Genomic DNA, 40,642 nt, shown 5'->3' on the forward strand with positions numbered 1-40,642 from the left:
GCCGCATTCGCCTCACAGTCCCCTTGCCGGGCGTTGAAAACCCTTGCTTTTTGCCCCGCGCGGCATGCTAGAAGGCCAACTTCCAGTCACGCCAGCGCCACTCCGTCCAAGCGCACGGAAGGCGCTCGATCACCACTTTTTCTGCTGATGTCGTCGGCGAGGCGCCAGATGAAGCACGGACGAAGTCGGTCGACGCTCTGCCAAGGATTCTCTGATGCCTGAAGTCATCTTCAACGGTCCGGCGGGCCGCCTCGAGGGCCGTTATCACCCGGCCAAGCAGAAGAACGCGCCGATCGCGATGATCCTGCATCCGCATCCGCAGTTCCATGGCACGATGAACCATCAAATCGTGTATCAGTGCTACTACGCTTTCGCGCATCGCGGCTTCTCGGTGCTGCGCTTCAATTTCCGCGGCGTCGGCCGTAGCCAGGGATCGTTCGATCACGGCACGGGTGAACTGTCGGATGCCGCGTCCGCGCTCGACTGGGCGCAGACCATCAACCCGGAAGCACGCGCCTGCTGGGTCGCCGGCTTCTCATTCGGCGCCTGGATCGGCATGCAGCTCTTGATGCGCCGCCCGGAGGTCGAGGGCTTCATCTCGATCGCTCCGCCCGCCAATCTTTACGACTTCTCGTTCCTCGCGCCCTGCCCGTCCTCGGGCCTCATCGTGCACGGCGAGAAGGACGCGGTTGTTCCGCCGAAGGACGTCAACACGCTGGTCGAGAAGCTGAAGACGCAGAAGGGCATCGTGATCGACCAGCAGGTCATCCCCGGCGCCAACCACTTCTTCGACGGCAAGCTCGAGCCGCTGATGGAAACCATCACGGCCTATCTGGACATGCGTCTCGCCAATGTGAGGTGAGACTGGCGCGCGCCGTTGCGAACCCCGATGTGTGACAACAATTCGGGCCATCTCGCGCGCCGTTCGAGGATCGGAGATGAGACGCCGCACATATCAAGGCGCCTCTCTCCTTGGCGGAGAGGGCCAGTCACGTACCGGCCGACATTTTCCAGCGCCGCGATGACGGACAAAATTGATGCGGTTCGCCGGGACGACTTAGTGAGCCAAACATCGTCACATTGAAGACTGCGGGTCCGGCACAGTCGTGAGGCTCAACCGCCGATCAGTCCGGGGTCGATGCCCCCCGTTGTGGCGGCTCCAGAATGACCGGAGCGCGGCCACGTGACGATCGAGTGACGATGTTACTGCCGGTCCCGAGGCGCCGTCAAATGGGTCGGCGTCGCATCCACCACTAGCGCTTTTCGTTCAGCATCGGGAAGCCGCGCTGATGCCAGACCGGATAGGCGGCGGGGATGTCGCTGGCGGCATCGAGCGTAGCCACCTGCTCCGCCGTCAGGCTCCAGCCGACCGCGCCGATGTTCTCGATCAACTGACGCTCGTCACGAGCGCCGACGATGATCGTCGACACGGTCGGGCGCTGCAGCAGCCAGTTCAGCGCGACCTGCGGAATGGTCTTGCCGGTCTCCTTGGCGACGCCGTCGAGCGCATCGACGACGCGATACAGCCGCTCCTCCTCGAAATGCGGCCCGGTGCCGGCGATGTCGTGGGCGCGGGTGCCGGGCTTGGCAGGCTGGCCCCGGCGGATCTTGCCGGTCAGCTTGCCCCAGCCGAGCGGGCTCCACACCACCGCGCCGACGCCCTGGTCGATGCCGAGCGGCATCAGCTCCCATTCATAGTCGCGGTTGAGCAGCGAGTAGTAGGCCTGATGCGCGACGTAGCGGGAATAGCCGTAGCGGTCCGACGCGGACAACGATTTCATCAGGTGCCAGCCGGAGAAGTTGGAGCAGCCGATGTAGCGGATCTTGCCGGCGCGCACGAACTGGTCGAGCGTCGCCAAGGTCTCCTCGACCGGCGTGTTGTAGTCCTGGCCATGCAGCTGGAACAGGTCGATATGATCGACGCCGAGCCGCTTCAGCGAGCCCTCGATCGCCTCGATCAGATGCTGGCGCGACGAGCCGTAGTCGTTGGGGCCGGCGCCCTTCGGGAAGGTGCCCTTGGTCGAAATCAAGAGGCGGTTGCGCTTGCCCTTGATGGCCTGGCCGAGGATGCTCTCGGCAAGACCGTCCGAATACACGTCGGCGCTATCGAACATCGAGATGCCGTGATCGAGACAGACATCGATCAGCCGCGCCGCGCCCTCGGCGTCGGTGCCGCCCCAGGCCTTGAAGAAGTCGTTGCTGCCGCCGAAAGTCGCGGTGCCGAAGCTGAGCGCCGGCACGCGCAGGCCGGAATGGCCGAGACGTCGCTGGTCCATGATGGTCTCCCTCAAGTGTTGGCCGCATGAATACGCGCAGCGCCCGCCCCGGACCATGCCACACCGCGCATGGCATTGTTGCGCCCGCCTGTGATTCCCGCCGCATGTGCCTTGACCGCAGTGGTCACGGCTTGGTCTAACCGGGCGTCCCTCCTCAAGGCTCCTGGAACTTGGCCATGCGCATCGCCACCTGGAACGTCAATTCGGTCCGGCAACGGATCGAGCACCTCGTGACCTGGCTGAAGGAGTGCTCGCCGGACATCGTCTGCCTGCAGGAGATCAAGTGCACGGATGACGCGTTCCCGCGGCTGGAGATCGAGGCGCTCGGCTACAATGTCGTGACCCACGGCCAGAAGACTTTCAACGGCGTCGCGCTGCTCTCCAAACTGCCGTTCGACGAGACCAAGTCCGGCCTCGCAGGCGACGCCGAGGACGTGCATGCGCGGTTCCTGGAAGGCGTCGTCAGCCTCAAGAGCGGCGTCGTGCGCATCGCCTGCCTCTATCTGCCCAACGGCAATCCTGCGAACACCGAGAAATATCCCTACAAGCTCAAGTGGATGGCGCGGCTTCGCGACTATGCGCGTGAACGGCTGAAGACCGAAGAGCCGCTGATCCTCGCAGGCGACTTCAACGTGATCCCGGCCGCCGCCGACGTTTCCAATCCCGACGCCTGGATCGAGGACGCGCTGTTCCGCCCGGAGACGCGCGAGAGCTTCCAGTCGCTGCTCGGGCTCGGCCTGACGGATGCGCTGCGCGCGGTCAACGACGCGCCGGGACAGTACACGTTCTGGGACTACCAGGCTGGCGCCTGGCAGAAGAACATGGGCATCCGCATCGATCACCTGTTGTTGTCCCCGCAGGCCAGCGACCGGCTGGTCGAGGTCGGCATCGACAGCTATGTCCGTGCCTGGGAGAAGCCGTCGGATCACGTGCCGGTGTGGGCCGATTTCGATCTCGAGACGGCGTAGATCGAAGGACGGTTCCTGTGACGCGCTACACCCGGCGGCAAGTGTTTCCGATCGCGCTCGCGCCCCTGCTCCTCAAGCCGGCGATGGCCGCCGATCTTCAGGCCACGGTCGCCAATATCGAAATCGACAGCGGCGGGCGTCTCGGCGTGGCGCTGCTGGACACCGCAAGCGGTGCGCTCAGCGGCCATCGGCTCGACGAACGGTTCCCGATGTGCAGCACCTTCAAGGTGCTTCTGGCGGCTGCGATCCTGACCAAGGTCGATGCTGGCGCCGAGCAGCTCTCGCAGCGGCTTCCGATCACGCAAGCGGACATCCTGTCCTACGCGCCGGTCACCAAGCTGCATGTCGGAACATCGGGCCTTTCGATCGGCGAACTCTGCGAAGCGACTGTGACGCTCAGCGACAACACGGCGGCGAACCTTCTGCTTGCGACGCTCGGCGGCCCGGTCGGGCTCACGCGCGCGATCCGCGGCTTCGGCGACGCGATCACCCGGCTCGACCGCATCGAGCCTGCGCTCAATGAGAGCGTGGCGGGCGATCCCAGGGACACGACGACGCCGGCGGCCATGGCGCAGACCTTGGCGAAGCTCACGACCGGAAACACGTTGTCGGGCGCGTCGCGCGATGTCCTGAATGGCTGGCTGATCGGCTGCAAGACCGGCGCCGCCAAGCTGCGCGCCGGCCTGCCTGCCTCATGGCGCGTCGGCGACAAGACGGGCGCAGGCGACAACGGCAGCAGCAACGACGTCGCGGTGATCTGGCCGACGGGCCGTGGCCCAGTGATCGTGACGAGCTACCTCACCGAAACCAAGGCCGGTGACGACAAGCGCAACGCGGCTCACGCCGCGGTCGGCCGCGCGGTGGCGGCGGCGCTCGGCGCCTGAGCGGCGCGCCGTCCGAGATCAATCGCGCGAACCAGCGCTGCGATCGCGTCGAAGCCGGCGCGCAGCTGGCGAACCTCGCGAGCCGCGAGCCGAACGCCGACGCCAGCGCTGTCCGGCAGCAGACTCGCGGCTGCGTAAAGCTGATCGATGCCCGCGAGCGCGTCAGCAAGGCGCACACGGATCGCGGCCCGGTCGTCCATCTGCGGCAGCATGAGCACGGCTGAGCCGAACGCGCGGCGCCCGTTGAACGGCGCGCTCGTGGGATCGCGCAGATGCATGCGGTCGATCAGCAGTGGCTCCTGCCCTTGCCGGCGGACGATCAGCGTGGAATCGAGCTCGCGAAACAACCGGCCCTGCCCGTCCGGGTCATGCATGGTGAACGCGTCGGTGACGAGCGCCGAGGCATCGGTCGCACACTCCAGCTCGAGCACTTGGCACAAGGCGGCATCGGGAAACAGGATGCGCGGCTCCGGGCGATAGTCGAGCGACGCACCGTTCGCGACACGCAGCAGCGCCTGCTCCGCGGCGCGCGCGCCCGGCTCGGCGCGATGCACCGAGGTTGCGCCCTGCGTGGTGACGCAGACGGATGTCCCCGCCTGCAGCGTGAAGCGCTGCGTCAGCCGGTCCTCGCCATGGACGGCGCCGCTGCCGGTCTGCAGGATGACGCTGAGGACATCCGGCCGATGCACATCGGTGTGGAAGCTGCGCGTCAGCACGAACGGCCACGCGAACAGCCGCCGGTCGATGACGGTCCGGCCGCCGCGCCGGACGAAAGAGAGATCAAGCCGCGGCTTCTCTGGTTCTGAATCGCTCACGTGCGGAACAGCACCTCGCGCTCGAGCAGATCGACGATCGCGTCGATCCCTTCGCCGCGCCTGCAATTCGTCAGCAGCACCGAGCGGCCGCCGCGCACCTCGGCCGCTTCGCGCTGCATGCGGGCGAGATCGACGCCGACATGCGGGGCGAGATCGACCTTGTTGATGACCAGGAGATCGGCGCGGATCACGCCGGGGCCGCGCTTGCGCGGGATATCGTCGCCGCCGGCGACGTCGATCACGAACATCCAGAAATCGGTGAGGTCGCGCGAGAAGGTGGAGGCGAGATTGTCCCCGCCGCTCTCTAGCAGGATCAGCTCGACGCCGGGAAATCGCCGCTCCAATTCGTCGGCGGCCTCGATGTTGAGCGTCGGGTCCTCGCGGATCACGGTGTGCGGACAGGCACCCGCCTCCACGGCCGAGACGCGCTCGGGATCGATCAGGCCGGAGCGGCGGACGCGCTCGGCATCCTCGGCCGTGACGAGATCGTTGGTGATGACGGCAATGTCGATGCCGCGCGCCTGCAGTGCCGGGATCAGGCGCTCGACCAGCGCGGTCTTGCCGGAGCCGACGGGGCCGCCGATGCCGACGCGGGCGGCGATCATCGGGGCATCAGTGCGGGTGAGAGCGAGACGGCTCATCGCAGCATGAACCTCCTCGCCAGCGGCACGGTCGTCGCGGGCGGGCACATCAGCAGCTTGCCGTCGGCGCGGACCTCGAAGGTCTGCGGATCGACCTCGACATGCGGCATCGCTGCGTTTCGGACCATGTCCGTCTTGCGCAGCCGGCGCACGTTCTTGATCTGCACGGTCTCACGTCCGAGCCCAAGCTTGGCGCGGATGCCGGCGTCGACCGCGAGCTTGGACATGAAGTTGACGCCGAGCCGCTGCGGTGCGGCGCCGAGCGCGCCCCACATCCGCTTCTGGATCATCGGCTCCGACAGACCGAGGCTGCCATTGCCATCGCCCATCGCGGCCCAGACCGGAAAGCCGTTCTTGATCACCATATAGGGCTTGAGGCCGAACGAGGCGCGGGGCCACAGCACGAGATCGGCCATCTTGCCGACCTCGATCGAGCCGACGACATGATCGATGCCGACCGCGATCGCCGGATTGATCGTGAGCTTGGCGACGTAGCGCTTGATGCGCTCATTGTCGGCGCGAACTGTCGTCTCCTCTTGCAGGCGGCCGATGCGGTCCTTCATCACGCTCGCAAGCTGCCAGCATTTGGCGACGTTCTCGGCGAGCCGGCCCATGCCCTGGGTGTCCGTGCCGAAGATCGAGATCGCGCCCATGTCGTGCAGAAAGTCTTCTGCGGCCATCGACTGCGCCCGCACCCGCGCCTCGCCGAACATGACGTCCTCGGGGGCGTTGTAGTTGAGCTGATGGCAGATCATCGTCATCGGCACGCCCTCCTCCATGCCATAGGAGGTGTAGGGATTCGTCGGGTTGGTCGACGACGGAATCACGTTGGGCCAGGACACGACCTTGAGCAGGTCGGGCGCATGGCCGCCGCCGGCGCCCTCGACGTGATACATGTGGATGGTGCGGCCATCGACCGCCGCCATCGTGTCCTCGCAGAAGCCGTATTCGTTGATCGAGTCGGTATGCAGATGCACCGCGAAATCGTGACGGTCAGCCGCGATCAGGGTCTTGTCGATCACGTCAGGCGCCGCGCCAAAATCCTCGTGGATCTTGACCGACATGCCGCCGGCCGCGACGGCCTCTTCCACGGCCTCCGGATTGGAACCACCGCGGCCGAACAGCGCGTAGTTCAGCGGCGAGAACTCGATCGATTTGAGGAAGTGGCCGAAGTTCGGGCCCGAGCCTGAGCCGACGTCGAACACCGGCCCCGAGCCATTGCCCACCATCGTCGTAGTGCCGCCGGCAAGCGCGTGATCCGACTGCTCCGGCGAGATCAGATGCGCGTGGCTTTCGATCGCGCCGGCGGTGACGATGAACGGACCGCCGGCGATCGGCGCCGTGGTGTGGCCGACCACCATATCGGGATGCACATCGGGCATGATATCCGGATTGCCGGCCTTGCCGATGCCGACGATGCGGCCGTCGCGAATGCCGATGTCGGCCTTCACGATGCCGATCACGGCGTCGACGATGGTCGCGTTCTTGACGACGACGTCAAGGGTCTTGTGCTGCGACGTACGGTGTGCCGCGACGGCCTCGCCGTCGCGCAGGTTCTTGCCGGCGCCAACCAGCAGTTCATGGCCATAGGTGGTGTAGTCGTGCTCGATCTCGGCGAGCAGGCTGGTATCGGCGAGCCGGACGAGATCGCCCTTGGTCGGGCCATAGAGCTCGGCATAAGCTTGGCGGGTGAGCGTGGCCATGGCTTTATGCTCCGAGATAGCCGCGCGACTGCGCGAGCTTGAGCGCGGCATCGCGAGCGCCGGGCGCATCCAACGGACCGTTGACCAGGCCGGCCTGGCCGCGCACGATCCGGTCGCCTGTAATCGGCACCAGCCGCACCGATTTGAACACGCCCGGCTCGAAGCGAACGCCGAGGCCCGCGGGCCGGTCGATCTTCATGCCCCAGGCGGCGGCGCGATCGAAGCGCAAAGCACGATTGACCTCGAAGAAGTGGGTATGGCTGCGCACCTGAATGTCGCGATCGCCGGTGTTGACGACGTCGAGCGTGACTGCCGGCAGTTCGGTGAACATCGCAATGTCGTCGCCGCCGGCGATGATCTCGCCGGGCACGATGTCGTCAGCCGCGGCGCCTTCTGCCGGCTGGATCGGCTCGAACAGCGCCATCACCTTGGTGCCCTCGGCGAACATGAGCTCGACATAGAGCATCGGGATCATCTGGGCGACGCCGGGCTCGACATCGTCGGTCGTCAGCAGCCGTCCCGCCATGTCGCGGATCTCGGCGTAAGGCAGATTGCGGCGCGCGGCGGTCATCACCTCATCGGTGATGTAGGCGACCGCCTCGGGATGGCTCAGCTTGATGCCCAGCGAGCGGTTGCGCCGCGCCATCTGCGCGGCGTTGAAGATGACGAGACGATCGAGCTCCGTGGGCGACAGGTTCATCATGGCCAGGGCACCTCAGGTCGTGAACATCCGCACGTGCCGCAGCGGCCCGCGCGACACGGCGATATCGATGAAGGGCGTGAAGCTCGACGGCATCGCGTCGTCGTCGGGCGTGTCCGTGAGTAGTTCGGAGAGCAGCGCGCGGGCGCGCGTCAGGCTCTGCTGCGAGTCGATGTGACCGATCAGGCCGAGCCGCACCGCGGCGCTGACGAGGCCGGTGATGAGCGTCCAACCTGAGACGAGCTCAGCGGCATCAAGGCTCAGGCCGGCGTCGCGGCCGGTGATCGCCTGCACGACGGCGAGGTGCCCCAGCCTCGGATCGGCCGAGACGCGCGCGCGGTAGGATACGGATAAGGGCTTTGCGAGCTTGACCCAGACACCGAGCAACGCCCTGCCCGCGCGCCGCGAACCGTCGCGCATCTCGGCGGATGAAGTCGTGGCTTCGGCAAGGCGATCGACCGAACTGATTGCGTCGGTGTCGCTCGCGCGCCAGGCACGCCGCAGCAGGATGCGATCCATCGTCGCCCAGCGCTGCGCCAGATGATCAGCGATGACACCGTCGAGATCGTCGTGGCCGGCCAACAGGCCGTCGGCAGCGAGGCCCTCGACGCCCCAGGAAAATGCAAAACCGCCGGCGGGAAAGGCACTGTCGCCGAGCTGCAGCAACGCGAGCGCCTCGCCGCGGTCAAACATCTCTGCGCTCCACGACTTCGCCGGACTCGATCAGGGGCCGAATACGGGCGCGGTAGTTGTCGACCGGCGCGTCGAGCAGGACGACCAGATGGTCACCCTCGAAGCGCACGCGCCAATGCAGGTTGCCGGCATGCCAGCCGAGCTTGAGCGCGCTCGCCGCGTCACGCGCGCGCAGGCGCCAGACCTGCTGCTCGCCGAAGCGGGCAATGATGGCGCGCTCGGGTTCGAGATACAGCAGCGCGCCGTCGACCAGCTCTTCGTCGCGATCGAGACTGACCGCGCAATCGGTCCCGCGATCGGTGGTCAGGCGGAAACGCTTGCGGCCGGCATCGGCCGGCGGCACGAACAGCAGCTCGATGCCGCCGTGGTGCTTCAGCGTGTGGAGTTGCCGGGCATAGGCCTTGTCGTCGGCGCGTCCAATGATGCCGTGCAGACGCAGCATCGGCGGTGGTCCTCTTTGTTCGTCAGTTCTCGGCATTGGGCCTCATGGTTCGAGACGCCCGCCAAGTGGCGGGCTCCTCACCATGAGGGTTGAGAGTTTCGCGGTGCGTTAGCTCGCTATGAGTTTTCTCCCGCCACACCCGCCGCCCTCGTCCTGAGGAGCCCGCCGCTTGGCGGGCGTCTCGAAGGACGATTGGCGGACTGAGCTATCGCAGCGCCCTACCGCATCGTTGCCGATACCTCCTGCGAGGTCACCAGAATGACCTCGCCGTCGAGGATCGGCTTGGCGATGCCGAAGAAGGTCGCCACCGCGGCGGAGCCGTTGTGGCGGTCCATCGCGGCCTTGTCGGCGAAGCGCTCATAGGTGGTGAACAGACCGGGCTCGGTCTCGCTCTGCGAGATGAAGAACCCGATCGTCTCCGGCTCGTTGGCCGCGACATGGGCCGCGACGGCGACGAGGGCGTCGCGCATCGTGGCCTCGTGTCCCGCCTTGGCCCTGATGACCGCGGTGATGGTGATCATCAGAACTTCTTCCAGTCACCGTCGGCCTCGAACGCCGCCGCCGCCTGGTAGATCGTGGACTCCGCATAGTCCTTGCCGATCAGCATCAGGCCGACCGGCAGGCCGTCAGAGAGGCCGCAGGGCACCGTCATCGCGGGATGACCGGTGACGTCGAACGGGCTCGTCGTCGCGGTCATTTCGAAGGCGCGCTGCACGACTTCGGCGAGCGGCGCGTCCTTGGCCGGGATCGGCGTCGCGACGCAGGGCAAGGTCGGCATCAGCAACAGATCGTAGGAGCCGAACATGGCGTCATAGGCCGCCTTGGCCTGGATCGCGATGTTGCGCGACTTGGCGTAATAGCGGCCGCGATAGTGCTCGAGGCCCCACTGGCCGACCAGCATGGTCAGCTTCAAGGTCACTGACAGATCGTCGGCACGCGTGCGCCAGCCGGAATGCGCGTCGAGCAGGCCGACGTCGTAGAGGCCCTTCCAGTTGAAGCCCATGCCATTGCCGAGCATCATCTGCACCAGGAAGCCTTCCAGCGTGATCGGATTCCACGCCGCCAGCGCATGCATGTGCTCGGGGATCGACACCTCCGAGACGCTGGCGCCCATCTTGGCGAAGCGCTCCGCGCCGGCCTTGACCTTGGACACCACGCCCTCTTCCATGTTCGGTGCGCTGAAGCCTTCCTTGAGCACGCCGATCTTGAGGCCCTTGACGCCCTTGCCGAGCGCCTCGGTGTATGCCGAGACCTTCGGCGCGTATTGCCGCGGATCGAGGCCGTCGGCGCCCGCCAGCACTTCGAGCAGCAGCGCGTTGTCCTTGACGTTGGCCGTCATCGGTCCGGTGTGGTCGATCGTCGACTCGATCGGCATCACGCCGGTGTAGGGCACGAGGCCGTGGGTCGCCTTCATGCCGTAGATGCCGCAATAGGACGCGGGGATGCGGATGGAGCCGCCCTGGTCGCCGCCAATGGACATGTCGACCTCGCCGGCCGCCACCAGCGCGGCGCTGCCCGACGACGAGCCGCCGGCCGAATAGCCCATCTTCCAGGGGTTGTGCACCGGCGCCGGATCGGACGTGTGGCTGCCGCCGGACAGGCAGAAATGCTCGCACACGGCCTTGCCGACGATCGTTCCGCCGGCATCGAGGATGCGCGAGACGATGGTCGCGTCAGCGGCGGGAATGAAGCCCTCGAGCGTGGTCGAGCCGTTCATCATGGGAACGCCGGCGAGTGCGACGTTGTCCTTCAGCACGACGGTACGGCCGGCGAGCTTGCCGGAGCCTGCGCCCTTCACCTCGGTCTTGATCGCCCAGGCGTTGTACTTGTTCTCCTTGGCCGGCGGCTTGGCACCCGGGGTGCGCGGATATTTCACCGGCGGCAGCGGGTTCGGCAGTTCGTCGATGATGTCGTACTGATCGAACATGCCACCCATCAGCGACAGATATTCGGCGGCCTCCTCGACCGTCATGTTCATGTGCAGGCTGGCGGCGAGATCGGCGACTTCCTCGGCATTCGGGCGTTTGATTGACATGAGTCATCCTTTCTTGTGAGGACAAGCTGGAGCAGAGACAGGAGTGTGCAGTTCAGTTGCGCCGGCGCAGCCGCGCCGGAATTCGCTAGCTCGGGATCATCTGACCTTCCCGGGCCAACAAAGTCTCACGGTCGAGTTCCTCGGTGATGCGTCCCTTCTGGATGTGCAGGATGCGGTCCGATAACGACGTGATGAATTCGAGGTTCTGCTCGACGACGATGAGGGACATCTTCCAGCGCGTCTTCAGCGCCAGCAAGGTCTCGATGATCTCCTCGATGATCGAGGGCTGAATGCCTTCGGTGGGTTCGTCCAGCAGGATCAGCTTCGGCTTGGTGCAAAGGCAGCGGGCCAGCGCCAGCAATTGCTGCTCGCCGCCGGACAGCGCGCCGCCGCGGCGGTCGAGCAGCCGCACCAGGCGCGGGAAATCCTGCAGCACTGTATCGATGACGCCACGGTCTTCCTTGGGTGCCGCGGCGAGGCCCATGCGGAGATTCTCCATCACCGACAGATCCGGGAAGATCTCGCGGCCCTGCGGCACCAGGCCGATGCCGAGCCGCGAACGCTCGTGCGGTTTCAAATGCGTGATGGTCTTGCCGGCGAACACGACCGAGCCGTCGGTGGTCGGCAGATGCCCCATCAGGGTGCGCAGCGCCGTGGTCTTGCCCATGCCGTTATGGCCGAGGATGCCGAGATACTCGCCGTCGGCGACCGTCAGATCGACGCCGAACAGGATCGGGATCCGGCCGTAGCCGGACTTGAGACCCTTGACCTCGAGAAGCGTGCTCATGCCGCCACCTTCTTGCCGAGATAGACGTCGCGGACGCGCTGGTCGGCGAGCACCTTGTCGACGGTGTCCTCGACCAGCACGCGGCCCTGATGGAACACGGTGACGCGCTTGGCGATCTGCTTGATGAACTCCATGTCGTGCTCGACGACGACGATGGCGCGGGTCTGGTTGATCTCGCGGATGATCGCAGCGGTATGGAACGTCTCCTCGTCGGTCATCCCCGCGGCGGGCTCGTCGAGCAGGATCAGTTCCGGCTCGGCCGCGAGCACCATGCCGATCTCGACCCACTGCCGCTGGCCGTGCGAGAGCGTCGCGACGATGCTTTCGGCATAGTCGGTCAACCGGATCATCTCCAGCACCGCGTCGACGGCAGGTCCCTGCTGCCGCGGCGTCGCCTTGCGGCGCACGGCCATCCAGATGTTCTCGCGCACCGAGAGACCGTTGAACACGTTCGGCACCTGGGTCTTGATGCCGATGCCCATGCGCGCGATCTCGTGCGAAGCCTTGCCGGCGATCGGCAGGCCGCGGAACGCGATGGAGCCGGACGTCGGCACCAGCTGTCCCGTGAGGGTCTTGAAGAACGTGCTCTTGCCGGCGCCGTTCGGGCCGATCAGGCAGCGCAGCTCCATCTCCTGCAAGGTGAAGGTGATGTCGTCATTGGCGACCACGCCGCCGAAGCGCATCGTCAGGTGCTCGGCCTTGAGCAGAGGGACAAGTTCCGCCATGTCATTCGGCTCCTGCGGGATGCGGCGCCGCCGCCGACGGCACCGGGCCATTGGTCTTCGGCTTCTTGTCCGGGATCAGCCGCATGACCAGATCACGCGCGGTCGGGAAGATGCCCTTGGGCAGCAGCAGCACGAACACGACCAGCACGCCGCCGAGCACGAGGTTCGAGTTCAGAAGCTGCTGCGAGCCGATATAGGCGACGATATATTCGATCACGACGCAGCCGATGATCGGTCCGAGCAAGGTGCCGAGCCCGCCGACGGTGATCCAGATGATGATCTCCGCCGAGAGCGACAGGCTGAAGATGGTCGGGCTGACGAAGGCGCCCCAATTGACGTAGAGCGCGCCGGCAAGACCCGCGATGGCGCCGCCGAGAATGAAGGTCAGGCATTTCACCAGGCGCGGATCGTAGCCGAGCAGCGAGGCCCGCACTTCGTTCTCGCGCACGGCGACGATGATGCGACCGGCCGGCAGCGCCAGCAGCAGCCGCAGCAGCAGGAACACGCCGAGCAGCACATAGGCCGTCGTCCACCACGACTGCTCCGGCGAGAGCACCGTCGACGGATCGAACGGCATGTTGAAGGTCGGCACCGCCGGCATGCCGTTGAAGCCGCCGAGCAGCGCCTTGCCGATCTTGTAGGCGTCGCCCGAGGTCGAGTTGACCGAGTTGAACAGGATCAAGGTGACGGTGAGCGTGATGACCCCGAGATAGACGTCCGAGATGCGGCCGAAGAAGATGAAGTAGCCGAGGATCGCCGCGAACAGCGCGGGCACCACGATCGCCAGCAGGATTGCCGGCGTCGAGTCCTGAAAGTTCACTGCCGCGATCGCATAGGCGTAGCCGCCGAGGCCGAAGAACGCGGTCTGGCCGAACGACAGGATGCCGCCATAGCCCCAGATGAAGGCGAGGCTCAGCGCCAGCACCGACATCGCGGCGAACAACGTCAGCTGCATCAGGCCGAACAGCTCGATCACGCTCGGCACGATCGCGATCACGCCGATGGCGACAACGGTGCCCGCGGCCTGGAGCGCGAGACGAAGGCGCTTGTCCATCACAGGTTCCCCTTGAAGAAGCGCCCGGAGATACCCTGCGGCAGCAGACGAATGAGCACGATCGCCGTGGTGAAGACGATGACCTCGCCATAGACCGGCGTGGTGAAGTAGGCGCCGACCTGGTTGACCGAGCCGAACAGGCTCGCCGCCGAGAGCGTGCCCGAGAGGATCGCGGCGCCGCCGCCGACCACGGTCATGAAAGCCTTGGCGACGTAGGCTCCGCCCATCACGGGCGTGATGCCGGAGACCGGCGCCAGCAGGCCGCCGGCAAGGCCCGTGACGGCCGCACCAAGCGCGAAGGTGCTCATATAGACCCGGGCCGGGTTGACGCCGAGCGTCGCCGCCATCGCCGGGTTCTGCATCGTCGCGCGGGCGACCAGGCCGAAGCGGGTGTAGCGCATCACGCCGTAGATGATCGCCATCATCACCGCCGCCATGAAGGCGAGGAACAGCGTGTAATAGCTCGACTGGTACGAGCCGATCGAGAAGCCGCCGAGCGGCGTCGGCACGCCCTGCTGGGTGTTGCCGTAGATCGTGGTGATGATGCCGATGATGAGGAGGCTCAGGCCCCAGGTCGCGAGCATCGAATCGACCAGCCGGCCATAGAGAAAGCGGATCAGGCAGCGCTCGATGACCAGGCCGACGATGCCGACGAACAGGGGCGCGACGATCAGCATCGCGATCCAGATGTTCACCCCGGCATTGGCGGAGATCACGGTCGCATAGGCGCCCAGCATGATGAACTCGCCATGGGCGAGATTGATGATCTTCATCATGCCAAAGATGATCGCCAGCCCCAGGCACAGCAGGAACAGCGAGGAAATTCCATTGAGAACGTCGAGCGCGAGGATGACGTAGATCGCCATGCGTCAGGTCTTTCAGGGCAGTCCAGGGAAACCGGGCCCCGCCGGACGGCGGGACCCGGAAGCACGTCAGAGATTGATGATGTACTGCTTGACGTCGTTCGGGTTCTTGACGAGGTCGCAGACGCTCGCGGTGTCCGCCGGCTTGGCGTCGGTGTAGGTCTCCAGCACCGACCATTTGCGATCCTTCACCTCGGCGAGGAACGCGTTGCGGACGGTGTGGTGGGTCGGCTTGTCCAGCGAGACCTTGCCGCTCGGACCGTCGAACACGAGACCACTCTCGAGCGCTTCGATGACCTTCATGCGGTCGATGCTGCCGGCCTTCTTGACGCCCTCGGCCCAGAGCATGACACCCTCATAGGTGCAGGAAGCGAGCTCGCTGATATAGGGCGAGTCCGGATGCGCCTTCTTGATCTTCTCGACGAAGCTCTTGGAGGCCGGCGTGGTCAGCTCCTCGAAGTAGCCGTAGGCGCCGATGATGGCGTCGCTCTCGGCGGCGTCGAGCGTCGAGGGCTCGTTGACGAGGCCGAAGGTGGTCGAGGCGATCGGGATCTTCCCCTTCATGCCGGCTGCGGTCCACTGCCGGTAGAACGCGGTGTGGTTGCCGCCGACCAGCGCCGAGAGGATGAGGTCGGGCTTGGCCGCCTGGATCTTCGAGATGGTCGAGCCGAAATTGGTGACGTCGAGCGGGAAGAAGTCGGTCGAGAGGATCTCGCCGCCATTGTCCTTGCAGTATTTGGTCATCCACTTCGCGGTGATCTGACCGTAATTGTAGTCGGCGGCGATGATGTAGGCCTTCTTGCCCGCCTTCTTCATCGCGCTCGGAACCAGCTTCTCGACGGTCTGTGCCGGCGTGGTGCCGGTGCAGAAGGTGTTGCGGTCGCAGACGCCGCCTTCGTACAGCGTGTTGTAGAAGTACAGCACCTTGAAGCGGTCGAAGGTCGGCCTGATGGCCTCGCGCGAGGCCGAGGTGATGCCGCCATGCACGACGTCGACCTTGTCCTTCACGGCCAGCTGCTGGGCATATTGCGAGTACAGCTGGATGTTGGACTGGGTGTCGTAGTGCATGACCTTCAGCGGCCGCCCGAGCAGGCCGCCCGCGGCGTTGATCTCCTCAACGGCGAGCTGCAGCGCGTAGACCATCGGTGTGCCGGAGGTGCCGATCGGGCCGGACTGGTCGTGCAGGCTGCCGACGGTGATCGGGTTCTCGGCCGCGAGCGCGCCCGAGCGGAACACCGCGGGTGCTGCGATCAAGGTCGACGTCGCGATGGCCGAGCGTTGCAGGAAACGACGGCGGGAAAGAGTCATCAGGGATCCCCATGGGTTGGTGATGCGGGTTCACGAGCCGCACGAAGTTTAAAATTACAATATTTGAAATGGCAAGTTATTTTTTGACGCCACCCGCGTCTAGCGCGATGCGACGACCGAAAAATCGTAGCCGTCCAGCTCGGCGAGATGGATCGGGTGGCGGCCGCCGACCACCGGCTTGGCCTCGTTGCCGCGGGCGGTGCGCCCCTGCAGGGTTCGTCCGAACACGCGCCGGAGATCGCGCGCATCGAAACTCTCGGCGCGCTCTATCAGCGCGGCCAGCGCGTGAATGCCCTCGTAGCAGGACTCGCCATAGCCGTTCGCCGGCGGCGGATTGTCGCCATAGGCCGTGTAGTAGCGCTCGAGAAATGCGCCGTTGTTGCGCGAGCGCAGCGAGGCGAAGTAGCTGGAAGCCACGTAGACGTTCTCGGTCTCGCTACAGTCGAGGCCATACACGATGGTCTCGTCGAAGGCCGAGGAGAAGCGCAGCACGTGGCGGCTGAGGCCGGCGGCGCAGAAGGCGCGATTGAACGCGATGCAATCGGAGCCGAGGAAGACCGGCAGGACGACGTCGCTGCGCGTCGCCTTGATGCGGTCGAGCATCTCGTCGAAGTCATGCACGCCGACCGGCACGTAGTGCTCGCCGGTGACGGTCCCGCCGAATCGGGCGATCAGCCGCCTGGCGATCTGCAGCGAGGAGCGCGGCCAGATATAGTCGTTCCCGCACAGAAAGAAGCGGCGGGCGCGCTTGCATTCGGAGAGCCACTGAATGGCGGGCGCCAGCAATTCGCGGGCGGTCTCGCCGGTGGTCATGACATCGCTGTTCGGCGACAGGCCTTCGAACTGCGGCGTGTAGACGAATGGCACGCGGCCGCGCGCGGCGCGGGCGACTGGATCGCGCGCATAGCTCGGCAGCATGCCGACGAGACCGTCGACCGCGAGTTCATCGACCGCCTCCGCGGCCGCCTGCCCCGCGCTGGCGCCACTGGCACCTCCATCGATGACAACGAGTTCAACCGGCCTGCGGCGGATGCCCGCAGCCTGGTTGAGCTCGGTTACGGCCAGCCGCCCACAGGCTTCGGCCGAGGGCGCCCACAACCCTGCCGAGCCGCGCTGAGGAATGATCAGGCCGATCCGAACGTTGCGCAAACGTACCGCCTTCTGCTGTTGCAGAGGACTTGCACTCACAAATCGTGCCAAGCGCGATTCGGTACCGGCGCAGTCGTTTGTGCATCAAAGTTCGCCGAATTTGGTCTGGGAGCCGAAGGCTGATCAAAACAGCAGCCACTCATCGCCCAATCGTTAGGCAACGGCAGACAGGACGCTGATGACGAGCGGCGCGGTGCGACTCAGCCCACCGGGGCAATAAGCTTGCGCATCGGATAGGACGCGGCGGTGCCAAACCTCCCGGCGGGGATGCCGACGTCGGCATAGCCGCGGGCGAGATAGAATCGGTGCGCGGTCTCGGTGCTCAACAGCTCGATCTCACGGGCGCCGAGCGCCGCCGCTCGCTGCTCCAGCGCGGCCACCAGGGCCGAGCTCACGCCGCGAAAGCGCGCCTGCGGCGACACATAGTTCGCCGTGATCTCGTTGGGATGAGCGAGGCCGCCGACAGCGAGAATCGTCCCCTCCTCGACCGCGACCAGCAGCGATCGGTCCTGCCCGTCGGCCCAGCTGGCGACGATCTCCGGTGTCTTGTTCGCGAGCCAGCGGCCGAGGATGTCCGGATTGCCGCGATGATCCGCCCCGCACAATTCGATGATGGAGGCGCGTAATACGGCGCAGGCTGCCTCGGCATCATCAGGCGTCGCATCGCGGATGATCATCCCAGTCCCTCCGTCGCGCGGAGGGAATGCGATGCATTCCGCTTCCGCTTACTCGCGCTTGCCCTGCACCCAGCTCTCAAGCATCTGCAGTGCCGAGGCACGGTCGTCGTCGGACGCCTTGGCGAAGGCGCGGTTGTAGCTTTCCTTGATCCAGACCTCGTCCGGACCGGCGCTGTCGCGCGCCAGAGTGAGCCACATCAGGCCGCGCGCCGGCTGCCGGGGCAGACGGTCGCCATTGAACAGCATCTGACCAAGCAAGGCCTGGGCCTGATGCTGCCCCTTCTGCGCGGCGAGGCCGAGCCAGCGCGCGCCATAACGAAAGTCGTCGCGCGACGCATCCGCCGTCTTCAGGTACATCCGCGCCAGATCGTACTGGGCATCGGCATTGCCGAAATAGGACGCCGCGTAGGAGAACATCTCGCGCGCACGGTCCGGATCCGCCTTCACCTTGGTGTTGGGAATGCCGCTGAGATAATAGCGGCCGAGCGCGACGAAGGCGTTGGCCACGATCTGGGCCTGCGGCGCCGACGGGCTGTCCTCCGCATGCGCATTGGCGATGCGGCTGAAATAGTCGAAGGCGCGCATGTCGTCGCGCGCGACGCCATCGCCGGCGGCGTACATCCGGCCGAGCTTGAACTGCGCGACCGGGTGACCTTCCTCCGCTGCATATTGCAGCGCAGTCAGGGACTGGGTCGGCGACGTCGAGGAGGTCGTCGCGGGCACGGTCTTGCGCAGCGCGCCAGCACCGGCCTGCGGTCCAGCCACGGCAATCGCCGGCTCCTGGTTGACCGGAGCGCCATCGAACGCGAACGACGACGTCGGCAACGCGAGCGGGGCAACCCCCAGCATCAATGCAAAAATGATCCGATCAGATGTCCGCATAGCAATACTTCTCTTGCGCACCACCTGGGTGGGTGACGGCACCCGCCACGGCCGGTCCAACCTGCTGGGCATATTTCCAAAGTGCACCTGACGTGTGATGGGTCTCACGCGGCGTCCACTTGGTCTTGCGTGTCGCCAGTTCGGCATCGCTCAACTTGACGTTAAGGATGCCGGCCTCGGCGTCGATCTCGATGATGTCGCCATCCTCGACCAGGGCGATGGGCCCGCCGATGGCCGCCTCCGGTCCGATATGGCCGATGCAGAAGCCGCGGGTCGCGCCCGAGAACCGGCCGTCGGTGATGAGCGCGATCTTGCCGCCCATGCCCTGCCCGGTCAGCGCCGCCGTGGTCTGCAGCATTTCCCGCATGCCCGGGCCGCCGCGCGGACCTTCGTAGCGAATGACGATCACCTCGCCCTCGCGATAGGTGCGTTTCTGCACGGCCTCAAAGGCATCCTCTTCCCGATCGAAGCAGCGGGCCGGCCCAGTGAATTTCAAGTTCGACATGCCCGCGACTTTCACGATCGCGCCCTCTGGCGCGAGATTGCCTTTCAGACCGACCACACCTCCGGTTGCAGTGATCGGCTGGTCGGCCGGCCTCACCACGTCCTGGTGCGGATTCCACTTCACGCCTTTGAGGTTTTCGGCGATCGTCCGGCCGGTGACTGTGAGGCAGTCGCCGTTCAAATAGCCATGGTCGAGCAACGTCTTCATCAAGAGCGGAATGCCACCAGCCTCGAACATGTCTTTGGCGACATAGCGGCCACCCGGCTTCAAATCCGCGATATAAGGTGTCTTTTTGAAGATTTCGGCGACGTCAAATAAGTCGAACTTGATGCCGGCCTCATGCGCAATCGCAGGTAGGTGCAGCGCAGCATTCGTCGACCCGCCGGACGCCGCCACAACCGCCGCGGCATTCTCCAGCGCGGCCCGTGTGACGATATCCCGCGGCCGGATGTTGGCGGCGATCAGCTCCATGACCTTCTCGCCGGCGGTCATGCAGAACGAGTCGCGGATCTCGTAGGGCGCAGGCGCACCAGCGGAGTAAGGCAGCGCCAGCCCGATCGCCTCGGAGACGGTCGCCATGGTGTTGGCCGTGAACTGGGCGCCGCAGGCGCCGGCCGACGGACAGGCGACGCGCTCGAGCTCGTCGAGATCCTCGTCCGACATCTGGCCGACCGAATGCTTGCCGACCGCCTCGAACATGTCCTGCACCGTGACCTGCTGGCCGCGGAAATTGCCCGGCAGGATCGAGCCGCCATAGATGAAGATCGAGGGCACGTTGAGCCGCACCATCGCCATCATCATGCCCGGCAGCGATTTGTCGCAGCCGGCCAGGCCGACCAGCGCATCGTACGCATGGCCGCGAATCGTCAGCTCGACCGAATCGGCGATCGCCTCGCGCGACGGCAGCGACGAGCGCATGCCGTCATGCCCCATGGCGATGCCGTCGGTCACGGTAATGGTGCAGAATTCGCGCGGCGTGCCGCCGGCGTGCGCAACGCCCTTCTTCACCGCCTGGGCCTGCCGCATCAGCGCGATGTTGCAGGGCGCGGCCTCGTTCCAGCACGAGGCAACGCCGACGAAAGGCTGGTGAATCTGGGCCGTGGTCAGACCCATCGCGTAGAGATAGGACCGATGCGGCGCACGCTCGGGCCCTTCCGTCACGTGACGGCTGGGCAGCCTGCGCTTGATGTCGGTCTTCGCGTCCATCGCTGTTCTGGCCTCCCGGTGCTGCGGAGAACGCTAAAATCCTGAAAGTGGATTTCTTGCTACCTCACACGCACTGGTACTATTCTGATCAAAGTATTTCACGACCAGGTGTGGCCAAAAAGCGGCGCGTTTGCGGAGCGCCGGAGATTGTTACCAAAACTTCGTAAACTGTGGCGGGGTCGCAACATTCGTGGCTGTTGCGCAACCATCACAGGCGGAATGAGATACCGCCAGCCTACTCCGGCACCACCCCTGCGCTTCTGATCATCGGCCACCATTTGGCGATTTCGTCACGCTGCAAGGTTCCAAGCGCATCGGGGGTGCGCCGATCCGCCGGCGGCATCTGCAATCCCAGGTTTTTCAATTGGTTTTGCACATCCGGATCATTCAGGGCGGCGACGGCCGCGCCATTGAGCGTCTCAACGACATCCTTGGCCGCTCCCTTCGGCAGCCACAGTCCCGACCACAACGTCATGTGGAAGCCCGGCAGACCGGCCTCGTCGGTGGTCGGAATCTCGGGTGCCGTATCCAGGCGCTTGGCGTCGGTGACGGCATAAGCCCGGATCATGCCGGCACGCACCTGGTTGATGGCGTTGGAGGTCTGATCGACGATGAGATCGATCTGTCCGCCAACGAGATCGTTCATCGCTGGCCCCGTGCCCCGATAGGGCACGTATTGCAGCTTGATGCCGGTGATCTGCTGCAAATAGAGCCCGGCGATATGACTGCCGGAGCCGTTGCCGGCCGTGCCGGCGGAGGCAGGAGTCGGCTGCGCCTTCAGCCAGGCGAGCAATTCGGACAGCGATTTCGCCGGCACGTTGCTCTTGCTGACGATGATCATCGGATTGCTCGGCAGCAGCACGACCGGCTCGAGATCGGCGACGAGATCATAGCCGAGCCGGTAGACCGCGCCGTTGGCGACGTGCGTACCGAGATGGCCGAAGCTCACGGTGTAGCCGTCGGGCCTCGAGCGCACGGCGCGGCCCACCCCGATCGAGCCGCCCGCGCCGGTGACGTTCTCGACCAGCACCGGCTGGCCGAGCGTCTGCTTCATGTGCTCGGCCAGGATGCGCATCATCGCGTCAGACGGTCCGCCGGCGGCGAACGGCACGATCACCGTGATGGCGCGAGAGGGGTAGGTCTCCGCAGCAGCGGAACCGACAAACAAGGCAAGCGCCGTCACCACAGCGCCAAACAGGCGTCGCATCGCGGTCCTCCCAGAGCGGCCTGATCCTTGTTGTCAGACGATCAGGCGCCAGGCCGCGATGCCGACCGTCCGGTTAGAACCGAGTGTAGTCGATCGGCTGGTGGCGATCGAGGGCCCGCTCGACCTTCGGCAGCGGATATTTCAGGCCCGTGGCGCAGTTGAACAACATCACGCGATCGCTCTTAGACACGCGCCCGTCAGCAAGGCTCTGCTTGTAGGCCGCATAGGTCGCGGCGCCCTCGGGACACAGCAACAGACCTTCCTCGCGCGCGACCTGGTTGAGAGCAGACGAAATCGCGTCGTCATCGACCGCGATCGCAAAACCGCCGCTCTCGCGCACGGCGCGCAGGATGAGGAAGTCGCCGACCGCTTGGGGCACGCGGATTCCCGAGGCAATCGTGTGCGCATCCTCCCAGCGCGTCGCATGCTCGACGCCCTGCTCGAAGGCGCGCACCATCGGCGCGCAGCCGGACGCCTGCACCGCAACCATGCGCGGGCGCTTTGCTCCGATGAACCCAATCTTCTCCAGCTCGTCGAACGCCTTCCACATGCCGATCAGACCGGTGCCGCCGCCGGTCGGATAGAAGATCACGTCGGGGACGTCCCAGCCGAGCTGCTCGGCGAGCTCGAGCCCCATCGTCTTCTTGCCCTCGATCCGATACGGCTCCTTCAAGGTCGAGGTATCGAACCAGCCGACCTTGGCCTTGCCCTCGCCGACGATCTTGCCGCAGTCATCAATGAGGCCGTTGACGCGGTAGACGGTCGCGCCCTGCAGCTCGATCTCGCTGACGTTCACCTCCGGCGTATCGGCCGGACAGAAGATCGTGGTCTTGATGCCGCAGGAGGTGGCATAGGCCGCGAGCGCGGCACCGGCATTGCCGTTGGTCGGCATCGCCATGTGCGTGATGCCGAGCGCCTTGCCCATCGACACCGCCATGACGAGGCCGCGCGCCTTGAACGAGCCGGTCGGCAGCCGGCCCTCATCCTTGACGATGATCTCGCCGCCGCCGAGCTTCTTGGCCAGCTTCGGCAGTGTGATCAGCGGCGTCATCACCTCGCCGAGGCTGACGATGTCCTCGCATTTGCGCACCGGAAGCAGCTCGCGATAGCGCCACATGTCGGCCGGCCGCTGCGCCAGCGCGTCCTTGGTCAGCGCCTGCTTCACGCCCGCGAGATCGTAGCGCACCAGCAGCGGCTTGCCGGCCTTGGAGAGATTGTGGACCTGGTCGGCCGGATAATGATCGCCCTCCATCGCGCATTCGAGATGGGTGACGAAGGTCGGGCGCTCGGTGGTGAGATTGTCGCTGGATTTCACGGCGGGACTTTCTGGCTGAGCCCTTCTGGTTACATCCGTCATTGCCGGGCTTGACCCGGCAATCCATCCGCTTCGCAAGAGTCTTCCCGAAGCGCGATGGATGCGCGGGTCAAGCCCGCGCATGACGAGCGGTGGGCGGAGCTACATGTTCAACACGCGGCCATAAGCGTCGAGCACGGCTTCCTTCATCATCTCCGACAGTGTCGGATGCGGGAACACCGTGTGCATCAGCTCCTCCTCGGTCGTCTCCAGGTTCATCGCGACGACATAGCCCTGGATCAGCTCGGTGACCTCTGCGCCGACCATGTGCGCGCCGATCAGCTGGCCCGTCTTCTTGTCGAAGATGACCTTCACCAAGCCTTGGTCCTCGCCGAGCGCGATCGCCTTGCCGTTGCCGACGAAGGGGAAGCGGCCGACGCGGATGTCACGCCCCTGCTCCTTGGCCTTGGCCTCGGTCAGCCCCACGGAAGCGACCTGCGGATGGCAGTAGGTGCAGCCCGGAATGAGGTTCTTGTCCATCGGGTGCGGGTGCAGGCCCTTGATCGCCTCGATGCAGACCACGCCCTCATGCTCGGCCTTGTGCGCCAGCATCGGGGGACCTGCGACGTCGCCGATGGCGTAGAGGCCGGGCACGTTGGTCTTGCCGTAGCCGTCGATCACGATGCAGCCGCGATCGGTTTTCACGCCGAGCTTCTCGAGCCCGAGATTCTCGATGTTGCCGACGACGCCGACCGCGGAGATCACGCGATCGAACTCGGTCGTCTCGATCTTGCCCTTGCCGTCGTCGATCGTCGCCACCACGCTGTCGCTCTTCTTGTCGAGCTTGGTGACCTTGGCGCCGGTCATGATCTTGAGGCCCTGCTTCTCCAGCTGCTTGCGGGCGATGCCGGCGATCTCGGCGTCCTCGACGGGCAGGATCTGCGGCAGCACCTCGACCACCGTCACCTCGGAGCCCATGGTGCGGAAGAACGAGGCGAACTCGATGCCGATCGCGCCCGAGCCGACGACGAGCAGCGACTTCGGCATCTTGTCAGGAACCATCGCCTCGAAATAGGTCCAGACCAGCCTCTTGTCCGGCTCGAGCCCCGGCAGCACGCGCGGCCGCGCGCCGGTGGCAACGATGATGTGCTTCGCCTGATAGGTCCCCTCGCCCAGCGCGCCCTTGGGCGCCTCGACGTCGGACTTGGTCACGGTGATCTTGCCCGGCGCGTCGATCGCAGCCTTGCCCCAGATCACCTGGACCTTGTTCTTCTTCATCAGGAAGCCGACGCCGTCATTGAGGCGCTTCGAGACGCCGCGCGAGCGCTGCACAACCGCCTTGGGATCGTAGGAGATCTTCTCCGCCGACAGGCCATAGTCTTTGGCATGCTGCATGTAGTGATAGATCTCGGCCGAGCGCAGCAGCGCCTTGGTCGGGATGCAGCCCCAGTTCAGACAGATGCCGCCGAGATAGGACTTCTCGATGATCGCGGTCTTGAAGCCGAGCTGGGCGGCGCGGATCGCGGCGACGTAGCCGCCCGGGCCGGACCCGATGATGATGATGTCGAAGGATGTGTCGGCCATGACGGCTCCCATTCAACTTAAGCAGTCGGAAATCAGACGGTGGGGCTGCGGACGGAGCGTCGCCAGATCATGGCTCGCATGACGGCTTCCAGGAGCATCAGCAGGGTGCAGATAGCGAATCCGGCGAGCGCGATTGGCGCCCAGATGCCGCGCGACAGCGCCTCGCCGGAGAAGAAGGCAGAATGGATGACGTCGATCCCGAGCGGATTGGCGAACAGCGCGGCACTCACCAGCGCCGTGATCCAGGGCCACCGCGTTCTGATGCGCATGCGTTGGCCCCGTTTGCCATCCCGCTCCGGAAAGCAAGATCACACCATCATCATCACGGGATTCTCGATCAGTTGCTTGAAGGCGCCGATCAGCTCGGCGCCGAGCGCGCCGTCGATCGCGCGGTGATCGCACGACAGCGTCACGCTCATCATGCTGGCGATCTCGATCTTGCCGTTGCGCACGACGGGCCGCTCCTCGCTCGTGCCGACCGCAAGGATCGTCGCGTGCGGCGGATTGATCACCGCCGTGAAGTGCGTAATGCCGTACATGCCGAGGTTGGAGACGGCCGTGGTGCCGCCCTGATATTCCTCCGGCTTCAGCTTGCGCGAGCGGGCGCGTGCGGCAAAGTCCTTCATCTCGCCGGAGATCGCCGACAGCGTCTTGGTCTCCGCTTTCCGGATGATCGGCGTGATCAGGCCGCCGGGCATCGCCACGGCGACGCCGACGTCGGAATGCTTGTGCTTGACCATGCCGCCTTCGGTCCAGCTGACGTTGCAGTTCGGGATCTTCTGCAGCGCCACCGCCATCGCCTTGATGACGAAGTCGTTCACCGAGAGCTTGTAGAGCGGCTTCTTCTCCTTGTCCTTCGGTGCGGCCGCGTTGATCTCCTCGCGGGCGGCGAGCAGCTTGCCGATGTCGCAGTCGATCGTGAGATAGAAATGCGGGACGGTCTGCGTCGCCGCGGTGAGGCGCTGCGCGATCGTGCGGCGCATGCCGTCATGCGGGATGACCTCGTAGGAGCCCGGCTCGAACAGCGCAAGAATCTGCTTGTCGGACATCGACTGCGCCACGGTGGGAGCGCCCGCCGCGGCGGGAGCGGCCGAGGGTGCGGCCTTGAGACCCTTGCCGGACTTGGCCTCCTCGACGTCGCGCGCCACGACGCGGCCATGCGGGCCGGTGCCGGTGATGCGGCCGAGATCGATGCCGGCATCCTTGGCGAGACGCCGCGCCAGAGGCGACGAGAAGATGCGCTCGTGACCGTTGACCTGAGGTGCAGCAGCCGCAGGAGCGGCCGGTGCGGAAGCAGCAGCCGGCTTCGGCGCGGGCGCGGCAGCAGGCGCCGGCGCAGCAGCTGGGGCCACGGACGCCGCCGGCTTGGCCTCAGCCTTGGGAGCAGCAGCCGCCGGCGCGCTGCCGGCTGCCTTGACGTCCTCGCCCTCGCCGGCAAGCACCGCGATGACGTCGTTGACCGGCACGTCCTGCGTGCCCTCGGGCACCAGGATCTTGGCGAGCGTGCCTTCGTCGACCGCCTCGACTTCCATCGTGGCCTTGTCGGTCTCGATCTCGGCGATGACCTCGCCGGACTTGACCTGGTCGCCTTCCTTCTTGAGCCAACGAGCGAGGTTGCCCTTCTCCATCGTCGGCGACAGCGCGGGCATCAGAATGTTGATCGGCATGATCAGTGACCTTGTTTCGACCTGGGGCTGGTGCTGCCCATATCAGTCGGCCGAGCCAGCTCGGCTTCGAACATCTCGACGATGCGCTGCAGCGCCTCGTCTTCGGAATAATCGCTCTCGCGCGCATAGGCGCGCGCAGCATGTCGGGCGACGTCGACCAGGAGCAGCCCCCACACGTCGGGCTCCTCGAACGCGCGCTGAAACGCGATCGAGAGCCCGCCATCGAGCACGAAGGCGCGCAACACTTCGGTGGCGTCCTCGCGGCCGACGACGTCGGGCGGCAGCGGCTGCTCCTTGGGTCCGGCCATCTGGGATTCCCTTTAGCGGTAGCAGACGGACTTGGCGGCCTGCACGACCTCGGCCGCCGACGGCAGCGCGAGCTTCTCGAGGTTCGCCGCATACGGCATCGGCACGTCCTTGCCCGACACGCGCGTGACCGGCGCATCGAGATAATCGAAGGCGTGCTCCATGATGCGCGCAGCGATCTCGGCGCCGACGCCGCTCTGCGCCCAGCCCTCTTCCACCGTGACCGCGCGGCCGGTCTTCTTGACCGACGCGATGATGGTCTCGGTGTCCATCGGCCGCAGCGTGCGCAGATCGATCACCTCGGCCTCGATGCCCTCCTTGGCGAGCTCATCGGCGGCCTTGAGCGCGTAGGTCATGCCGTTCGACCAGGAGATGATCGTGACGTCCTTGCCGCTACGCGCGATGCGCGCCTTGCCGATCGGGATGATGTAGTCGTCGAGCTTCGGCACCTCGCCGGAGTGCCCGTAGAGCACCTCGTTCTCGAGGAAGATCACCGGGTTCGGATCGCGGATCGCGGCCTTCAGCAGGCCCTTGGCATCGGCCGCCGAATACGGCGCGACGACCTTGAGGCCCGGAATGTGCGAATACCAGGACGAATAGTCCTGGCTGTGCTGCGCGGCGACGCGGGCGGCGGCGCCGTTGGGCCCGCGGAACACGATCGAGCAGCCCATCTGACCGCCGGACATGTACAGGGTCTTGGCAGCGGAGTTGATGATCTGGTCGATCGCCTGCATGGCGAAGTTGAAGGTCATGAACTCGACGATCGGCTTCAGGCCGGCCATCGCCGCGCCGACGCCGATGCCTGCGAAGCCGTGCTCGGTGATCGGCGTGTCCATGACACGGCGGGCGCCGAACTCCTGCAGCAGGCCCTGGGTCACCTTGTAGGCGCCCTGATATTCGGCGACCTCCTCGCCCATGATGAAGACGTCGCCGTCCCGGCGCATCTCCTCGGCCATGGCGTCGCGCAGCGCCTCGCGGATCGTCTGCGTCACCATCTCGGTGCCGGCGGGGACTTCCGGATCGGGCTCGGCGACGCTCTGCGGCGCAGCCACGCCAGTCGGCGCGGGCGAAGCCTGCATCGCAGCGGCCGGCTCGGCCGGCGGTGCCGACTGTGCAGCCTTCATCTCGGCGGCGGGCGCTGCCGCCTTGCCGAGGTCGGCCGCGGTCTCGCCATCGGCCAGGATGGTGGCGATCGGGGTATTCACCGCGACGTCGGCGGTGCCTTCGGGAATCAGGATCTTGCCGAGCGTGCCCTCGTCGGTCGCCTCGACCTCCATCGTCGCCTTGTCGGTCTCGATCTCGGCGATCACGTCACCCGACTTGATCGCCTCGCCTTCCTTCTTCAGCCATTTGGCGAGGTTGCCCTTCTCCATCGTGGGCGACAGCGCAGGCATCAAAACTTGAATTGGCATATCAGCTCCGGAAGAAAACAGCGTCTGCGCTTAGCGATAAACGTCGGTGTAGAGCTCGGCGGGATCCGGCTCGGGATCGGCCTGCGCGAAATCGGCAGCCTCGTTGACGATCTTGCGCACGTCGGCATCGATCGTCTTGAGGTCCTGCTCGCTGACCTTGGCCGCCAGCAGACGGTTGCGCACCTGCTCGATCGGATCCTGGTCGTGACGGACCTTCTCGACCTCCTCGCGGGTGCGATACTTGGCCGGGTCCGACATCGAGTGACCGCGGTAGCGGTAGGTCTGCATCTCGAGAATGTACGGGCCCTTGCCCTCGCGGCACCACGCCACGGCCTTCTCGCCGGCGGCCTTCACGGCGCGGACGTCCATGCCGTCGACCTGCTCGCCCGGGATGTTGAAGGAGATGCCGCGCTTGGAGAAGTCGGTCTGCGCCGAGGCGCGCGACACCGCGGTGCCCATCGCATAGCGATTGTTCTCGATGACGTAGATCACCGGCAGCTTCCAGAGCTCCGCCATGTTGAAGCTCTCATAGACCTGCCCCTGATTGGCCGCACCGTCGCCGAAATAGGCGACACTGACCGAATCGTTGCCGCGATAGCGGTTGGCGAGCGCCAGGCCCGTGCCCAGCGACACCTGGGCGCCGACGATGCCATGGCCGCCGAAGAAGTTCTTCTCCATGCTGAACATGTGCATCGAGCCGCCCTTGCCCTTGGAATAGCCGCCGCGGCGCCCGGTAAGCTCGGCCATCACGCCCTTGGCGTCCATGCCGGTAGCCAGCATGTGGCCGTGATCGCGATAGCCGGTGATGACCTGATCACCCGGCTTCAGCGCCATCTGCATGCCGACGACCACGGCTTCCTGGCCGATATAGAGGTGGCAGAAGCCGCCAATCGCACCCATGCCGTAGAGCTGACCAGCCTTTTCCTCAAAGCGGCGGATCAGCAGCATGTCGCGCAGCGCAGCCAAATCCTGGTCCCTGGTGAATTCCGGCGGCGGGCCGTTGTCTCTGTCCTGCCCTTGTTCCTTTGCGGCGGTCTTCTTGGGTGCGGCCATGGCAATTCCGGATGAGAGAAAAAGTAGCTTTCTCTAGCTCAACTCCATGGCACGTAAAAGGACTGCGTGAACCACCATTCACTTTGCTGCGCCGCACTGCAACAAGGCCGCGAAATTTTTGAAATTGAATGGAGCCGTTCTTGAAATGATGCGCGTCCGCTCGACGATCCTCCACCACCATGAGGGGCTGATCTGCCTGCTTTCGTTGCACCATCTCGCTATGTCTCCGCGCGATGAATGGCTGCCGGGAAGACAGCGCAGGGCAGCTCCCATGCGCCACGCCGTCAGCGCATTGCGACGGGCTGGCAAACGGTGGCTGCGGGCGACGATGAACGTTGATCGAATGGCCCGTTCCGCCAGCTTGACCACCCGCCGCCCTCGTACTCCTACGGAGGGCGAATTTTAACGGTTCTCAACTCGTGATCATCAACGTGCCGCCCAGCAGCAACGAGGCTGCCCCTGAGGGGAATGCAAACATGGTCCTGACGATTCCCCGCCGGTTCGGCGTGCTGGTCGCCGTTTCAATCGCGATCTGCATCGCGGCCATTGCCAGCCAGCTGCTGAACGCGCGCTCCGCACTTCTGGACGAACGAAAGACGGCCATCATAGGTCAGGTGCAGTCAGCGGCCTCGATCGTCAAGGCGCTGTCTGCCGAGGTGCAGAAGGGCACGTTGACGGAGGCGGAGGCGCAGAACCGAGCCAAGGCGACGCTGCGAAACATCCGCTATGGCAAGAACGACTATATCTTCGTCTACAAGCCGGACGGAGAGAATGTTGTTCTGGGCCCCCGTCCCGATTGGGAAGGCAAGAACCTCAGCAACGAGAAGGACGCCAATGGCCTCTTCTTCGTGCGCGAGCTGGTGGCCTCCGGCCTGCGCGATGGCGGGGGATTCACCGACTATATGTTTGCGCGCGCCGGCAGCACCGTGCCGGTTGCCAAGCTGGGCTATACGCTGAAGGCGGACTCCTGGGATTGGATCGTCGGCACCGGGGTCTATGTCGATGATCTGGACGAGATGTTCTATGCGACAGTGAAGACGGCGCTGGTCTGGGCCGCAGGATTGATCGCACTGCTCTGCCTGATCGCCCTGACGATTGCGCGGGGGCTGGTCCGGCCGCTGCAGGCCATCACGCGGGTGATGACCGAGCTCGCAACGGGCAATCTGGACGTGAACGTCCCGGGCGCCGAGCGCCGCGACGAACTGGGCGAGATGGCGCGGGCGGTCGAGGTGTTCAAGGTCAACGCTGCGGCGCGCCAGCGGCTCGAATCCGAGCAGAAGGAGCAGGAAGGCCGTCTGGTCGCTCAGCGCAAGGCAGACACCGAACGCCTCGCCAACGAGTTCGAGAGCTCGGTCGGCAGCATCATCGACACCGTCTCGTCGGCGGCGACGGCGCTCGAAACCTCGGCCAAGTCGCTCACGGCCACAGCCGACAGGTCCCAGGGGCTCGCCACCGTCGTCGCCAACGCGTCCGGCGACGCCTCGAACAACGTCCAGTCGGTGGCGGCCTCGACCGAGGAGATGTCGTCCTCCGTCAACGAGATCAGCCGACAGGTCCAGCAATCGGCCGCGATCGCGAGCGAAGCCGTAGAGCAGGCGCGGCGCACCAACGAGCGGGTCGGCGAATTGTCGCAGGCCGCAGCCCGCATCGGCGATGTCGTCGAGCTGATCAACACGATCGCGGGCCAGACGAACCTGCTGGCACTGAACGCGACGATCGAGGCGGCGCGGGCCGGCGACGCGGGCCGCGGCTTCGCTGTGGTCGCCTCCGAGGTCAAGGCTCTGGCCGAGCAGACCGCCAAGGCGACCGATGAAATCAGCCAGCAGATCGGCTCGATCCAGGCCGCCACGCAGCATTCGGTCTCGGCCATCAGGGAAATCGGCGACACGATCGGACGAATGTCCGAGATCGCCTCGACTATCGCCGCCGCCGTCGAGGAACAGGGCGCGGCAACGCAGGAAATCTCCCGCAACATTCAGCAGGCCGCACAGGGCACACGGGAGGTTTCCGCCAACATCGCAAAGGTCCAGCGCGAGGCGAGCCAGACGGGATCGGCGTCGTCGCAGGTGCTCTCCTCCGTCCAGAGCCTGTCGCAGGAGAGCCAGCGCCTGAAGATCGAGGTCAGCCGATTCCTGGGGTCGGTGCGCGCCGCCTGACCACTGATCGAGGCAACCAGCCCGATCGCGCACCGGCATTCCGGCGCAGCCGGAGCGAGCCTTGGCGCTCGATCACTGCGGCCGAATGATGCGGATCAAGTCGCGCGGGTTGGCATAGCCGAGCTCGAAGCGGGCGCGCTCATCGAGCATGTCGGGGTCGACCCGGTCGGAGCGCAGCAGCGACACCCGCTTCTCGCCTTCGGCCCGTTCCTGCTTCAACCGCACGAGTTCGGAGGTGAGCGCGACGATCTCCTGGTCGAGCTCCTGACGGGCATTGAGCCCATAGCGTCCGGTATAGGCGTTGATGCCGAAATAGCCGATGATGGCCGCCGCCATCGTGTAGAGGGCGAGCCCGGTGAGGAATGATTTCAGGCGTGCGCGGGAGACCATGGCCGGCAGAATGCGGTGCCCCGGTTAAGGAATCGCTAACCCTGCTGGCCCGCCCGCTGTGCGCTCAACCGCGGTAGGCCGGCTCCTCGAGGTCGAGCGTCCGCTTGATCGCTTCGAGATGCAGCCGGGCCGATTCCGCATCCCCCTCGCGCATCTGGCGATAGGCGGCCTCGGCGATGGCGCTGTCGACCGGCACCACCTTGCGCCCGGTCGACAGCGCGAGGCATTGCACCTGGCAGGCACGCTCGAGATAATACAGATCGTCCCAGGCCTCGGCGATGGTCGGCGCCAGCACCATGACGCCGTGATGCTTCATGAAGACGATGTCGGCCTCGCCGATCGCGCCGGCGATGCGGTCGCCCTCGCGGGTGTCGAGCGCGAGGCCGTTGTAGTTCTCGTCGACGGCGGTGCGGCCGTAGAATTTCAGCGCCGTCTGCCCGGCAAAGATCAGCGGTGCGCCCTCCGTCATCGAGAGCGCCGTGGCATACGGCATGTGCGTATGGAACGCGACCTTGGCGCGCGGCAGCGCTTTGTGGATGCGGGCGTGGATGTAGAACGCCGTCGCCTCGGGACGGCCGTCGCCGGCAATGACGTTGCCGTCGAAATCGCATACCAGGAGCTTCGAGGCGGTCAGCTCGCGGAAGGCGTAGCCGTAGGGATTGACGATGAAGAGGTCGTCATAGCCGGGCACCAGCGCCGAGAAGTGATTGCAGATGCCCTCTTCCAGCCCGTAGCGCGCGGCCATGCGGAAACAGGCCGCGAGATCGGCCCGCGCCTGCCAGACCGCTTCCGAGTTCAGATCCGGCTGGTTCGCCCCGGGGGTTGACGTGCTGGCGGGTGTGAAGGCGTGGGCCATCGAATATCCTTGGCAACGCGCATTCCTGCGCAGGTGACCGGCCCTTGCCTTGAAACGGATCGGGCAAGGCGCGTCAACGCCCTGCCCCGCTCATACCCGTCATGCAGCCGGCGACAGCGGGATGCACCGTCGCCGGGCTGTCATGAGGTCAGCCGTTCTGCTTGGCCACGAAGGCGGCGAAGGCGTCGAGATATTGCTGCAGCACCGTCTTCAGCGCGTCCTTGATCAGCTCGCCATTGCCATCGAACGCATCGCCGACGCCGTTCAGGTAGATCTCAGGCTGGCCCATCACGGGGCCCGAAATACCCGGCATGATGTTCTGCAGATGCTTCGCCGCGGCGACGCCGCCGAGCGGACCTGGCGAGTTGGAGACCAGGCCGACCGGCTTGCCCAGGAACGAGCTCTGGCCGTAGGGCCGCGAAGCGATGTCGATCGCGTTCTTCAGGACGCCCGGGATCGAGCGGTTGTATTCGGGCGTCAGGATCAGCACGCCCTGCGAGGCCTTGAGCTTCTCGCGAAAGGCGAGCCACTCGGCCGGCGGATTGGCTTCGAGATCCTGATTGAAGAACGACAGTCCTTCGAGCGTGACCACGTCGATCTTCAGGCTGGCGGGCGCCAGCTTGGCCAGCGCTTTCGCGATCTTGAGCGTGAAGCTCTCCTTGCGGAGGCTGCCGACGAGCGCGACGATGGAATAGGGGGCGGGCATTGGGATATCCTTTGAGGAGGAACGAATCGGCCGCACTTAAGGCCCGACGGCAAGAACATGCAAGTGCATGAATATGGCATGCTGCGAAACACTGCGTTTCATCGCATGAAACGTTCGGATGTTCCCCCTCCCCTGGACTTCTCGCAATTCAGCCCGCCGCCTGGATGCAACGCGTGAATTCGGTCACCGCCTGATGGGTGAGCCAGATCGATTGCCCCTCGACCGGCTGCGGCCAGCTCGACAGCTTGGCGATGACGATCCCGTTGGCGGCATCGACGAACAGGTTCTGACCGTGAATGCCCATCGCGAACAGCAGTTGCGGCTGATCGTTGGTGACGTACCAGCCGCTGCGATAGTGCATGTTGCGGCTGATCGCGGCGAAGCTGTCGCGCCACTGGCCGTCGCGCCAGGCCTCGGTATCGCCGTTGTACCTGATGTCGTCGAGCCAGGCTTCGGGGATGATCGCGTGCGAGCCGCGGCGGCCGCCCGACAGCACGAGCTGGCCCAGCCGGGCGAAGTCGCGCAAGGTGGCGCAGAAGCCGCCGGTGCAGCGCGGCGCGCCCTCGCGGTCGAGCGTGATGAAGGCCTCGCCGCTCGCCCCCATCGGCTGCCATAGCAGCGTGCCGACGAGGCTCGCGAAACTGCGGCCGGTGGCGCGCTCGATCGCCCATCCGAGCAGATCCGTGTTGGACGAGACGTAGCTGAAGGGACCGCCATGCGGCTTGGCCTGCGCACGCATCGTCGCAAGGAAATCGTGCAGGTTCGGCGGCGTGCCGGGCGTGACCGGCTCCCAGCCGGCGGCGTCGGCATAGGCCTGGAGGCCGGCGGCATCGAAGACGATGCCGGCACGCATGTCGGTGAGCTCACGGATGGTGGCGCCGCGATAGGCCGTGCCTTCGACCTCCGGCACGTAGCGCGTGACCTCGGCCTCGATGTCAATCTCGCCGCGATCGGCGAGGATGCCGAGCATCAGGCCGGTGATCGACTTGGTCGCGGACATCAGGATGTGCGGCGCGTCGCGATCGGTGCCGCCGTCATAATGCTCGAACACGATGCGGCCGTCGTGCAGGATCAGGAGCCCGTCGGTCGCCGTGGCCTTGAGGAAGCCATCGAGGTCGAGCGTGCCGCCCTTCGGCAGCCGCAGGCTGAAATCGTCGAATGAAACGGGGCTCGCCGGTAGCGGCCAGGCGCTGCCCGGCGCGCTCGCGATGTCGGCCACCGGCAGGATCGAGCGGACGTTGTGGAAAGCCCAGCGGCTGAACGGCGCGGTGCGCCAGTTGGAGAGATCGGCGCTGGAGGGAGATGGATCGGTCGACATGCACGGTCCTGCGAACTACGAAACGTCCGACATAGGCGTTCACGGCCGCAGCGGAAAGCCCGGCATTTCGCGTATGCAAAAACGAACAGGCCGCCCGGAGGCGGCCTGTTACAGTCTCTCCTCCGTCATTGCGAGGAGCGAAGCGACGAAGCAATCCAGAGTCCCGACCGAGCCCCTGGATTGCTTCGCTTCGCTCGCAATGACGAAGAAAACTTACAGCACCGGATTCCACGGCGCCGGAATCAGCCGGTACCGCGGTCCATCCTTCTCGACATAGCCCACCGACGGGAACGAGAAGTGGAAGCCGATCACCCTCGCCTTCTCGGCGGCGGCCATGTCGTAGAACTTGTGCCGCGTCTCCTGGGCCTGCGCCGCATCGGTGTCGAACATCACGTGCCAGTCGGGATTGCGCAGGAACAGCTCCGGCACGTTGGTGACGTCGGACTGGATGAACACCTTGGCGTTGCCCGAGGCGACCGCGAACGAGGTGTGGCCCGGCGTATGGCCGGGCGTCGCCAGCGCGGTGATCCCTGGCGCGACCTCCTTGTCCCACTCGTACTGTGTGACCTTGCTCTCGAGCCCGCCGAACACCTTCTTGAAGTTGGCAAAGTTGCCCTTCATCAAATCGGTCTGCGCCTTGGCGGCATTCTCGTCACTATTCCAGAACGCCCATTCCTTGGCCGGCACCTTGATCTCGGCGTTCGGAAACGCCAGCGAGCCGTCGGCGAGCTTGAGGCCGTTGATGTGGTCGCCATGCATGTGCGAGAGCACGACGACGTCGATGCTCTTGGGATCGATGCCGGCAGCGGCGAGGTTCTGCAAGGTGCGGCCGACCGCGCCCTTGCTGGCCTCGAAGGCGCCGGCGCCGTTGCCGGTGTCGATCAGCACCAGCTTGGAGCCGGTGTTGATGAGCTGCGGATTGAAGGGAATCGTGATCATGCCCTTGGGCATGTAGGCGCTCTCGGCCGCGGCGAGCGCCTCGTCCTTCGGCGTGTTGACCACGAACTTGTCGGGCATCGGGAAGGTGCGCGCACCGTCATTGACGGAGGTGCATTCGTAGTCGCCGACCTTGTAGCGGTAGAAGCCGGGCGCCTGGGCGCCGGCGGGGGCGACCGCTGCGCGCGCCTGCCCGCCGGTCAGCGATGGCAACGCGCTCGCGGCTCCGGCAAGGGCCGCACCGGCCAGAAATCGACGGCGATCCAATTGGCTCATGACAAGTCTCTCCTCAGTGCTTGATGCGCGGCAGACACCGCCCCCTGAAAAACCGGGCGGATTGTCTCCGGCCGCGGGGCAAACGCAAGCCCGTCAGCAACGTCCGGGGAGCGGCGTTAGGTCACTTATCTTTGTTGGGGGCGATAAGGAATTTTTCGCCGGTGGCCCGTTTGGCGTACGCCGCGAGGTTGGTCGGATCGAGCGCCTCCGTCAGCGAAACGACCTTGGTGTAGTGGCTGGCGAACGTCGTCTTGAGCTCGTCGACGACGCGCTGCCGCAGCCGGTCGCCATCCGCACGCCCGATCTTCATCAGGAACGGAAACAGCAGCCAGCCGCCGACACTCCAGGTCATGCCGAAGCCGCGCGTGATCTCGGTCGGCCGGGTGTCCAGGCTGCCGTAGATGTAGACCTGCTTGTGCACGTTCGATCCGTAACGGCTGTAAGCGTGCTTGCCGGACTTGTTGATCGCCGCTTCCATCGCGTTGAGGATCTGGCCGGCGAGCTTGCCGCCGCCGATCGCGTCGAAGGCGATGGTCGCGCCGGTCTCGACCAGCGCCGCAATCAGCTCGTCCATGAAATTCGGCGACGTCGAATCGACGACATGCTTCGCGCCGATGCCGCGCAGCAGTTCGGCCTGCGCCTGGCTGCGGACGATGTTGACCAGGGGGATGCCGTCCTTGAGGCAGATCTTGTTGAGCATCTGCCCGAGATTGGAGGCGGCCGCGGTATGCACCAGCGCGGTATGGCCCTCGCGCTTCATCGTCTCGGTCATGCCGAGCGAGGTCAGCGGATTGACGAAGCAGGATGCGCCCTCTTCCGGCGTCGTGCCGTCCGGCAGCGGCAGGCACTCGGAGACCTTCAGGCAGCGATACTGGCTGTACATGGCGCCGCCGATCGCGGCGACGGTGCGGCCCATCAGCGCCTTGGCGGCGTCCGACGACCCGGTCCTGACCACGATTCCGGCGCCCTCGTTGCCGATCGGCATCGACTCGTCGACGCGGGCGGCCATTGCCCGCATCCCGGCCTCCGGTACTTTCGCCGTGATGACGGGCCGGTCCTTGGTGCCGGACGCCTTGACGGTCGCGAGGTCGGCCGCGCCGACGAGCAGGCCGAGATCCGACGGATTGATCGGCGCCGCCTCGATGCGCACCACGACCTCGTCCGGCCCCGGTTCAGGGGTCGGCACGTCGACCAGCGACAGTTCGAGCTCACCGCTGCGCTTGATCAGTGTCCGCAGTTGCAGGCCGGTCTCGCCACTCATCTGTGCCTCCCCTGTTGTGTTGTCGTCAGCGATCAGGCCAGCGCCTTCAGCGCCGCCCTGCCCGCATATTTGGCCTGCGAATCCAGCTCCTGCTCGATGCGCAGCAGCTGGTTGTACTTGGCGGTGCGGTCGGAGCGGGCCAGCGAGCCGGTCTTGATCTGTCCGCAATTGGTGGCGACCGCGAGGTCGGCGATGGTCGAATCCTCGGTCTCGCCCGAGCGATGCGACATCACGGCGGTGTAGCCGGCCTTGTAGGCCATCTCGACCGCGGCCAAGGTCTCGGTCAGCGTGCCGATCTGGTTGACCTTGATCAGGATCGAGTTGGCGCGGCCGTTGCGGATGCCGTCGGCGAGGCGGTTGACGTTGGTGACGAACAGGTCGTCGCCGACCAGCTGGCACTTGTGGCCGATCAGGTCGGTCAGCTCCTTCCAGCCGTCCATGTCGTCCTCGGACATGCCGTCCTCGATCGAGCAGATCGGATAGCGCGCGACGAGATCGGCGAGATATTTCGCCTGCTCCGAGCGCGAGCGGCTCTTGTTCTCGCCCTCATAGACGTACTTGCCGTCCTTGAAGAACTCGGTCGCGGCGCAGTCCAGCGCCAGCATGACGTCCTCGCCCGCGGTGTAGCCGGCCTTGCCGATCGCGCTCATGACGAAGTCGAGGGCGGCGTCCGCCGACGGCAGGTTCGGCGCGAAGCCGCCCTCGTCGCCGACATTGGTGTTGTGGCCGGCCTTCTTCAGCTCGCCCTTCAGCGTATGGAAGATCTCCGAGCCGCAGCGCAGCGCCTCGGCAAAGGTCGGCGCGCCCACCGGCATGATCATGAATTCCTGGAAGTCGATCGGGTTGTCGGCGTGAACGCCGCCATTGACGATGTTCATCATCGGCACCGGCAAGGTGCGGGCGGAGGTGCCGCCGACATAGCGATACAGCGGCATGTCGTAGGAGATCGCCGCGGCCCTGGCGCAGGCGAGCGAGACGCCGAGAATGGCGTTGGCGCCGATCCGGCTCTTGTTCTCGGTGCCGTCGAGCTCGATCAGGATCTGGTCGATCTGGACCTGGTCCTGCACCGACATGTCGCTGAGCGCCTCGTAGATCTCGTCGTTGATGGCCTCGACGGCCTTCAGCACGCCCTTGCCGAGATAGCGGTGCTTGTCGCCGTCGCGCAGCTCGACCGCCTCATGGGCGCCGGTCGAGGCGCCGGAGGGAACCGCGGCGCGGCCGACCGAGCCGTCCTCCAGCACGACGTCGACCTCGACCGTGGGATTGCCGCGGCTGTCCAGGATTTCGCGGCCGATGATGTCGACGATGGCGGTCATGGGGGGTCCTCGTGAGGCGTTTCCGGGTGGGCTTTGCTGCGCCGCTTCTACCGCAAGGTCACGGGGGCGAAAAGGCCACCTGACGCCGAAATCACGAAGCGGATGACGCGGGCGCTCCGATTGGCTAAACGGGCGCCTCTGCGGCAGGTGACCCGACACATGGCGAAAAAATCCAACCCATCCCTGACATCGGCCGGCCTTCAGCTCGGCCGCGAGGTGGCGGCCCCGGACAGCCCGGAGGCGGCCAAGCTCGACCGCGTTCCCAATCCGCAGAAGGACACGGATTACCTGGCCCGCTTCACGGTGCCCGAGTTCACCTCGCTATGCCCGGTGACCGGCCAACCGGACTTCGCCCATCTCGTCATCGATTACGCGCCCGGCCCCTGGCTGGTCGAGTCCAAGTCGCTCAAGCTCTACCTCGCGAGCTTCCGCAACCACGGCGCCTTCCACGAGGACTGCACGGTCGCGATCGGCAAGCGCCTCGCCGCCGAGCTCAAGCCGAAATGGCTGCGCATCGGCGGCTACTGGTACCCCCGCGGCGGCATCCCGATCGACGTGTTCTGGCAGACCGGCAGGCTGCCGAAGGGACTGTGGGTGCCGGACCAGGGCGTCGCGCCGTATCGCGGGCGGGGGTAAGATGCATGATCGGCCCGTCTCAATAGGCGACAAAGCCGCGAACTTTGCCTTATAGGCGAACGGGCACAAGATCTCGAACGTCTTCAATCCCGCCCGAACGAACTCATACCTGGATAAAACTTGGGGGCAAGGTCAGCACCTATTGAGATTATGGCGGCGTCCTTACGCACGAATTCAGCTGTCATTTCCAGGTCGAGCCGGAACGGAGTTCGCGTCAACGCTGTTAAATATAGATGTAACAAGTCTTGACCCTGCACCGACCACCTTTGCCAAGACATGCAACTGCTCTGCGCAACTCCGTATCGTTGTGGAATTTGGATAGTTCAGCTGGTGGTCAATCTCCCCCCAGATTTCCTCAAATAGTGTGCGGACCTGTATTTCACACGAAAGAGGAGAGTCTGGTCTCGGCTTAACTACGAAATGAACACTTGTATAAAAACTGTCTTTCCTCCTGCATCTACAGCCAAGTTCTAGGAAGTATCGTTCGTACTCTGGATCCCATGTATAGGCGATCGGCGTTTCGAACAGATGCCAGTCGCGATTTGTAACCCTTTCGTCTATTACATCTTTGATAGTTTTGAAGTCTTCTTGCTTAAGGTGGAGAACACGAATTCCGGCAAAATCCGTAATTTGGTCAAAGCAATTCTCAGCGTCTACCAACTCGCCCTTATCAGCTTTCCGCTGAAGCTTATTACGGAGATGATTTTCACTCTTTATCCTCTTTCGTATTGAGTGAACAATCGGAAACGGATCTTTAGTTATCGTCGGATGTTTCTGAAAGAGGCCGCCTACGGCATCCATAAACAATTCAAACTCGTGCCTCATCGAGTTGAATCTGTCGATCACTTTCTGATCGCTGCTCATATGTCAAGCGTGCTGAGCCGATTCAACACGTCCTTTGCAAATTGCTGATACTTTAAGCGGGTACCTTCGTAAGTTGCTCTATTTCCGGCGATCGTAGCTCTGTCAGACCCCTCTAGCTGGGCTGACGGCACCTTCCAGATGGGAAGATGATACTTTTGAGCCATGCTGGGGAGCGTGGAATGCGTATGCATTACGGCAGTTTCCCCTATTGGCGTCTCCAACTGAGATGAACTCAGATGCGACCTGATCTCCTTTTTTATGTATTGCTTGATTGTAGTCGGAATCTGTTTTGCGAAATTATAGTGAGCCGTAGCGAGGTCCCACTCATTCGTCCCGCCGTACTTCTTAGCGTTATAAATCGTAAAGCCTAGAAACCTAACAAAATCCTCCGGAAAGTTTGATCGCTTCTCGACTGACAGCAAATGGAAGATGGTCTCGAACTGTTTTTTCCATATTGATAATGAGTTTCCTATGTTGCGTATGCCGTACAGAGAAAACATGTCTGGATTACAAGGCACTACAAATCCATCGACTAATGAAATGACCGCCTTATTCAATGCGCCCAAGCTTGGCGAAGTGTCGAAGATTACGATATCGTACCCATAGATCTCGGCGTACTCCTCGGCTATTGACCGGGCGCGCGTTACGGTGCGTATAGCGAGCGGATCGCCTTGATAAATGTCACTCCATCGCGACGCTATCTTGTCTTCGTAAAAGTGCAGCGTCAGCCTTCCAGGCAATAGATGCAAATTAGGCGTAAGTGCGAATGGAGGAGGAAGGGAGGGTAGCTCTGCCGTCCCGTCCTCGGTCGGCTTAAGCACGAAATGAACTGACCTAGGTTCCTTTAGAACGTCTTCGAACTGAGGGTTCTTTTCTCTCGTACTGTTGAAGTCATCGATGTAGTCATCCTCTTTAGACCACGTCTTCCAGATGACCTCGTCAGGGAGTGCGAATATCGTCAGATTGCACTGCGGGTCCAAGTCTACGACGAGCGTCTTCTTTCCTAGCTCCGCCAAAGCGTGAGCTAGGGCGTGGACTCATAAGCCTTGGCCCAGAGGCGGGTTGAGCCGAGTGCGACTGCCGCGAGAAAG

The 40,642-nt window shown here is 64.8% G+C and carries 40 protein-coding genes; 5 read left to right on the forward strand and 35 right to left on the reverse strand.

The genetic code is table 11. From position 1 onward, the window contains the following. Window positions 1–214 precede the first annotated feature (214 nt). Window positions 215–862: an alpha/beta hydrolase gene (locus tag HL666_RS30485; protein ID WP_006614822.1), complete on the forward strand. Its 648-nt coding sequence runs from the start codon at window positions 215–217 to the stop codon at window positions 860–862. Between the two features lie 391 nt (window positions 863–1,253). Here HL666_RS30485 and HL666_RS30490 read toward each other — a convergent pair whose 3' ends face one another. After that, window positions 1,254–2,276: an aldo/keto reductase gene (locus tag HL666_RS30490; RefSeq protein ID WP_172185210.1), complete on the reverse strand. Its 1,023-nt coding sequence runs from the start codon at window positions 2,274–2,276 to the stop codon at window positions 1,254–1,256. Window positions 2,277–2,452: 176 nt separating this feature from the next. On the opposite strand from HL666_RS30490, the gene xth reads away from it, so the two are divergent. Together xth and bla are read left to right on the forward strand one after the other, a co-directional pair. Next, window positions 2,453–3,244, forward strand: a complete 792-nt coding sequence (gene xth, locus HL666_RS30495; protein WP_172109255.1) for an exodeoxyribonuclease III — start codon at window positions 2,453–2,455, stop codon at window positions 3,242–3,244. Window positions 3,245–3,327: 83 nt separating this feature from the next. Next, window positions 3,328–4,128: a class A beta-lactamase gene (bla, locus tag HL666_RS30500; protein WP_246741663.1), complete on the forward strand. Its 801-nt coding sequence runs from the start codon at window positions 3,328–3,330 to the stop codon at window positions 4,126–4,128. On the opposite strand, the gene HL666_RS30505 is transcribed toward bla, so the two are convergent. The 25 genes from HL666_RS30505 to pdhA form a co-directional block, all read right to left on the reverse strand. Then, window positions 4,083–4,943, reverse strand: a complete 861-nt coding sequence (locus HL666_RS30505; RefSeq protein WP_172185214.1) for an urease accessory protein UreD — start codon at window positions 4,941–4,943, stop codon at window positions 4,083–4,085. The genes bla and HL666_RS30505 overlap by 46 nt on opposite strands. Continuing rightward, window positions 4,940–5,584, reverse strand: coding sequence for an urease accessory protein UreG (gene ureG / locus HL666_RS30510; protein WP_172185216.1), 645 nt, complete (start codon window positions 5,582–5,584; stop codon window positions 4,940–4,942). Before ureG ends, HL666_RS30505 begins: the two co-directional genes overlap by 4 nt. Further along, window positions 5,581–7,287, reverse strand: coding sequence for an urease subunit alpha (ureC, locus tag HL666_RS30515; protein WP_172185218.1), 1,707 nt, complete (start codon window positions 7,285–7,287; stop codon window positions 5,581–5,583). The genes ureG and ureC overlap by 4 nt, the downstream gene beginning before the upstream one ends. A gap of 4 nt (window positions 7,288–7,291) precedes the next feature. Then, window positions 7,292–7,990 carry an urease subunit beta gene (ureB, locus tag HL666_RS30520; protein ID WP_172109265.1) on the reverse strand — a complete coding sequence of 233 codons (699 nt, stop codon included), beginning with the start codon at window positions 7,988–7,990 and terminating at the stop codon, window positions 7,292–7,294. Window positions 7,991–8,002: 12 nt separating this feature from the next. Next, entirely contained in the window at window positions 8,003–8,653 is a 651-nt protein-coding gene (locus tag HL666_RS30525; RefSeq protein WP_246739854.1) for an urease accessory protein UreF, read from the reverse strand. A 19-nt stretch (window positions 8,654–8,672) separates the two neighbouring features. After that, window positions 8,673–9,122: an urease accessory protein UreE gene (ureE, locus tag HL666_RS30530; RefSeq protein WP_172185220.1), complete on the reverse strand. Its 450-nt coding sequence runs from the start codon at window positions 9,120–9,122 to the stop codon at window positions 8,673–8,675. 218 nt (window positions 9,123–9,340) lie between these two features. Continuing rightward, window positions 9,341–9,643, reverse strand: coding sequence for a putative quinol monooxygenase (locus HL666_RS30535; RefSeq protein ID WP_006614371.1), 303 nt, complete (start codon window positions 9,641–9,643; stop codon window positions 9,341–9,343). Then, the gene (locus HL666_RS30540) at window positions 9,643–11,157 is read right to left on the reverse strand and encodes an amidase (protein WP_172185222.1); all 1,515 of its coding nucleotides are present in this window, start codon (window positions 11,155–11,157) and stop codon (window positions 9,643–9,645) included. Before HL666_RS30540 ends, HL666_RS30535 begins: the two co-directional genes overlap by 1 nt. Window positions 11,158–11,242: 85 nt before the next feature. Further along, a complete protein-coding gene (locus HL666_RS30545; protein ID WP_172185224.1) occupies window positions 11,243–11,944 on the reverse strand; it encodes an ABC transporter ATP-binding protein in 702 nt (233 codons plus the stop codon). Next, window positions 11,941–12,669 (reverse strand): ATP-binding cassette domain-containing protein, encoded by a 729-nt coding sequence (locus HL666_RS30550; protein ID WP_172185226.1) that lies wholly within the window; start codon window positions 12,667–12,669, stop codon window positions 11,941–11,943. The genes HL666_RS30545 and HL666_RS30550 overlap by 4 nt, the downstream gene beginning before the upstream one ends. A 1-nt stretch (window position 12,670) precedes the next feature. Then, complete coding sequence (locus HL666_RS30555) at window positions 12,671–13,723, reverse strand: branched-chain amino acid ABC transporter permease (protein WP_172185228.1); 1,053 nt, start codon at window positions 13,721–13,723, stop codon at window positions 12,671–12,673. Next, window positions 13,723–14,589, reverse strand: a complete 867-nt coding sequence (locus tag HL666_RS30560) for a branched-chain amino acid ABC transporter permease (protein ID WP_172109274.1) — start codon at window positions 14,587–14,589, stop codon at window positions 13,723–13,725. The genes HL666_RS30555 and HL666_RS30560 overlap by 1 nt, the downstream gene beginning before the upstream one ends. Window positions 14,590–14,655: 66 nt before the next feature. Further along, a complete protein-coding gene (locus HL666_RS30565; RefSeq protein WP_172131936.1) occupies window positions 14,656–15,894 on the reverse strand; it encodes an urea ABC transporter substrate-binding protein in 1,239 nt (412 codons plus the stop codon). A gap of 99 nt (window positions 15,895–15,993) precedes the next feature. After that, window positions 15,994–17,043 (reverse strand): substrate-binding domain-containing protein, encoded by a 1,050-nt coding sequence (locus HL666_RS30570; protein ID WP_172131937.1) that lies wholly within the window; start codon window positions 17,041–17,043, stop codon window positions 15,994–15,996. A gap of 200 nt (window positions 17,044–17,243) precedes the next feature. Beyond that, window positions 17,244–17,720, reverse strand: coding sequence for a GNAT family N-acetyltransferase (locus tag HL666_RS30575; protein WP_172131938.1), 477 nt, complete (start codon window positions 17,718–17,720; stop codon window positions 17,244–17,246). Between the two features lie 48 nt (window positions 17,721–17,768). After that, window positions 17,769–18,485 (reverse strand): tetratricopeptide repeat protein, encoded by a 717-nt coding sequence (locus HL666_RS30580; protein WP_376698633.1) that lies wholly within the window; start codon window positions 18,483–18,485, stop codon window positions 17,769–17,771. A 103-nt stretch (window positions 18,486–18,588) separates the two neighbouring features. Beyond that, window positions 18,589–20,313: a dihydroxy-acid dehydratase gene (ilvD, locus tag HL666_RS30585; RefSeq protein ID WP_172109279.1), complete on the reverse strand. Its 1,725-nt coding sequence runs from the start codon at window positions 20,311–20,313 to the stop codon at window positions 18,589–18,591. A 235-nt stretch (window positions 20,314–20,548) separates the two neighbouring features. Beyond that, window positions 20,549–21,520 carry a tripartite tricarboxylate transporter substrate binding protein BugD gene (locus HL666_RS30590; RefSeq protein ID WP_172109280.1) on the reverse strand — a complete coding sequence of 324 codons (972 nt, stop codon included), beginning with the start codon at window positions 21,518–21,520 and terminating at the stop codon, window positions 20,549–20,551. Between the two features lie 73 nt (window positions 21,521–21,593). Then, window positions 21,594–22,835 (reverse strand): threonine synthase, encoded by a 1,242-nt coding sequence (locus HL666_RS30595; protein WP_172185230.1) that lies wholly within the window; start codon window positions 22,833–22,835, stop codon window positions 21,594–21,596. A gap of 141 nt (window positions 22,836–22,976) precedes the next feature. Beyond that, window positions 22,977–24,398, reverse strand: a complete 1,422-nt coding sequence (gene lpdA, locus HL666_RS30600; protein ID WP_172185232.1) for a dihydrolipoyl dehydrogenase — start codon at window positions 24,396–24,398, stop codon at window positions 22,977–22,979. 32 nt (window positions 24,399–24,430) lie between these two features. Beyond that, on the reverse strand, window positions 24,431–24,667 hold the full coding sequence (locus HL666_RS30605; protein WP_210262323.1) for a hypothetical protein: 237 nt from the start codon (window positions 24,665–24,667) through the stop codon (window positions 24,431–24,433). Window positions 24,668–24,706: 39 nt separating this feature from the next. Then, window positions 24,707–26,065 carry a pyruvate dehydrogenase complex dihydrolipoamide acetyltransferase gene (locus tag HL666_RS30610; RefSeq protein WP_172185234.1) on the reverse strand — a complete coding sequence of 453 codons (1,359 nt, stop codon included), beginning with the start codon at window positions 26,063–26,065 and terminating at the stop codon, window positions 24,707–24,709. A 2-nt stretch (window positions 26,066–26,067) separates the two neighbouring features. After that, the gene (locus HL666_RS30615) at window positions 26,068–26,373 is read right to left on the reverse strand and encodes a DUF5076 domain-containing protein (protein WP_012044493.1); all 306 of its coding nucleotides are present in this window, start codon (window positions 26,371–26,373) and stop codon (window positions 26,068–26,070) included. A gap of 12 nt (window positions 26,374–26,385) precedes the next feature. Beyond that, window positions 26,386–27,783 carry a pyruvate dehydrogenase complex E1 component subunit beta gene (locus HL666_RS30620; protein WP_172131941.1) on the reverse strand — a complete coding sequence of 466 codons (1,398 nt, stop codon included), beginning with the start codon at window positions 27,781–27,783 and terminating at the stop codon, window positions 26,386–26,388. A gap of 30 nt (window positions 27,784–27,813) precedes the next feature. Next, a complete protein-coding gene (pdhA, locus tag HL666_RS30625; RefSeq protein ID WP_172109285.1) occupies window positions 27,814–28,836 on the reverse strand; it encodes a pyruvate dehydrogenase (acetyl-transferring) E1 component subunit alpha in 1,023 nt (340 codons plus the stop codon). 476 nt (window positions 28,837–29,312) lie between these two features. Here pdhA and HL666_RS30630 point away from each other — a divergent pair, with 476 nt between their 5' ends. Further along, complete coding sequence (locus tag HL666_RS30630) at window positions 29,313–30,992, forward strand: methyl-accepting chemotaxis protein (RefSeq protein ID WP_172185236.1); 1,680 nt, start codon at window positions 29,313–29,315, stop codon at window positions 30,990–30,992. Between the two features lie 72 nt (window positions 30,993–31,064). On the opposite strand, the gene HL666_RS30635 is transcribed toward HL666_RS30630, so the two are convergent. From HL666_RS30635 to eno, 7 genes are all read right to left on the reverse strand, one after another. Continuing rightward, entirely contained in the window at window positions 31,065–31,382 is a 318-nt protein-coding gene (locus HL666_RS30635) for an FtsB family cell division protein (RefSeq protein WP_172109287.1), read from the reverse strand. Between the two features lie 64 nt (window positions 31,383–31,446). Continuing rightward, on the reverse strand, window positions 31,447–32,238 hold the full coding sequence (locus HL666_RS30640; protein WP_172109288.1) for an aldolase: 792 nt from the start codon (window positions 32,236–32,238) through the stop codon (window positions 31,447–31,449). Window positions 32,239–32,386: 148 nt separating this feature from the next. Next, a complete protein-coding gene (locus HL666_RS30645) occupies window positions 32,387–32,944 on the reverse strand; it encodes an NADPH-dependent FMN reductase (RefSeq protein WP_172131942.1) in 558 nt (185 codons plus the stop codon). A 148-nt stretch (window positions 32,945–33,092) separates the two neighbouring features. Continuing rightward, on the reverse strand, window positions 33,093–34,262 hold the full coding sequence (locus tag HL666_RS30650) for a serine hydrolase domain-containing protein (protein WP_172185238.1): 1,170 nt from the start codon (window positions 34,260–34,262) through the stop codon (window positions 33,093–33,095). 213 nt (window positions 34,263–34,475) lie between these two features. Then, complete coding sequence (locus HL666_RS30655; protein ID WP_172185240.1) at window positions 34,476–35,474, reverse strand: MBL fold metallo-hydrolase; 999 nt, start codon at window positions 35,472–35,474, stop codon at window positions 34,476–34,478. 121 nt (window positions 35,475–35,595) lie between these two features. Beyond that, on the reverse strand, window positions 35,596–36,735 hold the full coding sequence (locus HL666_RS30660; RefSeq protein WP_172185242.1) for a zinc-binding dehydrogenase: 1,140 nt from the start codon (window positions 36,733–36,735) through the stop codon (window positions 35,596–35,598). 32 nt (window positions 36,736–36,767) lie between these two features. After that, complete coding sequence (eno, locus tag HL666_RS30665) at window positions 36,768–38,051, reverse strand: phosphopyruvate hydratase (protein ID WP_172109293.1); 1,284 nt, start codon at window positions 38,049–38,051, stop codon at window positions 36,768–36,770. 159 nt (window positions 38,052–38,210) lie between these two features. Here eno and queF point away from each other — a divergent pair, with 159 nt between their 5' ends. Continuing rightward, window positions 38,211–38,687, forward strand: coding sequence for a preQ(1) synthase (gene queF, locus HL666_RS30670; RefSeq protein WP_172185244.1), 477 nt, complete (start codon window positions 38,211–38,213; stop codon window positions 38,685–38,687). A gap of 174 nt (window positions 38,688–38,861) precedes the next feature. Here queF and HL666_RS30675 read toward each other — a convergent pair whose 3' ends face one another. Both HL666_RS30675 and HL666_RS30680 read right to left on the reverse strand, forming a co-directional pair. Continuing rightward, window positions 38,862–39,533 (reverse strand): RelA/SpoT domain-containing protein, encoded by a 672-nt coding sequence (locus HL666_RS30675; RefSeq protein WP_210262325.1) that lies wholly within the window; start codon window positions 39,531–39,533, stop codon window positions 38,862–38,864. A 14-nt stretch (window positions 39,534–39,547) separates the two neighbouring features. Then, on the reverse strand, window positions 39,548–40,567 hold the full coding sequence (locus HL666_RS30680; protein ID WP_172185248.1) for a ParA family protein: 1,020 nt from the start codon (window positions 40,565–40,567) through the stop codon (window positions 39,548–39,550). Window positions 40,568–40,642 lie beyond the last annotated feature (75 nt).

It is taken from the genome of Bradyrhizobium aeschynomenes (assembly GCF_013178945.1).
Lineage (GTDB): Bacteria > Pseudomonadota > Alphaproteobacteria > Rhizobiales > Xanthobacteraceae > Bradyrhizobium > Bradyrhizobium aeschynomenes.

Bases quoted from the DNA above. Each gene is read 5' to 3' on its own strand.
- HL666_RS30560 (WP_172109274.1), bottom strand. From the start codon at position 14,589: ATGGCGATCTACGTCATCCTCGCGCTCGACGTTCTCAATGGAATTTCC.
- ureG (WP_172185216.1), bottom strand. From the start codon at position 5,584: ATGAGCCGTCTCGCTCTCACCCGCACTGATGCCCCGATGATCGCCGCC.
- HL666_RS30660 (WP_172185242.1), bottom strand. From the start codon at position 36,735: ATGAGTGGCGAGACCGGCCTGCAACTGCGGACACTGATCAAGCGCAGC.
- HL666_RS30645 (WP_172131942.1), bottom strand. From the start codon at position 32,944: ATGCCCGCCCCCTATTCCATCGTCGCGCTCGTCGGCAGCCTCCGCAAG.
- eno (WP_172109293.1), bottom strand. From the start codon at position 38,051: ATGACCGCCATCGTCGACATCATCGGCCGCGAAATCCTGGACAGCCGC.
- queF (WP_172185244.1), top strand. From the start codon at position 38,211: ATGGCGAAAAAATCCAACCCATCCCTGACATCGGCCGGCCTTCAGCTC.
- pdhA (WP_172109285.1), bottom strand. From the start codon at position 28,836: ATGGCCGCACCCAAGAAGACCGCCGCAAAGGAACAAGGGCAGGACAGA.
- HL666_RS30650 (WP_172185238.1), bottom strand. From the start codon at position 34,262: ATGTCGACCGATCCATCTCCCTCCAGCGCCGATCTCTCCAACTGGCGC.
- HL666_RS30545 (WP_172185224.1), bottom strand. From the start codon at position 11,944: ATGAGCACGCTTCTCGAGGTCAAGGGTCTCAAGTCCGGCTACGGCCGG.
- bla (WP_246741663.1), top strand. From the start codon at position 3,328: ATGGCCGCCGATCTTCAGGCCACGGTCGCCAATATCGAAATCGACAGC.
- HL666_RS30630 (WP_172185236.1), top strand. From the start codon at position 29,313: ATGGTCCTGACGATTCCCCGCCGGTTCGGCGTGCTGGTCGCCGTTTCA.
- HL666_RS30620 (WP_172131941.1), bottom strand. From the start codon at position 27,783: ATGCCAATTCAAGTTTTGATGCCTGCGCTGTCGCCCACGATGGAGAAG.
- HL666_RS30635 (WP_172109287.1), bottom strand. From the start codon at position 31,382: ATGGTCTCCCGCGCACGCCTGAAATCATTCCTCACCGGGCTCGCCCTC.
- HL666_RS30640 (WP_172109288.1), bottom strand. From the start codon at position 32,238: ATGGCCCACGCCTTCACACCCGCCAGCACGTCAACCCCCGGGGCGAAC.
- HL666_RS30590 (WP_172109280.1), bottom strand. From the start codon at position 21,520: ATGCGACGCCTGTTTGGCGCTGTGGTGACGGCGCTTGCCTTGTTTGTC.
- HL666_RS30575 (WP_172131938.1), bottom strand. From the start codon at position 17,720: ATGATCATCCGCGATGCGACGCCTGATGATGCCGAGGCAGCCTGCGCC.
- ureE (WP_172185220.1), bottom strand. From the start codon at position 9,122: ATGCTGCGTCTGCACGGCATCATTGGACGCGCCGACGACAAGGCCTAT.
- xth (WP_172109255.1), top strand. From the start codon at position 2,453: ATGCGCATCGCCACCTGGAACGTCAATTCGGTCCGGCAACGGATCGAG.
- HL666_RS30655 (WP_172185240.1), bottom strand. From the start codon at position 35,474: ATGAGCCAATTGGATCGCCGTCGATTTCTGGCCGGTGCGGCCCTTGCC.
- ureB (WP_172109265.1), bottom strand. From the start codon at position 7,990: ATGATGAACCTGTCGCCCACGGAGCTCGATCGTCTCGTCATCTTCAAC.
- HL666_RS30540 (WP_172185222.1), bottom strand. From the start codon at position 11,157: ATGTCAATCAAACGCCCGAATGCCGAGGAAGTCGCCGATCTCGCCGCC.
- HL666_RS30490 (WP_172185210.1), bottom strand. From the start codon at position 2,276: ATGGACCAGCGACGTCTCGGCCATTCCGGCCTGCGCGTGCCGGCGCTC.
- HL666_RS30565 (WP_172131936.1), bottom strand. From the start codon at position 15,894: ATGACTCTTTCCCGCCGTCGTTTCCTGCAACGCTCGGCCATCGCGACG.
- lpdA (WP_172185232.1), bottom strand. From the start codon at position 24,398: ATGGCCGACACATCCTTCGACATCATCATCATCGGGTCCGGCCCGGGC.
- HL666_RS30555 (WP_172185228.1), bottom strand. From the start codon at position 13,723: ATGGACAAGCGCCTTCGTCTCGCGCTCCAGGCCGCGGGCACCGTTGTC.
- ilvD (WP_172109279.1), bottom strand. From the start codon at position 20,313: ATGGACGCGAAGACCGACATCAAGCGCAGGCTGCCCAGCCGTCACGTG.
- HL666_RS30535 (WP_006614371.1), bottom strand. From the start codon at position 9,643: ATGATCACCATCACCGCGGTCATCAGGGCCAAGGCGGGACACGAGGCC.
- HL666_RS30615 (WP_012044493.1), bottom strand. From the start codon at position 26,373: ATGGCCGGACCCAAGGAGCAGCCGCTGCCGCCCGACGTCGTCGGCCGC.
- HL666_RS30605 (WP_210262323.1), bottom strand. From the start codon at position 24,667: ATGCGCATCAGAACGCGGTGGCCCTGGATCACGGCGCTGGTGAGTGCC.
- ureC (WP_172185218.1), bottom strand. From the start codon at position 7,287: ATGGCCACGCTCACCCGCCAAGCTTATGCCGAGCTCTATGGCCCGACC.
- HL666_RS30610 (WP_172185234.1), bottom strand. From the start codon at position 26,065: ATGCCGATCAACATTCTGATGCCCGCGCTGTCGCCGACGATGGAGAAG.
- HL666_RS30550 (WP_172185226.1), bottom strand. From the start codon at position 12,669: ATGGCGGAACTTGTCCCTCTGCTCAAGGCCGAGCACCTGACGATGCGC.
- HL666_RS30485 (WP_006614822.1), top strand. From the start codon at position 215: ATGCCTGAAGTCATCTTCAACGGTCCGGCGGGCCGCCTCGAGGGCCGT.